The following is a 56,933-nucleotide window of genomic DNA, read 5'->3' as shown; positions in this document are numbered from 1 at the left end:
TTCTTCGATTTTGGAGCGTTTGCGTAAAAACCCTCAAGTTTTATATGCGGTTAAAGACAGAGTCAGTTACTTTAAACCGGTTCCTGATCCTGAAATTCTAGGTCCAGGGGATTTATTATCTCATGAAAGCCAATGGGATGAGTTTACTCGTCCAGCCGGAATTATGTTGGAATCGAAACCTGGATTTAGAGATGGTGCCTGGGCCTATACTACAGGGCTTTCTAAAAAGCCAATTGTGGTTGCCGTCCTTGATACGGGAATTGCTTTAAATGATAGTCTAATCAACAACTTGGTCAAGGACAGTGTAGGTAATTTATGGGGTTGGAATTTTGCAGGAAATAATAATAACTTGATCGATGAAACCCGCTCTTATCATGGTACTCATGTTGCAGGAACCATTGCAGGTTATGGGAGTGTCATGAGCGGTATGGGCGAGGATTTAAAAATTCTTCCTTTAAAAATCCCTGCTGCTAATGGCATGTTTTATGAAAGTTCAGTGATTAACGCGATATATTGGGCTGTGGGTGGCGAGGTTCCAGGCGTTCCGACTAACATTCATCCAGCAAAAATATTGAATATGAGCTTTGGGGTGGATAGGGGCCCTAAAGACGAAATTGATTATTGTGACCAAGCCCTACAAGAAGCAGTCTTTTTTGCACGCAAGAAAGGCGCGGTATTGGCCGTTGCGGCTGGAAATGACAACGTCTGGGAGCATTTTAATGCGCCAGCAATTTGTAATGGAACCATTAAAGTCGCGTCTACTGGCCCTGAAGGCCTTAGATCCTATTTTTCCAACTATGGGCCAAGTGTTACCTTAGCTGCTCCAGGCGGAGACAAGCGTTATGGTATTTGGGGAGGGATTTTATCTACTGTGAACCCAGGTGGGGGTTATAATGGATCAGGGTTTGATTTTTATCAAGGAACAAGTATGGCTACGCCACATGTTGCGGGTGTTGCTGGATTGATTTTAGCTGCGAGTGAAAAAGGATTGAGCCCAGAACAAGTGGAACAACTCCTGTACACCACAACCCATGATTTTGGTGTGAGTACTGACCCCAATAAATCGTGTGTCGGTAAAAAGCCTTGCGGACATGGCATTCTAGATGCTGAAAACGCAGTTAAAGCAGCTGCGGCAGGTTATGATCTTATCTTTTCTGCCCCTAAAGCAGAGCATTTAGCAATGAAGGGTTGTGGGAAGAACGCTTTAACTCCTGGCAAGGTGCGCATTGTTTCAGGAGATGGGGTTTGGATCCAAAATCATACGAATTGTGATATTGCCGAGAGTTTCCAAAAGCCTCATATAGAACAAGATAAAAATGGAAACATTATTGCTTATTATGGTTCTGTAAGTTATCGATTGGAGCAAAGTGCTTACAAGTCATGCCATGTGATTGGTTATGATGGGGTGGGTTGTTATTTATAAGCGTTCATGTCCAATTCACTGAACAGTCAATGCGTTAACTTAAGCTTTTATATGTAGCCCGTATTAGCGCAGCGTAATACGGGATGCCCCTAATCCCGGATCACGACTTCGTCTAATCCAGGCTACATGCCTTAAGTTGGCACTATTGTCTGAACGGTTAAATTCTTAGAAAAAAGGGCGCAAACGTTTTGCAGTTGCACGTTGTTCCAGTTGTTCAGCAGACAGCTTGCTTGGTTGCGGGCTGTACGAAGGGCGAGGTTTGTATAGGGAAGGCATGATGTTGAGTACTTCTTCAGCTTGTTTTAAAAGAAGTTCTACTTTGTGCTCCAGCAATTCCGGCTTATTGATTTTTTCGTACAGTTGTTTGGTTTCATCAAGACCATTCAATAGGGCCTGGTAATATTGTGAAATTGGTCCTCTAAGTGCAGCTATATGATCAAATAGTGGTCCAACGGACTGATACTCTAAAAGCAGAGTGACGTTTTCTTCAAGTTTTTTTATCAAATTTAAAAAATGATTTTGTTGTGAAATTAGTTTTTGCATCCCTTTAATCAGCATATTCTGTCGGCTGGGTTTTCTTTGATGACTTAATTCAAAACTTAAATGATTTTTTTGATATCGGTTTGCGATCTTTAATAAGGAATTAACGAGTAGAGAAAGCGCATGGAGTAGTTGCTTCAAATCTTCATTCCCCAAAGCATAGGCAAGGCGATCAAGGTTCATTTTAGGGGAATGTCGAGGTTGAATGCCTAGGAGAAAAAGCACGTTTTGATCAATGCTTAACAGAATAGCAAGAGCATCCTGACTGTTTAAACGATATTGGAGAACTAATTGGATTGAGCAAATGGTATCTTCCATTGAAGAGTCTTCTTCTGTGGGATAATTCAGTAGTTCCTGGAGAAGATTTTGGGATGATTCAATACTGTGAGTTGCTTCGTTAATTAAATTTTTTAATTGCTCAGGTTTCATTTCGTTCATTATTTGCAATGCGCCACGTTGATGAATAAAAAAACATTTTTATTTAATCATAACATCGGAATGAGATTTTAAACTATACTTTAAAAAATTAGGGCTATTTGATATGCGGTGATGAACGAAAAGAAATTTGTGAATTTTAATGAGTTTTATCCTTTCTATCTCAATGAACATAAAACAATGATGTGCCGGCGTTTGCATGTTATTGGAACCTCTTTGGCCTGCTTGTGTTTCCTTTTTTTTCTTATTTCCTGGTATTGGCTATGGCTTATTCTGATGTTGGTGACAGGCTACGGATTTGCTTGGATTGGACATTATGTCTATGAAAAAAATAAACCGGCAACATTTCATTATCCTCTATATAGTTTAATGGGCGATTTTGTCATGCTTTGGCAGATTGTGATTGGGAAATTAAAGTTTTAATCCAGGAGGGCCAAATTACCTTCCTGTATTTTTGAGCAAAATTAGTCTAAATTGCAAATAAAGCTTTCGCACAAGGAGTGTGCTATGAAACTTGAGAGTCCTGCATTTACCCATAACGCCTTTATTCCTCAAGAATATACCTGTAATGGCATCAATCATTCACCTCCATTAGTGTGGCGTGATGCACCAAAGAATACCCAATCGTTTGTTTTGATTATGGATGATCCTGATGCGCCTATGGGATTGTGGGTGCACTGGATCTTATTTAATCTACCTGCTGACTGTCATGAGCTTAAAACAGGAACTGGTGCTCCATCTCAAACAATTAGTGCACGAAATAGTTGGGGAAAAACAGGCTATGGTGGGCCTTGTCCACCAAGCGGTACTCATCGTTATTTTTTCAAGCTCTATGCCTTAGATACCTTTTTAAATTTAGGTGAGCATGCGACGAAAAAAGAGATAGAAACGGCCATGCAAAATCATATTATAGAGCAGACTGAATTAATTGGGAGATACAGCCAATCCTCTTAAAATGAAAGAGAGGGCTAGGATGAGTCCCTTCTCCCCGTAGGGAGAAGGTGCCCGCCAGGGCGGATGAGGGTGTTTGATCGCAACTGAAGAATTTCACCCCTATCTCAGCCTACAAGAAATCAAAATCGGGCGATCTGTAAATTGCAACATCCTTCGGTCACATCATTGAGATGTTCAACAACGGTACCTAGACATCGGGTAAGAAGATAGATAGGATTAAAAATAATAGAAGCAATCGCTGCACAGGTTGCGATAATCCCCATCGCTGCATCAACAAATGTTTGTGCTACACACGATTTAAATGAAGAACAGGTATTGGCGCTCATGTTCTCTCTCGGAGCAAAAATTGCCAATAACAAAGCAGGTACAACCAAGAGCATAGTCGCTGCCAAGTAAATAAAACTTTTCAAAAAGAACAATAAGGCGTTCACTCCTAACCACAGAGGACTATGGATTGGGCGAACAAGTAGGTTAGTAAATTCATCAATACGATGAATCGGTTTAAAATAGGATGGATTTGGAATAGGAATTAATTCAGCATATTTATTTCTTAGACTAGAATAGTTATCCCACTTTGAAAAAAAACCAGCCATGATACTTGATCCCTCTTTATTATTTTTGAGGGACGTATGATGCCAAGTAATAAAAAAAAAGAAAACACTTTGTTTTAAAAATTAGTTGGTTTTAGAGGAGATGGGAATCATGTGGATGACGCAAGGACTGAATATTATCTTTTTTGAGTCATTTATCGGTCTTTTATAGGATATAAGACTCAATATTTATTGGATCATTCCCGCGCGGGCGGGAATGATATGAGCTTATCTAAGCTTCGCTTAATTCCTTACGCAGGGATTTTTCCACAAGCAATACGATCGCCACCGCCACCCAAGGGAGGATTATCACTATAGTTATCCCCACCAGCATGGACCATAATGGCGTGCCCCTTAAGGTCTTTAGTTTTTAAACGGGGCGCCAAAGCGGGCGTATTGGCGGTTCCATTATTATCAACAATTAACACAGGCAAATCACCTAAATGTCCGTCGCCATAGGGACCAAGATGTTTATTGGTGTTCGCAGGGTCTAAATGAGCCCCAGCATTTTTAGCATGATCCCCACAGTCAGGATGTTGATGAATATGGAAACCATGAATGCCAACTGGAAGTCCAGTCAATTGAGGTTTAATCAGCAGACCGTATTTGCTGTCTTCAAAAACAACGGTTCCTATTGCAGTTCCATCTGTGGTAGAAACATCACTCGTGACAGTATCTGCAGTAGCGATTGACGCAATAAATAAGGCCAAAGCACCCATGATCACTTGTTCTTTTTGTTTGTTTTTCTTCATGGATAAATCCTTTTTAGTGACAATTTTTCTATTCTAACATAGCATATCACCAATTGATTAGTTAAATAGTGAATTTAAAAAACGTGAATAATTATTGACTGTTAGAAATTAATTACGTCTTTAAGAGCTTTTATTATGATTAAGAATTATTCAACGCCTAATATTAGAACCGCTACATTAGAGGATGCTGAAGCGATAGCACAGATTCATATCTGCTCCTGGCAAAAAATGTATCGAGATTTCATTCCGGAAATTATATTACAAAACTTGTCGTTAAAAGAGCGTACGCAACAATGGCATGATTTGATAAAACAGGATGTTAAAGTCTTAGTGATGGAAGTAAATAGTCAACTCATTGGCTTTGCGAGCATTTGTCCATTTCGCGATTTTAGGGCAGACAACTCAATGGGTGAAATCAGTGCGATTTATTTACATCCAGACTATTGGCGAATAGGTTTGGGGACAAAACTATGTATGGCTGCCATTTCTCAGCTTGCGCATCAAGGATATAAAAAGATACTTTTGTGGGTATTTGAAGACAATATTCAAGCACGTAAATTTTATGATGCTTTAGGTTTTGAAGCCACAAGCACAACCAAATTAGAAGAGTTTTATGAGGGCGGGGCATTATTAAAAGAAGTTCTGTATCAAAAAGTAATTGAGTAACTTTTTTAAACATCTGAGAAATTTGGAGTTTGGCTTGGTGGCATTGTGCCCAATTGATGGATGGATTTCTGCCACCGCAGAAATGACATATAATTTTTCAACTAAGCTCACTTGTGGATGGGGAGGGGCGAGGATTCATTCGCCGCGATCAATACCCTCATCCGCCTCTACGGGCACCTTCTTCCCTACGTGGGGAGTGGATTAATGGCAGTGATGTTGGGGGTTTCTTGCCAACAGGCATGTTCTTAAGTTCCACAAAACGTTTGATATACTCGTTCATTTGGGGAAGGCAAACACTGTAGGTTTTCGGTATTTTCTTGTTGTTGAAATGGATTTTTCAATACGGCTAAAAGAGCATCAATTAAAGAACGGTCATTGTTTTCAATAAACGCATTAATTGCATTTTCGACTAAATGATTTCTTGGGATATATGCTGGGTTTACCTGGTGCATCTTTGCTTTTATTGTCGCCACATCAATAGGTTGCTGTTTAATACAATTTAACCAGTCAGAGACCCACTGCATGCTATGAGGCTGATTTCCTAAAGCTTTGATTAACTCGTTCTGATGGCTTTCACTATCAGTTGCTTGATTGAGGAGACGAAAGGTATTGGTAAAATCCGGTTTATATTCTTGTAATAATCCAAAGAAATTTTTAATCAGTTCGGCGCGATTTGGATTGTCATCGGACAAACCCAGTTTTTCGCTTATTTTTTTATTCCAATATTGAGAAAAAAGCGTATTAAACGAATCGAGAACTTCTTGCACTTGTTGGGGTGCTTTATCTGCTTCAAATAAAGGCAATAAGGTTTTACCAAACTGAGCTAAATTCCATTTTGCTATGGTGGCTTGATTTCCAAATGCATAACGACCATGAACATCAATGGAGCTAAATACGGTTCCAAAGTCAAATTCATCCATAAATGCACAAGGTCCATAATCAATTGTTTCGCCGGAAATCGTCATATTATCCGTATTCATAACGCCATGAATAAAGCCTACCCCCATCCATTCAGCAATAAGATGTGCTTGGCGATCTACAACTTTTTTAAATAATTCGAGATAAGGACTCTCACAGGATAAAATCTCAGGATAGTGTCTTTCAATGGCATAATCGGCCAGCATTTTCAGCAAGTGGCTGTCTTTTTGAGCTGCAGCATATTCAAAAGAACCAACTCGTAAACTACTTGAGGCTACACGTGTTAATACACCTAAAGGGACAAGACCGTTTTGGCGATAAATTTTTTCTTTGCTTGCAAGCGCTGCCAAGCAACGGGTGGTAGGAATGTTTAATCCATACATTGCCTCGCTGATTAGATATTCTCTTAATACTGCAGAAAGCGGTGCCCGGCCATCACCCATTCGTGAAAACATGGTTTTTCCAGAACCTTTAAGCTGAATGTCCCATCGCTTTCCATCATGACTGCGTATTTCGCCAAGCAATACCGCGCGACCATCTCCTAAAAGAGGGACATAGTACCCAAATTGATGGCCTGCATAGGCTAAGGCAATACTTTTAAGGTTCGAGGGGACTGAATTTCCGGCATAAAAAGACAAGAGCTCCTGTTCATCAGCAGAAGAGGCATCAGGAGCACAAAGATATGCAGCTAATTCATGGTTGTATTTGACAAAATAAGGATGTCCAATCGGAGTTGGAGCGATCACCTCATAAAAATTAGAAGGCAACTTTAAGTAAGAACTGCAATCAATAGAAGAAATCAAATTGGGCCAATCCATAAAACTTATGTTCGTGAATATTGAATAAAATCCCTTGATTTTAATAGCAATAACTTGAAACGAATGAAATCGCTTGTTTGCCTTTGGGCGAGAGCCATTGCTCAATTAAAGGGAGCCTCATAATAATATTATAACGTTTCTGTCAGGAACCATTGCTAAAATTAGGAATAAAAATAATAAATTTTAATTATGAGTTAAGGAGCTCGTATGTTCCGAGTTAAACTTGCTGAGAAATTCTTCACCTTTTCTTCCTCCCTCACTTCGCTGAACGGATTTTACAAAACCATCCCACCCTGGAAGTCTATCCAAATTTCCTGATGCAATAATCTCTTTTGTCTTTGTTTCATGAACCTCTTGGATTTTGTCAATTTCTTCCTTTTTTCCAATAAATAGATTAACTTCTATTCCTTTGTCTTTAGCTGCTTTAACAAAATCAACAATTTCTTCCTCTGGAGTATTATCAGGAAAAAACGCTACCATTTTAGGTTGATAACCTGGCGCCGCATTTTTAGGATGAGCAATGACTTCAAGAGTTATATCCCTAATGCATTCTTTTTCTTCCTTGGTCGCATTATCTGGTATTTTAATGACCCAGCTGTTCGGATAAAATTTATTCTCTATAGTAAATTTGGCGCCGGAATTTTTAGATACAAAGTCAACATGGAGCGGAGTCACCTTACCCTTATCATACATTTCCTCAAAAAAAGTCTGATTAGGTCGAATTTCAAATAACACGTTTTGGTGTGCTCTATTCGTCACTGCCAATGCCTCTAACAGTTCTTGGTACCGTTGTTTTGCAGCCTCTTTTTCTTCTTCTATCTTTGATTTCATGAATTACTCCAAGAGGGAGTGTTATTTTTATAAGTATATATCATGAGGAATCATTTTAGGGCTTCACAAGATGACGTCATTTTAATTTATTGCTTAACCGATAAAGCAATAAAGCCGCGCGTTGAGTTTGTGTGGTAAGAGAAGGGATGTTTAGACTTTCTTCGGCAGAATGTGCTCCGGTACCTACAGGACCTAAACCTGCTAATGCCCCATCCACCAGGGATGCAATGTGTGAAATATCACCTGCACCTCGTGTTCCTGGATCAAGAGGAAGTATCATCCCTTGTCCTAAGTCTTCACTCACTTGGCTGTATTGTCTTAATAAGGCTTCGTTAGCAGCAGTAGGCGGCATACTGGGAATCCCATCTTGAAACTTAATGGAGGCTGAAGTTCCAGGCAGATGATCGGCAACAATATCGGTTATTCTTTTCTCTACATCGTTCTTTTGATCTTCAGTGATAAAGCGTAAGTCGCCATTTGCTAAAGCAATTTTTGCGATCACGTTTCCTTTGCCAAAGGCGTCCCCCTGCACATTATTTTTATTGTTCATGGTGGTGCCCCCCAAAACAAGGCAGGGGCTGAATGATAAAAAGCGTTCCCTACTGAGCTGGGTACGCATCGTATTTAAGATTCGTGCTAACTCAAAAACAGCACCATAACCTGCTTTTTTTTGAAAAATTTCTGACGAGTGTGCTTCATTGCCATGAGCTTCCAATGTCCAGTGTGTTATTCCTCTACGTGCAACGGTCGCAGTATCTGGGGTAATTGCCCATTCAAAATCTAGGGCAATATCGGACTTTTTGGCAGCGTCGATTAAAGGTTTTCTAGAAATCGAGATGGGTTTTCCGGAGTCTTCTTCATCACCGGTTAAGATTACCGTGATATTTGCATTCTTGAGCGCTTTTGCTTCTTGCAGGGCTTTTAAGGCATAGAGGATGACAACTACTCCACCTTTGTCATCAATAACTCCTGGTCCAGTTGCAACATCTCCTTTCTGTTTAAAATGTTGAAACGGGCTATTTTCAGGAAACACCGTATCAAGATGTCCGATTAAAAGCAGTTTTTTACCTGTATTTCCAGGGTGTTCAGCAACCAAAGAGCCCGCGCGATGCAGTGCAGGTGGCTCATTAACCCAATACGTCTTAAATCCAAGTTGATCGAGTTGTTTACGTACCATGTTTCCTACGCGCTGAACCCCCTCAATGTGGGTAGTCCCACTGTTTCTATTCACTAATTGTTCCAATAATGAAAGTTGCTTTTGGGAGTTGGTAGTAATGTACTGAGCGATATGTTTTTCTACTGCAGTGAGGTTATCTGCATTTGCCGTTTGATAGAAGCAGAAAAAAAATACACAGACAAGCTTTCTCATTACATTGTTCCGATGTTATGTTATTGACTTGGTAGCAATCATACACTGCTTTGAAAAAGAGAAAACATTTAATGATTCATTTTTTTGAAGCCAAAAAATCAAGGGTTCGCGTACAGGGTAAATAACCTTGTTTCGAAGTCTCGGCAAGAATCTGATCACTGCACTGTACCAGTGCGGCAAAATTTTGAGAGGTATCTCCTTGATGCAAAAGAAATGCAGCGGCAGCCCGAAATAAGGTGAGGCTTGAGACAAGCTTCTGAGTATCAATTTCTCCATTCATAAGGGTCAAAACAGCAATCTTGCTTTTTAGTTGTTGCTCTACTAATCGGGTAATTGTGAGATAATTTTGAAAAAGTTCCCCGTTTTGTAAATAGGCACAGGCTTCATTGAAATCAACAATCCCGAAATATTGGGCTGTTGAACTGAATCCAAGTTGTTTGAGCTGAGGGAAGATATACCATATCCAATGGCCTTGTTTGCCGCCTGCTTTGAGTTCATCATAAGCTTGTTGGAATGAGGCAGATGAATTTTGGCCTCGTTGGGCTTCGATAAAGCGATGAATGGTGCTCATCAGAAAGTACCTTAATTAAGACTCCTTGAGATTTTTATAGCATTATAAAGAGTTAAGGGACAGTCAATTGACCACGCAGACGCTGTGAATTAGTTTAAAAAGCAAAGAGCGGTTTTTCCCCGAATACGTTCATTTTTCAATCTTTGGTTTTATTTAAAAGCACGTCTGTACTCCGCTTCTTGCAAGCGTTTCGCAAAATCTTCATCTGATTCGCCTTCTAATGCGTTGGCTTCGTCAATATCCTCAATATTAATCTTATTTTTAACTTGAGAAAACAAGCCTTGGGTTGATACAGCATGAATCAAATCATTCACATGTTGCTGATAACCGGTTACTTTTTCTGCATTAATCGGTTTTTTAACGGATGCAGGAATCACTTGCTCTTCTTTTGCTGCTGAGGGAGCTTCCTCTTTCTTTAATTCTTGACGTTTAGGAGGTAATTGCTCGATTTGGGTTGTCCAATGCGCATTATCCTCGTTATTTAAGACTATAGTACTTAAACGAGGATCAGGGTCTCCGTTTAGTTGCCCATCTACGTAGAGATTTTTATTCAGTTGCACTGCAATTTCTTTCAAATCACCGTGTGTTGCCCATCGTCCTTGTTCCTTAATCTTTTCAACGCCTTTTAAAATAACAGAACCTGGATTGACGCGCTCACCCTGCATGACGTCTTGTAACAATGCTTCTTTGACATGGGCATTTTCTATTGTATTCGTTTCTGCTTCAGAAAGGGGTTTCGCTGTAAGCTTGGGTTGCAGTGATCGTGCCGTAGTTTCTGCTAAGTTCGTGACTTGAGGAGATAAAGCGAGCTCATTAAATTTACTTATCTCAGGGAGATTATTCTTTTCCTTACCTAAATAAAAGCGAACTAATTCCATAAATTTGTGATAAACAGGTGATCCTTCAATCAAGGTTTCCTCATCTTTTGATACTGCTTCAGTTCTTATTCTATTTAAAAGATCGATTTTGTATGCATCAGCGGAAATGTTTCTTAAAGACATCTGTAATCGAGACAAAAGCTCACTTTTATAATGATAAGGAGATTCATACAACCGATTTAAATCAAAGTCGATGATCTCTTGCAAGCTAACGCCAAGAAGGCCTTTTCTGAGCCACTGGTCATAGGTTGCACTTTTTCCATAGAGTGCGTATTCATCTTGAATGTCTTTTATGGCGCCAATTGCAAACGCAAAAAATCCACAATCGCCACCGCCAGGATTATTGATTCTATAAGGCATTTCACACTCGTATTGGGTTTCATTAATTACATTATATAATAGAAACCTTAATTCATTATTATGTCAATGATTTATTAATAGACAGGATGATTTTAATAAAATAAAATATGATCTCTTTTTATGCAAAAAATAGTGGTGATTTAAACAGAAGGAGGTTAGGACGATGAGCTTAGTTGATAACAGGATTGTGAAAGCCTCCTTTAGAGAAAACCCCGCAGAGGAAAGAAAGCTGTTTCCTCAATCTTCATGCCTCATGCCCATTAGTGTAGGGCAAGCAATTCATGAAGGTGAAAAATTTGCCGCAGTGATTAAACTGATCAATGCCTCATTTAAACAATGTACCATCCTTGTTGATGACAGTGTGCAACGTCATACAATGGGGATTATGAATCATGCGACTGCGGATGAATTATATCAACTTGCGGTGAAGGAAGGCGATGATTGGCTCAAGCGAAATGAAATGGCTTACAATCAGTTAACCATCCCTTATGAGATTATGCGCTGGGATGATTGGTACAACAGTCAGAATTTCATTAGCAGTCATATGCGCGTCCAAAAAGAATATGAGCTCAATGAATCATTCCGTCAGGCAATTCATGCCAATATCGATGAATTTTTAACCCGATACCTAAGTCGATTTTCTAATGAAAGCGTTGATTCTGAAAGGGCGTTTCGACTTTGTCTTGATTATTTGATTGAAGAATGTTCTGTAATGTGTCTGTGGACAGAAAAGGCATACGATTTCGAAGTTTATCCCAGTGGCAGAAACAAAGCGATGGCTGCTACCTATGATTATTTAATCAAACCTCATTATCCAAACTATTTAAGACCTGTTGCACTTCGATTTAAAAAATATCCTGCAAATCCTCTTTCCCCGCCCCCCGTCATTCCGAGTGCGACGAGGGATCTCCTCGCTTAAATACTGGAGGAAACGCTCCTCCTTCTCCCACGGGTGGGCATTAAAAACAGAAGAATAAGAGCATTATCCAAGTGAATATACCCCATTCCTACAAAGGCAGGAATGGCATGAAATACCGCTCATTTGTGGCAGAGGGGATTGGTTCTAGAGATACTAAAGCGGTGTTTTTGCGGCGATCCATTTTTTAATTTCAGAGGCTGTTTTATCAATAACCAGGATAACTTGTTGATACAATTGCTCCAATAAATCACGTTGTCCTGATTTCCAATAATCTTCAAAATATTGGCAAGCCATTTTTATTCGAGTGGCACCAACATATACTACACCGCCCTTAATTTTATGAGTGAGTTTTTGTGTTTGTTCCCAATCACCTTGATCATGTGCTGTTTTGAGCAGAGCCATATCCTCGATAAAAGAGTGATCGAGCATTAAGCTGAGCATGTCGCGGAGTGTATTTTCTGTACCCGTAGTTTTAATTCCTTCTTCCACATCAAGTAGGGGAAATTTAGAAAGATCAAAGAGTTGTTCTTCTGTTGTAGGTCTCTCAAAAATACAATTTTCAGGAGAATTGGTCCTTTCTTTTAGTATGGTAGGAATAAATGCACTCAAAATATCACCACATTTTTTTTGCGTTAATGGCTTGCTGATCACCGCATTAATGCCCGATTCGATACATCGCTGTTTATTTTCCTCACCAACATGGGCGGTAAGCGCAATGATGGGGGTGTGATATTTTTTTGAAACTTCTTGTACACGGATGTGGTGGGTAACTTGATAACCATCCATATCAGGCAGACCAATATCCATAAAAATTAAGTCATACCTATTGTTCTTCCAAAGTTGTAACGCAGATTGTCCATCAACCGCTACATCTACTTGGCAGTGATAGTGATTTAACATAGCTTTGGCTATGGTTTGCGCCACAGTATTGTCTTCAACGAGCAAGATACGATGTTTGAATGAATGGATTGATGGATTTGAAGAGGGGGTATTCAAGGCAGTGTTTTGTTTGAGACTGGATATATTGAAGTCAAAATCTTTATCAATACCTGTTTCATCTTCCAAAAGCGCTGTTTTTAAGGGAATGATACAAGTAAATTTTGTTCCTTTGGCAACCGTACTCTCGACATATATTTCTCCATCTAATTCATCAATAAACTGTTTGATTACAGCAAGCCCTAAACCTGCGCCTTTATAAATTCCTTTATAGGAAGGGGTTAAGCGTTTGAATTGGAGAAAAATTTCTTGTTGCTTGTCTTTCGGAATCCCCATGCCACTATCTTCCACGACAAATTGGATGATCACCTCACGATTTTCTCGCTTGGCCAGCTTGGCAGTTACTTTTACAAACCCGGTATCTGTAAAATTCAATGAATTTGATATCAGTTCAAGTAAAATTCTATGGATACGAACCGGATCTCCAATAAGAAATCTGGGAATATCGGGATCAAATTCCAGAGATAATGTCAGTCGTTTAGAAGATGCTTTGGCTCTATTCAGATCAATCACATGTTGCGCTATTTTTTGTAATACGAATTTTTTCCTCACTTTGGGGATTTCGCCAGAGCTTACATGAATCGCTTCAAGTACATCATCCATAAAATCAAGCAGAGCATGACTGGATGCCACTAGGTTCTCTGAATATTCTTTAATTCTAGGACTTTCTGCTTCGGACTGGATAAGGTCTGCAAATCCTACGATGCCGGTAAGGGGGGTACGAATGTCGTGACGCATATTTTCCAGAAATTCTGTTTTTGCCAGACTTGCTGCTTCAGCTTTTTCTTTTGCAATTTTGAGCTCAGCTTCAATTTTTTTTCGGTCTGTGATGTCAATGGAGATTCCCAGTACCCCTGTAATTTCCCCTTTTTTATTGCGCATTGGTGATTTATGGCTTAAAAAAATGGCATCTTTACCACCTACTTGCGCTTTTTCTTCTATGATCTCAGTTTCGCCTGTTTGCATAATATGAAGATCATTTTGTCGAAATAACTCAGCCTGGTTTTTGCCCCAAGGTAGGTCAAAATCAGTTTTTCCTACAATTTCATAGCCGAATTGAAACCCTACACTTTGAGCTTGGCGATTGTTGCATCCTAAATAAACCCCGTTTTTGTCTTTCCAATAAACATGTCCTGGCATATTAGCCAAAATATTTTCCAAGGTGGATTGTGTTTTTTCTTGGCTTGAACAGAGAGCAGCCTCTTGTTTTTTTCGATTGGTTATATTTAAGGAAATGCCAATAATTCCGGTAACATTGCCGTGTTCATCATGTAAAGGAGTTTTACGGGTTAATACGACTACTTGTTCTCCATTCGCTATGGTTCCGATTTCTTCCAATTCCAATGAGGAATTCAGCTTCATTACTTTTAAATCGTTGTTGCGTATCGTTGTTGCAGATGCAGCCCAAGGCATTTCAAAATCAGTTTTCCCAATGATGGATTTCATCCCAGTCATTTCCAACATGGCGTCATTGCAACCTAAATAAACTCCATTTTTGTCTTTCCAATAAATGCTTCCTGGTAATGCTTTGATGATGCTTAATGTAAGCGATGAGCTTTCTGCAGATAAAGCTGAAGTAGGGGGTTCCTTGCAATGATAGGTTTTTCGTTTATTACGTTTATTTTCTGACATAAGTTGCTCTCTTTATTTTTAAAGTTATAGACCTATTATTCAACCCCTACAAGAGAAACAATTCATATTTTCATTAAATGCAACAAAGTGGGTTTAAATGTTTCTAGAAAATCAAATAGTGTCATTTCTTGCTTAATGAGCGATCAAGGTCTTTAATAAACAAACGTATAGTATTTGCATGGAGCGCAAAATGCCAGTGAGTAAAGAATGCATTCAGCTGTTGCAAAAATTAGTGGATCACTATGAACAATATGGAAAGAAAGACAAAGATTACTTATTAATTTATCCTTTATTAAAAGAGTTTTTGTTTCTCGTGCTCCAGCATAGAAAAGAACATAAAGACGAACGGCTTATTGGTTTTCTTAGCTCTTCTGCGTTGATTTTGCAGGAAAATCCATCTTTTGCTCAGGAATGCAGATCATTTTTAATCGCCTATCAAGAAACGACTCAAGCTTTAGACTCAATGCTGGATCCTGAATTAAACATTCAAAAAGAACTGGATGTTTCATGGGGAAAACAAGTACAGTCAGAATCGAACACCTCCTCGGGGCCTTCTCTTTTTTTTCTCGAGTTACAAGAAGCTATTGCTAAAAGGGCGCAGCGTATGGCGAAAAAAGAAGCAGACACTTGGGGAAAACCTAAGTTAGGGTAGTTTAAGATTATGGATATAAATTCTTAGATTTTGAGTTGATTTGGAGGTTTATTATCGTGTTACGTTAAGTCTGATGTATAATCCATGGGTTAATAAATTTCGGTTTTGTCTTTGCCATTTCGTTTGTTCTAAATACCCTAAATCAAATGATGCCGCTTTTGAAATCTGTCGTTCTATGCCCAAAAAAAATCGATTTTCAGCAAAAAACTTATCACTGATCTAGGATGGATGAGTGAAATTAAAGAAACATTCATTGTACGTTGAAAGTGAATCTTGGGTATTGTGAAAAGGTATTTTAAGCGTAATTTGCTCCCTCAAACGTGTTGCCCATTCAGAGAATAAGGTATTTTTTCGTTCTTCAAGGCGAGAACGATTGGCCACATTGAAGAGTTTGGAATGATATATTTTCCAATGAAATTGCTGCCAGAGTACATTTTCGTGTGCAATAACTCCTTCCGTATTCTCTGAGAAAAAATAGGCAGCACCAATAAAAGGGGTAAAATTAGGAGTGATTTGATAACCGGTACCAAAATAGATATGCTCTTCATCCCGTCCATATCGATCATCAATGAGGACCAATCTTGGTTCCAAGTAATATTTCCATTGTTTATAAGTCGTTACAAAAGGGCCAATAAAAACTCCTGTTAGCCAAAAAGTGCCAAAATTTTGCGTGTCTGCAAAACCTGTTGAACATATAAAAACAGAAGATAAGAAGCAAAAAATCCCTTTAACCTTTAAATTCATAGTCAACTCTTATTTGATTCCAATGAACTATGATTTCAAGTTGATTTACCCAAAAATTGCTCGGATTATTTTTAATTTCAATTGGGTATAGGGCAGGTATTTCAAGGGAAGTTCAAACCAAAATGGCTTTTTTAAAATGCTTTTGAAATGGCTGAACGCTTTAAAACCGGCTTCACCATGGTAACTTCCCATGCCACTGTCGCCTACGCCGCCAAAGGGAAGGTGGGAATTGCAAATATGCATGATCACATCATTAATACATCCACCACCAAAAGAAATCTCATTTAAAATTCGGGTGTGCACTTTTGAATTTTTCCCAAAAATATAGAGAGACAAAGGACGAGGGCGTGATTTGATTTCTTGGAGGACAGGTTCTAGATCGTTAAAAGGAATAACGGGTAAAATGGGACCAAAAATTTCTTCTTTCATGATTTCATCTGTAAAGCGTACATCCTTAAGAATGGTTGGCTCAATATAGTTTTCTGTGTCAATGACTTGTCCACCCGTGAATAGTTTTTGCGGATCAATGAGCTTTTTTAAACGTTGTACGTGGTGTTGATTAATAATACGGGTGTAACTTTCGCTTTCAAGGGGATTGGGCCCAATTATTTTGCCGATTTGGTTTTTGAGCTCTTCCAATAAGGGTTGATAAATCTTTTCTTCAACTAAAAGATAATCGGGGGCAATGCAGGTCTGTCCGGCATTTAAAAACTTACCCCATACAATTCGTTGTGCTGAAATTTTCAGATCGGCATCGGCAAAAACAAGGCAAGGGCTTTTGCCCCCTAATTCCAGAGTAATGGGTGTTAAGTGTTCTGCAGCAGCCTTAGCCACGATTTTGCCTATTGTGGTACTGCCCGTAAAGAAAAGTTTATCAAAACGCATACTCAGAAGCTCTTGCGTGACATCAGCTCCGCCCTCTGCAACATAAAGATAAGCTGGATCAAAATTTTGATTGATTATTTTGGCGAGCGCAGCGGAAGTATTTTGCGGCAACTCACTTGGCTTAATGATACTGGTATTCCCTGCCGCTATAGCGGCAATTAAAGGAATTAATGTAAGCTGATAAGGGTAATTCCATGCTCCAATAATCAAGGTTGTCCCATAAGGTTCGGGCAAGATAAAACTTTTTCCTGGTTGGTTCACCAGTTCGGTTCGTGTTGCTTTGGGTTTAGCCCATTTGTTCACGAATTTAATCGCTTTATCGAGTTCATGATAAATTAAGGCAAGTTCAGTTAAATACGTTTCGAATTGTGATTTTTTTATATCTGCGTAGAGGGCTTCCGAGAGCAGTTGCTCATTTTGCTTGAGAACGGTTTTTAATTTCTGCAGTTGCTGCTTACGAAAATCGATAGCTTTCGCCGCTCCGCCAGCTGAAAAAATTCTCTGCTCTTTGACAACAGTATGAATGTTCATGTAATGGACGCCCGTGTAAAAAATTATTATTTATCAGCAGTTAAACTGATCCATTTTAGTTTTCTTCTTAAGACTTAGCTAGAGCTTATTCATTTTTTTCAGCTCAGGTTTTTCTGAAATCTGCTCACTCAAATTTGCAGTACTTGAGTATTTTTTTAATCAATCTCTGAATAAGGTGCAAAGCCTGAGAGGAGCCAGCACATTTCATCGTTTGCTTTTTTTCCTAAATTCTGCAGACAAGCTGCGTTACCTCCAGGCACTCGGGCCATTTCGAAAAGCATACAAAGCAGAGTCGACGGGGCGGTGGCACACTCACAGGTTAGAAATAAGTTAATTTAAATGGTATATTCAGGCGCACCTCCTTTCTTATATACCAAAACAGTTCGTTCAAAAGACATAAATAGTTCTTTATGCTGGTTAATCCCCCGGGTTTCTACGGTCACTATTCCTTGATTTGGTCTTGATTTTGATTCACGTTTCGCTTTTATTTCACTTTCAGCGTAAATCGTATCTCCTTCAAATACAGGTTTTAATAATTTAACCTTATCCCATTCCAGATTCGCGACTACTTTCTTGGAGATTGTATTAACGGTCATTCCTGTAATAATCGCCAAAGTAAATGTGCTATCAACTAGAGGTTTTTTCCACTCGGTGTGTTCTGCATAATGTGCATCAAAATGTAATTGAGCGGTATTCATTGTCAGTAAGGTAAACCATATATTATCATTTTGGGTAATGGTTCTTCCGGGCCTATGTTCAATAATTTGTCCCACTTCAAAATCTTCAAAGTAAAAACCAAAATCTTCCCGCAAGCGATTGGTTCCTATGGATTTATAGCTTTGATGTGACATATTCATTACCTTTTAATTGTTTGATAATTTAAGTACTTCCTGAGCATGTTTGTATATAGGGACATCAATCATTTCTCCCTTGTATTGACAGGCTCTGCCCCCAGATTGTTCGAAAAGCGCTACAATTTCTTTTGCTCGTTTTACCTCTGCTTGACTTGGTGCAAAATTTTGTTTTATGGGAATGATTTGTTTTGGATGAATGGCTAATTTTCCTCGAAAACCAAGTTCCTTAGCCCGAATCACTTCAGTAATTAATTGCTCCTCATTTGTAAAATCAAAAAAGGGAGAATCAATTGCTGGAATGTGTGTCAGTGCAGCTGTTTGGACAATTTGATGGCGTGCATTCAAAAGAACATCCCAGTTCATCTGACACCCTATATCGATGGCAAAATCGGCAGCCCCAAAGACTAAACCAGCGACTGGGGAATGAGTCACAATTGAATGTAAATTCAGCAACCCTTTTGCTGTTTCAATCAAAGCTAAAAGCTTAATATTTCGCGCTGCTAAATGGAGTATCTTATAAACAATATTTAACTCTTCAGCACTTTCTGTTTTGGGGTATAAAATAGCATCACAATAAATATCCTCTTGTCTTAAGGCGAGCAAATCAGGAAGACCTGCATCTGTAGTGATGTGGTTGATGCGAACTACAGTGAGCAGTTCCGGATGTTCTTTCTTTAAAAATTGAACTACATGATTTCGAGCTTTGTCTTTCTCTGCTGCTGGGATAGCGTCTTCCAGTTCTAAAATAAGGCCATTTGCACCTGAAGCCAGTGCTTTTGTAAAAAGTTCCGGTTTATTACCGGGTGTAAAGAGCAGGGCAGGGCATCGTGATAAATCCATTTTAAATAAATCCTTGTGATTTTGCTTGTTGTTCTAATTGCTCACGAAAGGCCGGATGGGCAATTTTAATTAATTGGTGCGTTCTTTCCGTGGTGGAGCGTCCCCTTAATTGGGCTACCCCGTATTCTGTAACCACATAATCAATATCAAGTCGGGTATCTGTAGCGATTGAGGAGAGCCGGGGAACTATCCTGGATAGCGTCCCATTTTTTGCTGTAGAACTACTGGCAATAATGGTCTTTCCACCTTCAGAATACTGAACGCCACGAATAAAATCCAATTGTCCACCCACACCTGAAAATTGATGACCAATAAACTCGGCATTGACTTGGCCACTAAAATCAATCTCGATGAAGGCATTAACAGAGGTCATTAGGTTATTTTTCCCAATCACTTTAGGTTCATTGACATAGGAGACCGGAAGACAAAACATAGAAGGATTATTATTTATAAAATCATATAAAGGTCGATCACCGATTGCAAAGGTAAATACATTGACGTGAGGGTTTAATTTTTTATTGGCATTTGTAATTACTCCTTTCTTGATAAGCTCGACCATTCCTGACGTAATCACCTCGGTGTGTATGCCAAGATTCTTATGATCGATTAATTGTTCGCATACTGCGTTAGGTACACCACCTATTCCCATTTGAATGGTTGCTCCATTGGGGATAAGGGAGGTGATGTATTGGCCAATTTGACGATCTAAGTCACTAGCAGGCTTTGAATGTTCCTCAACCAAAGCGGTGGTATTTTCGACTATGGCATCCACTTCACTGATATGAATTAATGTAGAGCCCGAAGTTCTAGGCATGTTCTCGTTGACTTCAACGATTAATTGATTCGCATAGCGCCCTAATTCAATAGCATAATCGCCGTTAGTACCTAAATTAAAAAAACCAAACTGGTCCATAGGGGAGACGGTAACTATGAACGCATCCAGTTGGGTGATGGACATAATGGTGCCAGGATAACGGCTAAAGCTTATAGGGACAAAATTGATGTATTTTTTCCCTAGACGATACCCGCGTTCCGCTAATTCAACCTCTCCTTTGGACATCATAGACGAGTAGGGTCGGATAATATGCAATAATTCTTCTTGAAAAATAGTTTCCAGGGCGATGGGACCACAGCGAAGATAGTAAACCTTTAATCCTTTTAGATCACCTGCTTTAGCACGTGCAGCCAGTGCATGGCATAGGGCTGGAGGAGTAGCGGCACGCATGCCCATAGAAATCACTGCAGATGGAGGAATTCGATTGACTGCTTCCTCTGCGGAACATAATTTTTGTTGATATTGCTTATCAAAGTTCATTCATCATCCTAATAAATAAAAAGAGTTCCCTGTAGACATTAAATTATTGATCAGGGCTATTAAATGTCAATTGTACTAATCGTTCCAATTCTTGAGCATCGGAGGGTGCAACTGCTTTTTGATCGTTATCTAGATAACAAAAAATTTGTTTCACTTCTTGCTGCCATTTGGCAAATTTATGGGCATAACTTAAAAGCGTTTTTTGCTCGTAATGACCCAAATAAGCATCGAGATGCGGTCCATGCAATCGTAAGTAGATGAAATCACTGGTTATAATTTCTGGACACTGATATCCCTTAAAATCATAAAAACAAAGCGCAATATTGTATTGAGCGAGCAAATCATAAACTTCCTGACGTAACCAGGTTTTATTTCTAAATTCAAATGTGTAATGAAATGATTCAGGTAATGCTTTAACAAACTGCTCCAGACGCTCTAGATTAAAAGGCCAATAAGGTGGCAGTTGAAATAAAACTGGGCCAAGTTTTTCCTCCAATCCTTCAATGACCTGAAGCAAATAATGAACGCTGTCTTGAACGTCTTTCAACATTTTTACATGAGTTAGATAGCGACTGGCTTTACAGGAAAAAATAAACTGTTCTGGAGTGGTTTCTCTCCACTTTGCAATCGATTTTGCAGAGGGTACGTGATAAAAACTACTATTGATCTCCACTGTGTTAAAGACGTTCGCGTAATATGCCAATTCATCTTTCTCTGCAACAGACTTAGGGTAAAATATTTCTTTCCAACCTTTAAAGACCCAACCTGAGGTACCGATATTCACGAATGGCATAGCCCTACTCCTCAGAAGCTATTCTTGATAGAAAATACCAAGCATGTTTAAACCACGTTCCACATCATCAGCTACTGTTGGTCTGGATAGTAAATACTCACCGGTATGGTCGGTCATTTCTTCCTGGGCAAAATGTAACGCCTCTTTCCATTCCTCCCGAGTATAATCGCCCCGGCCTAAATACATGAGAGCCACGAGGGTTGCTTGCTGATCAGGACGTAAATTATCTATGAATTCAACGGTTTCTTGATAAACTGGATCATTTTGATAATCAGCTAATACATAGAAGGCATCCATGTCCTCGGTGACCTCTGGAAAACTAACTTCTTCCTTAACCTGAAATTGCCGCGCCTTATCGAGAAGGTCACGAATCGTTTCTGTATCGAGACTCAACATATTCATCTCCTTATCACCTATGTTTTCCGATACAATAATAATAGCTTAAATAAAATTTATTACTTGGGCTCAATAAGCGTGTTATTTTACTGGTTGTGCAAAAGATTATCCATGAGGGCGCTGGACCCTGATTTGAAGGCACTGACACCACAAGTGCCCTAAAATCATTTTATTCAGTGAAAAGATTGGCTTGGTAGAGGCAATTCCTCTGCTGCTAATTGCGATGAGAAAGAAAAGCTGGAAAACACTTTAGGCTCTACTAAGCAGATTGTATTTAATACATTAAACTCGAAGAACTGCATGAGTTGTATTTTATCTGCGGACATAGGTAAATTTTCGATTTGGGTTCGAACAGTATGAAATTTTTGCCAATCAAAACTGTGGCGTTCTGCATCAAAATAATGGGTGTAAAGGTGTGACGCTTGTTTTTGTAGCACGTTTAATTGCTCAATCAAAGGCTTATATTGAGCAATATAAGGAGCAAAATTAAAAGTGTAAAAAATTTTAGGATGAAAATTATTGATTGGTGCAAATACATTCTGTTGAAAGCGTTCCATCAATGCAATTTTTTTGTCGTCCAACGGCAAGGATTGAATCGAGTGATAAACCTCCGTAAAAAGAGCAAAGTTAAAAGTAACTTTTGGGGTAAAGTATTCGATTTTGCTGCGATAATAAATGGTTACATCCTCTTCGAGTTGCAGTAAATTCCTTGGGAGAAAGGGATAGGGCATCATGTTGACTCCGTTGATAATGGCCTCATATCGTACATAATTTTTTAATTTAATCAAGTTGTGTAATTTTCCATGTTTCAGCTCACTTATAGATACGGTTCGGAGATGACACTTAATTAATAATCATTATTGATAAAAATGATTCTTGAAGGATTTTTAAAACCCCCCTCGTAAGAAACTGGATTTTTATCTTTTTGGATTTTTCGAAAAGGGCTCGAATGACGCACGATTTAATTGACTGCTAGACCTCCCAAAAAGAGTCAAACGCACAATAAAAAGGAAAGTATTTATTGATTTATCTCCAGCAATAACTATATTTATATATTATGCTTCACGAAATGTGTGAAGAACACGTTGTTAACTAAGGAGAGTAATGACATGAAAAGCTCCAGTGAGAAACCGACATATACTTCTAGAGACCATCTTGAGGCAGCTGCAAGCCAATTATTAAATGAAGGGAAAAAAAAGGTAAATCAACTGTATGAAGAAGGATTATCCAAGGCTAATGAAGTAGAAGAAAATGTCAAACAATATTCTGATCATTTAATAAAGAAAGTTCAAGACAATCCATTAACTTCTGTTTTAATCGCAGGAGGAATTGGCTTTTTATTATCTCGGTTAATGAAAAAGTAATGGAAGTTTTTAAACAGTTAGAGGCTTTAGTTACTGCAAAAATATCCGTTATTAAAACAGTATGGTCTTTAATTCGTCTTGAAGCAAAGTTAGCGGGACTTAGCGTTTTTCCATTGTTACTGAATCTATGCATGCTGTTTGTGGTGCTGATTACGGTGTGGCTAAGCGCCATGTTTTTAATAGGGTATTTTTTATTTTTGGCATCTAATCGTTTTCTGTTATCTATCTCCCTTATTTTACTGTTGAATGTGGGATTCTTACTTGGATTGCTTCAGTATTTATCCTATAACTTAAAAAGTATGAGTTTTCCTAAAACAAGAGCATATTTCTCTCAAAAGAGCGAAGAGCATGAGCAACTCGAGAAGACAGATTCGGGCACAAATTGCGCTGATGGACAAGAAGTTGCGATCCCAGAGCAACAAAGTAGCTGAACATCAAGATTATTTTGCCCAAAGCAAACTAACTCGTTTTCATGTACCTACATTGTTACTGATTGTTTCTGCTTTCTTTATAGGTTGGAAACTGGATCGAACGCATTGGCGTGGCAAAATAGGGCAACAACTCGTTGATGTCGGGACTTTCGCTTTGCTTAATTCCTTTAAAAAAGTTGTTCTTACTCTTCTCAAATAGTGAATTAATAACCCCTGATGTAACTAATATTTACAATTTGGGTGATAGATGTAACAATAGGTGACCTCCCTACGATATGCTTTTACATCATGCTCGTGTTCTTTTTTTACCAAAATAAAAAGTATGTTGAGATCACTCACGATTTTAAATCTGATGAATTAAGATCTGCAATCGCAGGCAATGAACGTCGGTTTGATATGATATTGAACCATAAGAAGAAAATTGTTTTTCGTAATCTTCAGGAACTCATTGAGGATTTTGGACGATTCCAGATCATTCAAACCTATGAAAAGTTTTTTAACGACAGTAGTTTTCTAATGCAACTATATGTCACTAATCTCACAAAATTTGGGTCTTCCCCAGAAAAAATGGTCTCAGAATTGGAAATCAGAAGATTGGCTTTAACCAAGGAAGAGGCTGATCCCTTAAAAAGAGAGATCCTCTTAAAAATGGTAAATAGCCTTCGTTTTTTTAAATCGTATAAACGATTTAATGCCGAATTATTGTTTCGATATAATGCAATAAAGCTCATGGATACGGATAAATTTCATTTAGAAGCAGAGCATTATCGATATCCAACACAAAAAGAAAATTATTTGCAGCTCGATCAACATTATTGGTATAAGCCGGATAGGCAAAATGGTTTTTTTATATTAAAAAATGGACAGCGTCCCTCTGATGCCATCAACTCAATTTTTGCTGGTTCTCATCTTGTGGTACTTGAATGTCATAGTTGGATGCTCTCTATTCAATATAAGGCGTTATTAGATACGGTGGGTGCAGAGAATTTTGATCTTCTTTTTGCACGAAAGCCCCTCATCATTGCAGATGCTATGTTTTTATCTGGACATTTTGCAGATGATTTAAAAGAAATACTTCCTTATCGATTTGATTTAACACAAGAGGAGTTAATCCCCGGAGATTGGCTCTTTCTCAACAATTTCCCTGAATACAGGACGGCTACCTTGTTTGATCCATCTAAAAATGGGAGTGGGCTGCACTCGATGGTGATGGGCGATCATAAATACCGCGGTTTTGGTTTACCCAAAGCAATGACGGAAAGTGAAATAAAGCATGAGTTTTTGGAGGTCTACAATGAAGACTTTCTTGCTGAGCCTATAGCTCTCAAAGAGGAAAGCATAGATACAGAAACAATGGGACTTGATGCTAATGAGCAAGACTTAGCCCCTGGGGATAGCGTAGTGATCTGTGGACATATTGATTGTCCCGAGCGTGAATGGGCAAGTGTAGAATGCATATATCATGGAAATGGCAGGTATCGATGCGAAAAATTAAAGATGGAATATGCGACGGAGAACGAAATTGTTTTGGCATTATTGGACAAACACAATGCACTACTTCCAAAAAGAAAAACAGAAAGTGATATAGATGATCTTAATATTTTCAAATCATTAAGGACCAATGTAAGGGGGATTGATTTTTCACATCAACGATTTGATTATTTATTTCAAGAATCACCATCGTTAAGTATGAAGAATTCGTCGATGTTATTTTCTTATCATCAAGATCAAAATGAGCCGCTTAAATTGGAGCCCGAATTTTTATTTTCTCCACGTAAGTGATTTATAATAAAAGGAAATTACCGATTGAACAGTTTGGTGCCCATTTTTGGATGACAAGATGTGTTTCTTATTGATAGTGCAGCCTCACGCCGTTCTGGATTGAGACACCTCCGTGAGCATCACCAAATTGTTCGATCAGAAACGGAGTATCCTCCATCAATGGGGATCGTGGCTCCGGTGATAAAATCTGAGTCGTTTGAAGAAAGAAAAACCGCTAAAGGCCCAATATCCTGGGGCTTTCCCCATTTACCGAGGGGTGTTTTCTTCCTAATTTCTTCGCCGCGAGTTGTTTGTGGTAAGGAGCCATTAATTGCAGTTTCAAACCAACCGGGCAAAATGGCATTTACCTGAATATTCCAGGGACCAAGTTCTAATGCAAGCGATCGCGTAAGACCTAAAATCCCTGTTTTTGTTGTGGCATATCCAATCGAATTAGGATGTCCAAATAGTGAGTACATAGAACCCACATTAATAATTTTTCCACGATGTTGTGGTTTCATGAAACGAGCCGCACTTTGAGAACAAAGAAATACGGAAGTAAGATTGGTACGTATGAGATGTTCCCAATGGCTCAGAGAAAGAGCTGAAAGATGCTGGTCTTCATAGATACCTGCGTTGTTAATCAAGATATCCAATCTTTTAAATTGTTCCTCAATGGTTTTAAAGCCAGCATGAATGCTGGCCTCTGAACTCACATCCATTGTTAGGGGAATTAAGTGGTGTTTTTGGGCTTGTTTTAATTTTTCCTGATCTCGGCCACAAATGATAACTTGTGCGCCTGCTTGCTGCAAAGCACATGCCATGGCGAGTCCTAATCCTCCATTTCCCCCTGTAACTAAAGCAACACAATGATTCAAATCATTTTTTGAGTTCATAATGGTCATGCACCTTTTTGATAGCAGTTATCAGTTGATCCAAATCTTCTTTTCCTAGGGTGGGTGATAGCGCAATATCAATATACGAACTAATGTATCTAAAACTGTTAGGATAAAGCTTGGGAATTTCTTGTTTGGAGACATCCTTGAATAAATAGGCCCAGTCCCAAAATCTTCGCACATTGACTTTATTGAGATCACCAAGCGCTTTCGTGTCGATCCCTTCTGCTGTAAGTGCTTCGGCAAACCAACAACAGTCTTCGCTCGACCCCTCTATCCCCAAAAGCAGATTATCGCCGAGAGGCAATACCGTTTTATCCCAGGTAGCACGAGGTCGTAAACAGGTTAAAGGGCTTATGCCTTGAATGACATACGCATAATTTTGTGACAACAAGTCAAGTCGTTTATTTAATTTTTTTAATTGGGATACTCCAAGTGCACCACGGAGTTCATCCAAGCGAAAATTAAATAACGGCAACCTGGTAAAATCAATGGTACAAGGTGCTTCGGAAAAATGCTTTTCATAAAGACGCTCATAAGCGCCTGATAAAATCACACATTTTAGATAGAGGTCTTTGTTGCTGGTTAAGATAAATCCCCCTTCCCCAGTGTTCAATGATTTATCTGATTGAGTGCTAAATGCCCCAGCTAAACCATAGGTACCCAAATATTTATTTTTTAATTTACAGCCAAGACTAGGAACCGCATCCTCAATAATAGGCACACCATGTTTATTGGCGATTTCCATAATTTGCGGGAGTGGGGCGGGAAATCCTCTCATATGAACCACGACTAATGCTTGCAGGCGACCAATTTTTTTATCAAGATCGTTAAGATCCATATGGAGATCGCGATCGACTTCGATAAGTAGTGGTTTTAATTTTGCTTGGATAATGGCACTCGGTGTTGCTGTAAATGAATAGGCAGGACATCCCACTAATGAATCATCAGGTAGATCAAGAGCCATAAGGGGTAATGAAATTGCGGCAGTTCCTGAACTTACAGCCAGTGCAAATTCACACTTAAAGTATTCCTTCAGTCCCTCTTCGAATTGTCCTACTTTAGTATCCTTGATTTCACGATTATCATAGCGAAACAATCGTTTACTTTTAATTACATCTAAGATAAGTTCAGTGTCTTCCTCATCAATGAGGACATTTCCTTTGTCATAGGTAGGCCATGGTTTTTGGCGAATGGGAGACCCTCCATATAACGCCAATTGTCTCAAAGAAGAATATTCTCTTTTCATACTACTCATACAACTCTCCATGCTATTGCTCAGGAACTTTGTTTAACTTGTTTTTTTTTATCAAGCCACAAGCGAAATCGAGCTAAAGTTTTATTCCCCCCAAAAAATCTGATGGTTGCAAGGACCATAAAACCTTTTAGGAATTGCAATTTAGAGCCTTTTCTAATCCAAAAATCGCATTCCTCTCCTTTTGTCGGTACAAATAACTTTTGATTGAAAATAGTTTTAGGAAACGGTATGGAAAAAAAGGTGCTAATATTTTTCCCATGCGTTCCAAAAATAAGGGGGCCTGGACGCAGGCACAGCACATCTAGAAATAATATGAAATAAAGAAATATGATCCATGTGGCATGTTGTGATTTTTTTTCAATCCAAAGGCATGTAATTTCATGAGGTTTCTTTCGATCAAAGCGATGAGCATGATAGAGTTTCTTTAATTGAGATGGATTTAAGGGAAGAAATGTACGATAGTTAGGACCTGAATTGATGCAAAAACCTGCCAGCATTTTTTCCTCTGATTCTCTAAAAAATATTCGCACTTTAGATTCTTTAAAGTATTCCAGATCAGCGCGATTATGGGCCAAAGACAAGTAATTGCGTGCATAGATTTTAAGTAAGCGCTCACTCTTAATTATTTTTGTTCTAATCATCATCTAGGCTCTAAAAAAACTCCTTTTTTAAGTATAGAACACAATGGTCTAAATTTGGTCTTGCAATCTAAAGTCGAACTGGATAAGTGCCCGTTTCATCAAATAAATAGGGGGAACAAAGCGTGTTAGTTTTATGAGTCGTGAATGCTGGGTGTTCGCTTTTTAAGCAGCACGTCATGAATTAATCTTTTCAAATTCACGTAGATAAGAAGGGTGCGGAAAGTAATCCATTAAAAAATTAGGGATGCGTTGCTCCAGCCAATGTTGTCCTCTCTCACCGATAAATCCTACATGGCCTCCATGTTGACTTAATTCTAAGAGAATATCGGAGGATAACTCCTTGGAGGTTGGAAGAATGTCTGATGTCATAAAAGGATCATCCAAAGCATGAATAATTAAAGTAGGGGTTTTGATTTGAGATAGATACTGCCGCGAACTGGATTTTAGATAATAGTCACTTGCGCTAGCAAATCCGTGTAATGGAGCAGTTATTTGTTCATCAAATTCATAGAGAGTTTTTATTGAATAAAGTTTTTGTTGAGACAGCGGCAATTGGTCATTAACAACATCCAATTTTTGGAGGAAAACCCGACGCAATTTTTTTAATAAATGGTTCTGATACACACGAGAGAATCCTTTATTTATTCTTTCAACCACGTTTTGCGATTGAAACGGTACAGAAACTGCAACAGCAACATCAATTAGAGATTGAGCCCCTGTTTCCCCTAACCATTTAAGGAGCACATTGCCACCTAAAGAAATACCCACTACCCCTTTTTTTGTTGTGGGCTCTCTCCGTTTTATTACTTGGAGCAAAAAAGCCAAATCTGCAGTATCGCCACCATGATAAAAACGGGGTAAACGGTTTGGTTCGCCACTTGCACCACGAAAGTTCATCAAAACCGCTCGATAACCTGATTGATTGAATGCGTTGAATAAGGTTGAAACATAAGCTGAATTCTCATTGCCTCCCAATCCATGCAACAAAATTATCAATGGAGCATCCTCGTTTAATCCATTCACTTTCCAGGCTAAATCAATAAAATCGCCATCAGGCAATTCAAGCCGCTCATAGGAGTCAACAAAGGCATTCATGCGATGAGTTAATGTTCGATACAGGGTTTGTCCATGCGCATTGGTTAACCACCAAGCAGGCTTAAATTCGCTATGAATGATCATACTCCAGTACCCTATGAATTGAGATTTATTTAAGCTTTTTAGCGTTACTTTAGTCTCTAAGTATAAAATAATACTAAACAGAAAAAAATGCGAATTGATAAGTTGTAGTAAAGCGACACTTTTCATTGCTAAAGCGAACATCTGCATTTACATTATCTTATTTAAATCGATCTTTTTTCAATTTAATGAAGGGATTGCTTTAGTTGATGTTTTTTTCATTACCGGAGGTTTGATGCAAGTAAAGGCAGCAGTAGCTTATGAGGCTGGGAAGCCATTAGTGATTGAAACGGTTGAATTGGAAGGCCCCAAAAAGGGCGAGGTGCTTGTTGAAATTAAGGCTACAGGTGTTTGCCATACCGATGCATTTACTTTATCTGGTCATGATCCTGAAGGTCTTTTCCCAGTCATTTTAGGGCATGAGGGTGCCGGTATTATTGTGGATGTCGGCGAGGGAGTGACTTCCGTGAAGCCAGGCGATCATGTGATCCCCTTATATACCCCTGAATGCCGTCAATGTGAATACTGTCTTTCCCAAAAAACTAACCTGTGTCAGGCCATTCGAACAACGCAAGGTCAAGGGGTGATGCCTGATGGAACAAGTCGTTTCAGCCTTAATGGAAAAAAAATATTCCATTACATGGGGACATCAACGTTTGCTAATTATATTGTATTGCCTGAAATTGCTGTTGCGGCAATTCGTAAAGATGCTCCTTTTGACAAGGTCTGTTACATCGGCTGTGGCGTAACTACAGGTCTGGGGGCTGTGATTTATACTGCAAAAGTGACGCCAGGTTCTCGAGTTGTTGTTTTTGGTTTAGGAGGTATCGGGCTTAATGTGATCCAGGGTGCTCGTATGGTAGGAGCCGAACAGATTGTCGGGGTGGACATTAATCCTCAACGAAGGGTTTTGGCAGAAAAAATGGGAATGACCGATTTTGTGAATCCTTCGGAAATCAGCGACGATCTGGTTGCCTATCTTGTTGAGCTGACTAAAGGGGGCGCTGATTACAGTTTTGAGTGCGTCGGGAATGTAAAACTGATGCGCCAGGCATTGGAGTGTTGCCATAAAGGGTGGGGCGTTTGCACTGTGGTTGGGGTTGCAGGAGCGGGTCAAGAGATTTCTACTAGACCTTTCCAGTTGATCACGGGCAGAGTATGGAAGGGATCTGCATTTGGTGGTGCACGTGGACGTACTGATGTACCTAAAATTGTTGATTGGTACATGGATGGTAAGATCAATGTAGATGATTTAATTACCCAAGTTCTCCCGGTCGAGCAGATTAATCAAGCATTTGATTTAATGCAAATTGGTCAATCAATCCGCACAGTGCTCACTTTTTAAAATCCTGTTTCAGGGAGTAAATTAAATGGCTATTGAACTCATTGAGGAACATTACTGTTTTGAGGGTATTCAGCGGGTTTATGCCCATCAAGCCGATTCAACCGATTGCACTATGCGTTTTGGCCTTTTTTTACCACCTCAGGCACGGAAACAAAGCGTACCCGTAGTGTATTGGCTTTCCGGACTAACCTGTACGGAGCAAAATTTTATTACGAAAGCGGGGGCGCAACGGATTGCTGCCCAATTAGGTTTAGCATTAGTTGTTCCGGATACAAGTCCTCGCGGAGATAATTTGCCGGGCGATCAGGAGAGTTATGATTTTGGTATGGGTGCCGGATTTTATGTGGATGCCACACAATCTCCCTGGTCAAAATATTATAAAATGTTCACTTATGTCCATGAAGAATTACCCCATCTACTGCAATACCATTTCCCGCTTGATCATCAAGCATGTGGTATCTTTGGCCATTCAATGGGAGGGCATGGTGCGCTTATTTTGGCATTAACTTATCCCAAGCAGTATCGTTCGGTTTCGGCATTCGCACCTATTTGTGCCCCATCACAATGTCCATGGGGTCAAAAAGCATTCACAGGATATCTGGGAGACGATAAAGAGCAGTGGAAAGAATATGATGCTTGCGAACTCATCTTAGCGAAAGGATGGCCACATCAAGCCATTCTCCTAGATCAGGGTTCACAGGATCCTTATTTAAAGGAGCAACTCAAACCCGAATTATTTCAGGCAGCGTGCTTGAAGGCTGGAGTCGAACTAAAACTAAGAATGCATGAGCATTATGATCACAGCTATTATTTTATCGCTAGTTTTATCGAAGATCATTTAAAGTATCACGCGTCAATCTTGCATGGAATTAAATAGGGATTGATAATTCATCTAATCCTATTTTTAGAAACAAAAACTCATGAATCCTAAGCATCCATTAAAACTCATCTTAGCCAGCGCCTCTCCAAGACGATTGCAAATATTGCAAGAGCACGGATTGGCTGCTGTTGTTATGCCTGCCAATATTGAAGAAGTTCTGCAAAAAGATGAGGAAGCTAAAATATATGTAACTCGACTGGCCAGAGAAAAAGCGCAAACTATTTTGTCTCAGGTTGAAGTAGGTGCAGCAGATTTTATTCTGGCGGCCGATACTACGGTGGCTTATCAGAACCATATTTTAGAAAAGCCTCGTGATCCTGAAGATGCTTATAGAATGCTGCGTATGCTCAGCGGCAGCTCCCATGAGGTCTATACCGGTTATGCATTAATTTTTCTACCCGAACAAAAGTGGTGGGTTGATTGCGTAACAACCCGCATTACATTCCACTCGCTTACAGAGCAACAAATTCAAAATTATGTTGATTCAGGAGATCCTTTTGATAAAGCGGGAGGGTACGGTATTCAAAATGTTTATGACACGTTTGTTAAAGAAATAAAAGGTTCTTATTATAATGTCATGGGTTTACCTATTGAGGAAATTTTGAAAAAAATTGCATCTTAATCTGGGTGAAACCAAGCGCTGAGGCATATTTGAAAATTCTTTTGAGTCCGTGGTGAAGAGCCGCTGCGCTGTCTCGAAGTTCTGGCGCAGTGCCTTCGAGGAGGCGCTTTGGTCTCTCTTCAGGCCGAGGGGTTACAGTCACTACTGAATCCTTACTGGTTAAATCTTGAAATTGCTCGCTCAAAAAGCATTGAAACCCGGGATTCCCCCCTTCATTTAGGCTTAAAATAACAGATTTTATGAACCATGGTTTCGATTTTTGCAAAAACAATCGACAAGATGATCATCCACCAGACCTACTGCTTGCATGTGGGCATACATAATCGTTGAACCGACAAAACTCATTCCTCTTTTTTTCAAATCTTTGGATAACGCGTCGGATTCAGCTGTACGGGCAGGGACTTCTTGTAGTGTTTTAGGGTAATTTATTTTCGGACTTCCATTCACAAATTGCCAAATATAGTTGTCAAAAGCTCTAAATTCTTGGACGATCTTGAGAAACACGATCGCATTTTTGCGCGCCGAAAAAATTTTAAGACGATTGCGAATAATCCCCGAATCGTTGATTAAGCTATTTAATTCCTCGTCACTCATATTTGCTACAGCATGAGGGTCAAACTGTTTGAATGCTGTTCGGTAGGCTTCCCGCCGTTTGAGTATTGTTTCCCAGCTCAAACCTGCTTGTGCTCCTTCAAGAATAAGCATTTCAAAGTGTTTTTGATCATCGTGTACGGGAACACCCCATTCCTTATCATGATACTCTTCATAATAAGGTTTGCCAGTACCAACCCAAGGGCAACGTTTCATAATGAACACTTATCTCCTATACATTTTATTGAGTGATCTTAGGTGGCTATAGTCCCGACATTCAGAGCACAGCGCTCGGGATGATGTAACTGTGTGCTGCATTGATGAGTGTAAGTAGACATACAGTTCACCGATTTCATAATCCTCTTTAATCATAGCGTTTTTATGAGCTAAAGACTATTCAAATCCCGTTTTATGAGGGTAATCTCCCTTTTTCGAGCGGTGTTTACCAAGAAACAACGGCTTCGTCTTGTATTTGTTCAGGAATGTCTTAAAATTCACTACATACATTAACATTATATTGATTTAGAGAACTTCATGTCCGATTTTTATCAGGATTTTAATACACGACGAACCTTTGCAATTATCTCTCACCCTGATGCAGGTAAAACAACAGTAACCGAGAAATTACTGTTGTTCGGAGGTGCAATTCAATTGGCAGGAACTGTAAAAGGACGTAAAGCCGATCGGCATGCGACCTCAGATTGGATGGAGATGGAAAAAGAGCGTGGTATTTCAATCACTACCTCAGTGATGCAGTTTGTACACAATCAGCATGTGATGAACTTGTTAGATACCCCTGGGCATGAGGACTTTTCTGAAGATACTTACCGTACTCTGACCGCAGTAGATTCAGCGCTTATGGTTATTGACGTAGCTAAAGGGGTCGAGGAGCGAACGGTTAAATTAATGGAAGTATGTCGTTTGCGTGATACACCAATTATGACCTTTATTAATAAATTGGACCGCGAGGGTCGTGATCCTATTGATTTGTTGGATGAAGTTGAATCTGTGTTAGGTATTCAATGTGCACCAGTGACCTGGCCTGTAGGTATGGGAAAACGTTTTAAAGGCATCTATCATCGATATGAAGACATTGTTTATCTCTATCAACCCGGTAAAAACGCCCAAAAGCAAGAGGCAATGCAAATTAAGGGTTTGGACAACCCTCAACTGGATGAGCTCTTGGGGGAAAGCGCCCAAGAATTACGTGAGGAAATTGATTTAGTGAAGGGGGCTTCACATGAATTCAATTTAGAGGATTATTTAGCGGGTAAAATGACACCCGTTTATTTTGGTTCTGCAATTAATAATTTTGGTATCAAAGAGTTGTTGGATGACTACGTACGTTATGCTCCAGGTCCACAACCTCGGACAGCCCAAGAGCGTATTGTATCTGCTAATGAAGATGCTTTTACCGGATTTGTGTTTAAAATCCAGGCTAATATGGATCCAAAACATCGGGATAGGATTGCTTTTTTACGAATTTGCTCTGGAGCTTATCGAAAAGGAATGAAAATCAATCACCTGCGTATTGGCAAAGAAGTCCAAATTGCTAATGCTTTAACTTTTATGGCAGGTGATCGTTCACACACAGAAGTTGCTTTGCCTGGCGATATTATTGGTCTGCATAATCATGGAACAATTCGAATAGGTGATACCTTTACTCAAGGGGAGCAACTCAAATTTACTGGTATTCCCAATTTTGCACCTGAATTGTTTCGGTTAGTGCGTTTAAAAGACCCTTTAAAGAGTAAGGCTTTATTAAAAGGTTTAATCGAGTTATCGGAAGAGGGTGCAACCCAAGTATTTCGACCATTAAATAGTAATCAGTTAATTCTGGGAGCAGTGGGGGTGTTGCAATTTGACGTAGTAGCGCATCGTTTAAAACATGAATATAAAGTGGATTGTATTTATGAAAATGTGAATGTAGCCTGCGCTCGCTGGGTTTACTCTGATGATGATAAAGCAATGAGTGAATTCCGAACAAAAGCGCATGATTATTTGGCTTTGGACGGAAGCGATGCATTGATGTATCTTGCTCCAACCCGTGTTAATTTAACAATGGCTGAAGAGCGGTATCCTAAAATTAAATTTCATGCAACTCGGGAACATTAGGGAAGGGCGCTTCCCTCGCCATCCCGAGCGTTGCGACGCTATATTAGAATTAAAAATTTCATTAAGCTGTACAAATTGCTTTAACTGTGTGTGGCCCAAAATTAGTGATATCAACTCGTGCACCTGAGTCTGCGCTTAATTTCACAATGTCATTCGGGTGAACAGTAATCCGTAAAGATTGTCCCGCAATTAAATCCATGTTATTGACTTTTCCTTTTTTTGCTAGAGCTACAAATAAAATATCATTACTTGGATCTTCAGACACAATTTTACATTCAGCTTCTATCGTCCACATAAAAAAATTAGCCACTGGTTCGGGAACATTGCTTTGCAATATGTATTCAATTGTGGCTCCCATAGTCTTAGCCGGCAAACTTTCCACTGCATTCACGTTTGTACTTAAAGACGCGGCGACACACAGTAAGCCAAGTCCAAATTTTTGTAGCATTATATAACTCCATAATTGTAAACGACCTAAGATACCCGTATTTTCTATGCATGGCAAACGTTGGATAAATTATTGACAACTAACTGCTAAAATTTTTTTCAAAAATACCTACGTAGTATCCATAGCTCCATAAAGGATAAAAATTCTAAAAGCGCTACAAAGTCTCATGGATACCGCGCATCAAGCGCGGTACGTAGGAAAATTGATTGTAATTTTTGAGGATTTCTCGGGGCTTTTCAGGCGATGTGCAGAAGATTTTGTGGGCTTTTTTATAATGCTTCCAAAGCCTTAGCAATCGACTCAGTCATCGCTTTAGCATCTCCAAAAAGCATGTACGTATTATCATGATAAAATAAATCGTTTTCGACACCGGCATAGCCTGGGGCCAAACTTCTTTTGACAAATAATACGTTTCTAGCTTTCTCCACTTCCAAGACTGGCATGCCATAAATTGGCGAGCCCGGATCTGTTTTTGCTGCCGGATTAGTGATGTCATTTGCCCCAATAACATATGCTACATCACAACTTGTAAAATCACGGTTAATTTCACTTTGTTCAAATACTCTATCATAAGGAATATTGGCTTCAGCAAGTAACACATTCATATGTCCAGGCATACGACCAGCAACTGGGTGGATTGCAAAGCGGACTCTGATATTGCGACGTTCTAAGGCATCAACTAATTCTTTAACTGCATGTTGCGCATGCGCTACGGCCATACCATATCCAGGAACAATAATTACATCTTTAGCATTGCTTAATAGAAATGCTGCATCTTCGCCATTACCTTGACGTACTGTTCGTGATTCATTTGTTGCATTTGCTTGTGAGTGACTCCCTGATGACTGGATACCTCCAAAAATGACATTAAAAATGGATCGGTTCATGCCAACACACATGATATAGCTCAGAATGGCTCCGCTTGCACCGACCAAAGCTCCAGTAATGACAAGCAAATGGTTGCTTAGTGTAAATCCAATACCTGCGGCTGCCCATCCTGAGTAAGAGTTAAGCATAGAAATGACGACGGGCATGTCTGCACCACCAATAGGGATAATGAGTAATACCCCCAGTAAAAATGCGAGCCCTGCCATGACACTAAACAACGTTAGTGTCTGATTAATTAAAAATAAGGCAAATAAAACAAGGATGACTACCGCGGTAATCAGATTAATTGTATTGTGACCTAAGAGTTTAATGGGGACACCCGACATAATGCCCTGCAATTTGAGAAAAGCAATGACTGAACCTGAAAAAGTGATGGCACCTATAATTAAACCAAGACTCATTTCGATAAGGCTTGCTTTGGCAATCGCTCCTGGAACGCCAATATGAAAAGAGGTAGGGGATAAGAACGCGCAGAAAGCAACTAAGACTGCGGCCATACCAACTAATGAGTGGAATGCTGCGACGAGCTGCGGTATCGCCGTCATGTTGATTTTGAAGGCAATGAAAGTACCTATTATGCCTCCGGCGATGATTAAACTAATGAGTAGGGGCTGATGGTATGTTGTTGGCATCATCAAGGTAGAACCTACCGCAATAATCATGCCGGCAATACCCAAAAGATTTCCTCTTCTTGCCGATGCGGGACTGGCTAAGCCTTTTAGCGCCAGTATAAAACACACGGCAGATAATAGGTAAAATAAAGGGACCAGGGTTGTCATGAGAAATCATCCTTATTATTGTAACGATTCACTACGGTTCATCGAAAAGCCAGATTGGTTCCATCTAGGATCAAATTGTGACTTTTCCCCACGGTTTTAAAAGAGTGGTAAATGGTTATAATGCTTGTCATTATTTTTTATACATACGCAACATGCGTTGTGTTACCACAAATCCACCAAAAATATTAATTGAGGTGATAAATATTGCTAGGCCGCCTATCCAAGTGATTCTCCCTGTTAGCTGAGTTCCTGCAGCAATGAGTGCTCCTAAAACAATAATACTGGATATGGCATTGGTTACTGACATTAACGGTGTATGGAGGGCTGGGGTGACTTTCCAAACCACATAATATCCAACAAAGCAGGCCAAAACGAAAATGGTCAGTATGGCAATGTATGGATTTCCTAGGGAGTTCATCTCATGCATTTTGTTTCTCCTTGATTACCTGGAAGGGTAGATATTGATTCTGATGGCAAAGTACTGCTTGCTGAATGATTTCATCATTAGGATTTAACGTAATTTCGGGTGGGTTTTGTGCTAGGAGGTTTACTAAATGTACCAGATTATTGGCATATAGCTCACTTGCAGTGGCTGGAACCAAGCCGGCCATGTTACTTAAACCAATCACAGTCACTTCTCCATGCTTTATTGTTTTATCAGGGACACTCACCTCACAATTACCACCTCGTGAGGTTGCAAGATCTACAACAACCGAACCGGGTTTCATCTGTTCTATTGTTTTTTTATACAATAAAATAGGCGCTTTTCTACCAGGGATTAAGGCTGTGGAAATGATGATATCTACTAATTTCGCGTATTGATCAATCAGTTCTGCTTGAAGTTTTTTATATTCTTCACTCATTTCGGAAGCATATCCTCCCTTGGTTTCACTGTCTTGATCCTGACTTACTTCAATAAATTCTGCCCCTAAACTTTCAACTTGTTCCTTTGCTGCACGCCGAACGTCAAACGCATAAACTACGGCACCCAAACGTTTGGCTGTTGCTATTGCCTGTAAGCCTGCGACTCCAGCGCCCAGAATAAGTACTTTAGCTGGCTGAATCATTCCTGCAGCCGTCATCATCATGGGAATTGCACGATGAAACTGGGTACATGCCTCTAAGACCGCTCTATAGCCTGCTAAATTTGCTTGTGAGGAAAGACTATCCATGCTTTGGGCGCGACTGATGCGTGGTATCAAGTTCATTGAAAATAAGCTAATTTGTCTTTCCTTGCACCAGGTGATTAATTTACTTTCTGGTTCATTATCGATATGTCCTATGACTAGGGCGCCTGCGGATAAACCCTCCAGCTCTTTGGGATCTGGTTCATTAATGCAAAGCAGAATGTTGGTTTTTTCTAATATGCTTTTTTTACTCTGAATCGATACGCCAACTTGTTCATAATCCTGATCGCTAAAACGTGAAGCGACGCCGGCATTTTTTTCTATAGCGACTTCAAAGCCTGATTTAATAAAGTGCTTCGCTGAGTTAGGGGTAATGGCTACTCGGGTTTCATTACCTGGTGCCAGTAAGGTTGCGATCATCATGGGTAAGTCCTTTTTACCTAAATATTAATTATCCTATTGTAATTTAGAATAATTTTCCAGAGTCAGGATCAGAATTTGGCAAAATCTGATACGGGGAGATTGGTGGTGAGTTCAGCACACATGGCAATCTGGGTAGTTAAACAGAAGTATTACCTGACTTATTTTGTTCTTCTTGCAAACTATCTACCTCTATAGCCAGTGCAATTTGATTGGCGCATGATTCCAGAAGCTGTATTTTTTCAGGTGTTGTACAATCATTATTCTTGGTGGGTTGGACCCTTAAAACGCCCATGGTACCCCGTGCACCCAGTAACGGAATAAATAAGGCATTAGAAAAGGAGAGGGTATCAGTTCCCCATCCTGCTTTTTGTCCTAATTCAAACACCCATTGAGCAATACTGTACTCTTTTTCATCCAATTCTTGATGTGATTTGGCGCTTGCTTGAATAACGAGTTTTCCATTTTTTGGTAACAACGCGATAATCTCGCAATGAAAAATTTCTGAAATATAATTAACCCCTGTTCTCAGTAATCTGACTATCCCCCGTGTTCTCGATAATCGCCGACTTAGGGTATATAAGGCAGAGGTTTGATATTCTGCAAGCCGTGTAATTTCTGTTTGACGGCGGGTGACTAAAGTTAACTGGCAAATAATGATCGCCATGATGAGCATCATAATCAAAGTGAAGAAATAATCAGATTGTGCCATCGAAAAGCTGTAATAGGGTGGAATAAACACATAATCATAGATGAGAATGCTGAGAATAATTCCTGAAATCGCAGGCCCTGTACGTCCTAATAATGCAATGCAAATCATTCCTATTAAATAAACCAGAGTTAAACTGGTTTCGTTGACCAGAGGATAAATCAAATAATTAATTAGTGTCGTGACCGCGACAATGCTGGTCGATAAAAGGTAAGAGAACCAGGGGGTCTTTGGTTTGAGAAGGTTTTTACCCTTTGATTTCTTTGATGCTATAGTCATGGTATAGACATCAATTTCACCACTATAGCGTAAAATTTCATCGGCCAAACTGCGAAAGAAAAAATTTCTCCATCGAGTACGAATTTGTTTACAGATCATAATGAGGGTGACATTTTGATCACGAGAAAAATTGATGATTTCTTTAACAAGGTCATAAGCCATTAAAATATGAGTTTCAGCACCTAATTGTTCTGCAAAAAATAAATTCTTTATGGCTTGATTACGTTGTGTTCTAGATAATTGAATTCGCGTGGAATCTACATATACCGCAATCCAATCCGCTTGCAGACTGGTCGCCATTCTTTTGGCTGCGCGAATCAATTTATGTGACTCAGGACCTGGTCCCACGCAAACGAGTATCTTTTCCATAATGGGCCAAATGTGTTTAATACCTTGACCTTGTCTGTATAAAAGCACTTGCGTATTCACCCGCTTTGCTAGAGTGCGTAATGCCAATTCGCGTAAAGCCATTAGATTCCCTTTGCGAAAATAAAACTCTGCAGCGAGACGGGCTTGTTTGGGGACGTAGACTTTACCTTCGGAGAGGCGTTTTAATAAATCTTCTGGGGCTAAGTCAACTAACTCAATCGTATTCGCCCTTTCTATCATTGCATCCGGGACTGTCTCTTGAACAGGGGCATGAATGATTTGTGAGACATCATCATTGAGGCTTTCTATGTGCTGAACATTGAGGGTGGTGCACACATCAATTCCTCGGTCTAATAGTTCTTTAATATCTTGCCAACGTTTTTTATGCCGTACACCACTCACATTGGTATGTGCCATTTCATCCATCAGAATTAATCCTGGATTTCTTTTCAGGGCGGCGTCCAAATCAAATTCTTGTAATTTTTTTCCATGATAATCAATGGTTACTTTAGGTAAGATGACGAAATTTTTAAGTATTTCCTCAATTTCAATCCGTCCATGAGACTCGACAATACCGACTACGATATCTAATCCCTTAGCTTGTTCTTGCATCGCTTCATGAAGCATAGAATGTGTCTTTCCAACTCCCGGTGCGGCACCAAGATAAATTTTGAGTTTACCACGTTGCTTTTGTTGTTCTTCTTCTAATACCTGTTGTAGTAATGCATTAGGATCAGGGCGTTTGTCGGTCATGTTGTTGTCCTTAGATGATCCAGAGCTAAATTAAGCTCCAACACATTGATTCGTGGCTCTCCTAAAAGATGCAGGGTACGTTTTTTTATTAACTGATTTACTAATTTTTGAATTTCTTGTTCTGAAATATGGCGTGCTTTGGCAATACGAGGAATCTGGTATAAGGCTGCAAGCGGACTTATTTCAGGATCCAATCCACTAGCAGATGCTGTAACTAAATCTACTGGTACTAATGGTCTGGTCTCATTTTGATCCGTCAAATTATATTGCCGAAGTGCAGCGATTCGTTTTTTTACCGTATCCAAAAATTCGGGATTAGAAGGTCCCATATTTGAACCCGAAGAATTCGTTGCATTATAGGGAAATGGGGTAGTGGCGGAAGGGCGTCCCCAAAAATAATGCGGTGCATCAAAATATTGTCCAATAAGTGCCGAGCCAATTGGATGGCCATTATTCCATAACAAACTGCCATTTGCCTGATAAGGGAAAAATAGCTGAGCTAATGCAGTAACCAGTGCTGGGTAAATTAAGCCAGTCAGAATTGAAAAGAGAAGTAGAAAGATTAAGGCTGTTTTTATCCGTTTTAGAGCTTCTAGAACCATTTTTTTATCCTGTTAAACCCAACACTGTTAGGAGCAAATCAATCATTTTAATGCCGATAAAAGGGACGATTAATCCACCTAACCCATAGATAATTACATTATTTCTGAGGAGTTGTGCCGCAGGAAGTCGGCGGTATTTTACTCCATGTAAAGCTAAAGGGATGAGGAACATAATGATAAGCGCATTAAAAATTACTGTAGAAAGCACTGCAGTTTGTGGCGTTTCAAGGTGCATGATATTCAGTACACTCAGGGCGGGATAAGTACTGGCAAATGCAGCAGGTAAGATGGCAAAATATTTGGCAATGTCATTCGCAATGCTAAAAGTCGTTAGGGCGCCACGCGTCATGAGTAATTGCTTACCTATTTCAACTACTTCAATTAACTTGGTTGGATTTGAATCCAGATCAACCAAATTACCGGCTTCTTTTGCAGCTTGAGTTCCTGAATTCATGGCTACCGCAACGTCGGCCTGTGCCAGTGCTGGTGCATCGTTGGTCCCATCACCGGTCATTGCTACCAAATGGCCTTGAGCTTGTAAGTCACGAATCAATTTAAGTTTATCTTCGGGTTTTGCATTGGCTAGAAAATCATCTACTCCTGCTTCACCGGCGATTGAGGCTGCCGTTAGCGGATTATCGCCGGTCACCATGATGGTTTTAATCCCCATTTGTCTTAGTTGGGCAAATCGTTCATGTATTCCTCCCTTAATGATGTCTTTAAGGCGAACAATTCCCAAGACATTTTTTCCTTCTGCCACAACCAGGGCTGTACTTCCTTGGCGTGAAATAATTTCCACATTCGTTTTCACATTCTCAGGAACGTAACCCCCCAGCTCCTTGATGTATTCTTCAATGGCTTCGGAGGAACCTTTACGAATTTGCCGGGCTCCAAGATTTGCACCACTCATACGGGTTTGAGCTGTAAAGGGAATAAACGTTGCATCGAGTTGGGAAAGTGCTCTGCCACGTAACTTATATTTTCTTTTGGCAAGAATGACAATACTTCGACCTTCGGGTGTTTCATCAGCAAGAGAAGCGAGTTGAGCTGCGTCAGCTAAATCCTTGACATCGACGCCTTCTGCGGGAATAAATTCGGTTGCCTGTCGGTTACCTAATGTAATCGTTCCGGTTTTATCCAGCAATAAAACGTCAATATCTCCAGCCGCTTCAACCGCGCGTCCAGATAAGGCAATGACATTGGCTTGAATCATGCGATCCATGCCGGAAATACCAATTGCTGAGAGGAGCCCGCCAATTGTTGTTGGTGCCAAACAAACAAAAAGAGCGACAAGGACTGTGATTGAAATTGCTGAACCTGCTTTAGTGACAGCCACACTAAACATTGAAAAAGAGAGCAGGGTACTACAAACGACCAAGAACACGATAGTTAATGCAGCCAGTAAGATCGTTAATGCCAGTTCATTGGGTGTTTTTTGTCTTTTAGCGCCTTCTACTAGAATAATCATTCGATCCAAGAAGGTTTCACCCGGATTAGAGGTAATACGGATAATAAGCCAATCTGAGATAATTTGAGTACCTCCAGTTACAGCACTTCGATCCCCGCCGCTTTCGCGAATTACTGGGGCGCTCTCACCGGTAATGGCACTCTCATTAACTGAGGCAATTCCTTCAATAATCTCTCCATCACTGGGAATAAAATCACCTGCTTCAACCAAAACCAAATCCCCTGCACGCAATTGCACGGACGGAATGATCGTGAATTTTGCACTTTTAGATGCTTTTGCTAATTTTTTAGCCTGAATTTCTTGTCGTGCGCGACGTAACTCTTCTGCCTGTGCCTTGCCTCGACCTTCTGCTATAGCTTCTGCAAAATTAGCAAACAGGAGTGTAAACCAAAGCCATAAACTAACAGCTAGAATAAACCACGGCGCAGCCTCTCCATGCCCGATCAGTGCTTGTATAAAAAGAAGGGTGGTGAAAATTGAACTCACGTAAACGGTAAACATGACCGGGTTTTTTATTTGGTTGTGAGGGGCTAATTTTAAAAACGAATCCAGTAGAGCGCCTCTAATAATCCTAAAATCCCAAATAGAATGTGATTTAGTGGCCATATTTCCCCCAAAGCATCAAATGCTCCACAATAGGACCAAGAGCAAGCGCTGGTAAAAAGGACAGTGCGCCGATAACAATGACAATACAAACCAGTAAAGTAATAAAAAGGGGGGTATGAGTGGCTAATGTGCCCAAACTGCTAGGAATTCTTTTTTTTCTAACGAGCGAGCCTGCAATTGCAAGTGCCGGAATAGCAAGCCAATATCGACTGATCAACATCAGCACGCCACCGATAATATTATAAAAAGGGGTATTGGCATCCAATCCCGCAAAAGCACTCCCATTATTATTTCCCATAGACGTAAATGCATAAAGTATTTCTGTAAAGCCATGTGCCCCAGGGTTGGCTATGGAGCTTCTTCCAGCCGAGGTTACTGCAGCATAGGCTGTTGTAATGAGGACAATTAAAGGCATAATTAAAACAGCGATGGAGGCCATTTTCATCTCAAAAGGCTCAATTTTTTTACCTAAATACTCAGGGGTTCTGCCCACCATAAGTCCTGCAATAAATACAGTGAGAATAACCATCATTAACATGCCATATAGTCCGGAGCCAACGCCGCCAAAGCTGACTTCTCCTAAATGCATCATCCATAAAGGAACTAATCCTCCCAGAGGAGTAAATGAATCGAGCATGGAGTTTACTGAACCGTTAGAGGCTGCTGTTGTAGCGGTTGCCCAAATTGCTGAGTTGACAATACCAAAACGTGTTTCCTTACCTTCCATATTGCCGGCAGGATAAAGTTCAGCTTGGACGATAGGGTTAATTCCCATTTGTTGAAATGAGGGATTTCCTGCTTGCTCGACTGCAACTTCGAATATCAGCCATGGAACAAAAAGAATGGACATGGCAATTAATATAGCCCAGCCTTGCCTTTTATCGCGAGCCATAGCGCCAAACGTAAAACAAAAAGCGGCAGGAATGAGCAAGATTGCGACCATTTCCAGAAAATTGGTCAATGGAGTAGGATTTTCAAATGGATGAGCAGAGTTAGTATTAAAAAAACCACCACCATTTGTACCCAGCTGTTTGATGGCAACTTGTGACGCTACCGGCCCCATAGGAATGATTTGTTCCGTTATTTTTACGGGTGTTGTTTCAGGGTTGCCCTGGTTATCAAGTACCGTTTTACCTGTGGCATCTGTTATTGGCTGTTTGTAGGTAAAGGCGTACGGTAAGCTGATTTTTTGATAGGGTTTAAAATTCTGAATGACTCCCTGAGAACACAGAACAAGTGCAAAAATCAGAGATAACGGCAATAAGATATAAAGTATTCCACGTACTGTATCTACCCAGAAATTTCCTAGGGTGTTCCTTTCATTTTTTACGATACCCCGTATTAGTGCAATGAGTAAGGACATGCCTGTCGCTGCTGAGATAAAATTTTGTGCGGTAAGTGCAACCATTTGAGTCAAGTAACTCATCGTGGTTTCACCACTGTAGGCTTGCCAGTTGGAATTGGTGGCAAAGCTTGCCGCAGTATTAAATGCAAGATCAGGCGAGGGGGAAGTAAACTCCTGAGGATTCAGTGGAAGATAAAATTGTATACGTTGTATGAGGTAAACGAACAGTAATCCCACCAAATTAACAAAGAGCATGGTAGATAAATAGGTTTTCCATCCCATTTCTTCTTGATTTTGAATACCACAAATCCTGTAGATCAATTGCTCAAACGGTCTTAAAACCGTATCTAATAAACAGGGGCGTCCTTGATAGACTTGGGCCATATACCAACCTAATGGTTTGACTAGCAGTAATAGGAAGATCAAATAAAATGCAATTTGCAGAAAACCAACTTTTGTCATAAGGGGTCCATTCCCATTTTAAATTAAATCGGCTCACCTAGAATAACTCAGGTTTGAATAACACAATTAGCAAATAAATTAACAAACATAAAGCAATTATTCCGCAGCTTAAATACAAACTCATGATTCACTCCTGGTTAGATAATCAAAGAATCGGATTAGCCCAAAGGATAAGCTAAAAAAGAATAGGATAAGAAAAATTAATAAAATATCCATTTGCTTGAGTGTCCATTATAGAAAGTATGTATTTAATTATAATTCTAATTCAGGTTTTAACTGTTTGATTATAGTGGTTATAGATTAAAAAAAACAATCGAACAAAATGAGTGGTCTAATCGTCTAGGTGTAGCATCCTCAGAACCTCTAAATGACGAGCGCAGCGAGGGATAACAGGAAGCTGCTGAACTGGGCCAAAACTCATAATCATAAGGGACCATAGGAAATAGAAAGAAAAAGGGCGTATTTTAAACGCCCTTTTATGGAATTTGGGATAGACAGTAAGATTGAGTACAGTCCTTTTTACCAAGGTGGACTCCTCTGGAGTGTTTTAGGCTTCTTAGTACATGCTAAGCTTGCACACCGCACTCTCACTCTGGCTCCCAAAGTAATAATGTTGGCTGAACAATGTGTACTGTCTATGATTCTATGATAGGCCAATATGAATTCTATTGCCACTTGATTTTGCTGATTTTTTGCAAAGATTTCGTTAAAATTGAACAGGTGCTTATTAATGTGTTGAATTAATGAAGAAAATTTAGCCTGGATTTTCGCTGCGCTGCACCCAGGCTACCGAATCGTTAACTACGACGCTGAATACCAAAAAAGGGGACACCAACGTAAGTTCTTCTCGCTGCGTGTCTTTGCGGTGGATTCTTGCTTGTTTGTAGAAAAATTTGGGTATAATAAAGTTTGCCTTGTTTGTCACGAGCAACACCAACACCAGTAATGTTATAATTACCCATGATATTTCTTCGATGTCCTGGGCTACGAACCCATTGGCTGACTACGATTTGAGCCGTTTTGTAGTTGTATGCGACATTCTCGGCGCCACCGCCAGTATTTTTAATTTGTGAACGCAGTTTGGCAATACGCTTTCCAAAGTCCTGATGGCCAAAAGGCATACGATGGTTGGCCATATCCTGAGAGTGTTTTTTGGCTTGGATTACAATCTTATTATCCATTGTAAGCTTAGATAAGCCGTGTTGCTGGCGGTATTGGTTAACATAGAATAAAACAGCGTTTTGAATGGCAGTATCATTTTCGACGGGCTTTACTGCAGAGCTTGCATAAGCACAAGGAAATAAATTAAGAAAAAGCGCGCTTAAAATAATTATTTTGGATTTTAAAGACATAGGTATTCTCTTCAACTGGAATAAAGGAAGGGAATGGTGACTAAAAAAAATTCATTTGTCTAGACTTGTTATGGGCTAAATAAAATCAAAATAAAAAAATAATACTCATTTTGATTTAAAAAAGGCAATTATTTGAGGGCATAAGTTAATGGCTTAAATTGGCTATAGCATCCTTTAAATCTTCAACCTCACCGGAATAATGAAAGTAAATACGTTTTTTTGAACAGTCGATGATGCAAAGTGGTTCTTGGGGTTGATCACCAAATTGTTTAAATACCCAAAATATTCCATCGCTATGCTGGTTTTCTATTTCTTTGAGCAAGTCTACCATTTTGTCATTTTCCAATGCAGAATGTGGGCAATTCAGACCTGATGTGCCGTGCTTTATTTTATAGGCATAATGTTGTTCTTTCATGATAATACTCCCTGAAAATCAATGGAGAAGAGGACCTATTTGCTTACATTATAGTCTACCAAAAGCCACATTTGGCGCATCTTGCGTGAAAAGGACTTTCAATCGGCACACCATCTGACATTTATCGGTAATTTTTTTTGCCGTCAACCCGAACGCATCGAGAGATCTCCCAGGAGGACGGGAATTTTTAAAGGTTAACCGATAAACCCAGGAGCACAGCGTGTAATGTAGGAATGTTCGATAACTGCTCTTTTTTAGAATAAGTTTCCAAATGAAAATTTGGACCATTACCACTAAATATTCCCTGATACAACAAACTAAGGCTAGCCAAAGCAGTAATTGGATAACCAAAACCTGCTTGTATTTCGCCTGCTAATTGGGAGATGTCATTAAGGGGAACACGATCATCACGCCAATGACGATAAGCCAGTCCTCCCTTTAGTTGAGCAAAAAAAGAACTATTTCCCAGGGGGTCGCTTTTGGTGGTAATTAATAAATCCAGCGTAGGAGCAAGAGTAGTTTGCATGGGTATCCATTTTTTAAGTGCCTGGAGTGTTTCTCGGGTCATGTTAAATTTTATCCGAGTCCCAGTTTGCAGTCCTAATTCCAAGCCCAATGCAATATTTCCTGCAAGCATCATTTCATTAGCGAGGGCTAATCGTCCTATTGGCGCATTTTTGTCTTTGGAAGATATTTGGTAATTGCCTGTACCCGCACTCGCAGAAACAGACCATGGCTGATCTTGTGATGTTAGTTTAGGGAAATAATCACCAGCGATTGCATTAAATGATAATAAAATTCCTATTATAATTAATTTCATATGCCATATCCCTAAATGAATTGTTCATAATCATACTTTTGCATGCCAATAATTTGAATTTTTTAGCCCCTAGTTCCATCACTGCAAAAGTACCTATGGGAATAGTAAACATAAAAAAACGGTAGGCACTTTAAGCATAATATGACCGCTTTTTTATTGAATTTGGCGGAGAGAGAGGGATTCGAACCCTCGATACGTTGCCGTATACACACTTTCCAGGCGTGCGCCTTCGACCGCTCGGCCATCTCTCCAATTCGGGCAAGCTTATACAGGTCGGATAATAAAATCAACCCTTGTACGGGCCTAAATTGATAACTTATCTACATAATTTATCATTGATATTGTATATACTATGAATATATGGCTCTAGAGTCTGTTAACAATTCATTTAATTGTTTTTTTTTAGACCAAGCAAATTGTTAACACGCACCCTTTAAAAGGATTAAATTATGTTAGCAAGAACTTTTATTATTATTTTAAGCCTTATTTCATCAAGTTCTCTTTGGGCTGCTATTACCTGTTATTACACTTTAGTTAAGGATAATTGTTGGACTAAATATGATGTATCTGTGGAAATCATGGATGCAGCATCAGGTAAAACTCTAACAACGGTAGCAGTCCCTTCTGGAAAATCTTGGATGCGTCAGACTTTCCCTTGCGAACCTGGGCAAAAACTAATGTATCGCGCTCAGTTTTCACCAGTTTTTTGGGAAAGTGACAAAGGGAAAACTTATATTGCTAAAAATTATTGGTCTTTGCCCAACAGCGTAAATCCTGGAGATTCAGCCTGGAATGTCACTGTTTGTTACCCAAGTGATTTTTCACTGGTCCCGCTGCCTCCCGATGCATCAGGAAATTGCAGTTGCAATTTTAATGACATCCCGGCGATACCACCAAAAAAGATATAAATGGCATTAATTTTTATCTTTGTGTATGATTCTCGTCACAACAAAAACTAATTTTTAGGAAGGATTTTTTCCTAATTTGTTGACGGAGCGACTGATGATTACTCTTAGAAACAAAATTGGTCAGATGTTAGTCATGGGGTTTGATGGCTGTGATATTCACAACAAAAGCCCTGTTGCTGAATGGCTATCGTCAGATGGATTAGGTGGCGTTCTGTTATTCGATTACGATATTTCTACAGATTTATATGGTAGAAATTTAAAAAATCAGGCACAAATCAAACGCCTAACACATCAACTGAATTATTATTCTTCAGAAATAAACTATAAAAACAATGAATTGCCTTTATTAATTGCGCTAGATTATGAAGGGGGAGCCATAGATCGTTTGTCACGCATCGAAGGATGTATGCCGACTATGAGTGCCTACACGATGGCACAATTATCTCCGGAAGCGCTGCAGGCAGAACTGACACAAATGGCATTTACCCTAAAGTCACTAGGATTTAATCTTAATTTCAGCCCAGTTGTTGATTTGCATCTCCAAGAAGAGCAGGGAATTATTGGCAGTTTACAACGTAGTTTTTCAACCAATCCTGGTGATGTAGTTCATTTGGCCAGAAAATTTGTTGATGTCTTTTCTCGTTATGGTATCGCATGTTGTTATAAACATTTTCCAGGACATGGTAGTGCTTTGGGTGATACTCATAAAGGTTTTGTGGATGTTACGAATACATTCCAAAAGGAAGAGTTGATTCCTTACTATCAATTAGCAAAAGAGGCTTATCAACCTACTATGATTATGACGGCGCATGTGGTGAATAAACAGTTGGATAAGCAAGGCTTACCTGCTACTTTATCCCATGCTATCTTGACAGGCTTATTGCGTGAGACTATTGGCTATGATGGAGTCATCATCGCTGATGATTTACAAATGCAGGCAATTACAGATCATTACTCACTTGAGGATGCCCTATGTATGACAATCAACGCAGGGGCTGATATGCTCATCTTCGCAAATCAATTAGCCAAAATTACCGCTCCAGAAGTGATTGAAGTAATTGAACGACTTGTTTTTGAGCAAAAATTAGAGCAACAACGTATCGAAGATGCCTACCGTCGGATCATGCGTTTAAAGCAACAAATTAAATGCATAGAGTTAGTTGATTAAGAACTCATAACACCTCTCCTGTTAGGGATACGTTCACCTAGGGAGATTACAGCTTTTTGACCCAGATTTATTGATAAATTATAGGGGTTAAGGTTTTAAAATCTCTTGACGAACAGGCTAGATGTGTTAGAATATTTCTTATTGTACATATTTTAATCAGACAGAGTATAAGGTCTTTATGTTAACTCACCCGAACCAAACAATGCACCGTTCAAACCTCGCTCATTTTAAACTTGTTTCTTGTTGTTGCTGCTAACTTAATCTCTTTATGTTCATTATGTTCATTTTTTTGATTTTTTAAGGATTCCCAACATGTGTGCAGCACATCAACAACAGAAAAAACTCATTTTCAGCACCCCTGTGATTTATGCTTTAATGATTGGTTTGGGTATTGCCAGTGGCATGTCAAATGTTGCTGTTTTGAAAGAAACAGGTCTATTGATTTCTGATTTATTTATTAAACTTTTTAAGTGCATCAGTTTACCCATTATTTCTTTATCCATCATCGTCACTTTGGCAAACTACAAAACTGATGGGTATATGAAAAAAATATGGCAACGTACAATAAAGTATACCTTTTCGACTACGGTAGTGGCTGCGGTGATCAGTTGTTTGCTTTATCTCATCATTCAACCCAGTTCGGTGCAAGTCAATTTGGATGCACAAGCAACCACATCAACGAGCAGTTTAGGTTATTTGGGGTATCTGGCGAATATCATACCCACTAATCTATTGTCTCCTTTTCTTGAACAACAAGTTATGGGGGTATTGTTCTTAAGTATTATTATCGGTATTGCGGTTCGTCAAATACCTGATGAAGAAGCACGTGATACCATCACGCGCTTTTTCCGAGGCGCGCACGGTATGTTCTTGGTGATGACGCGTTGGATTATCGCAGTAATTCCTTTAGGGTTGTTCGGCTTTATTACCTCAACAGTAGTTCAGTTGCGTTCGGGTATGGATATCAAAGGGATCGGTGAGTATTTACTGATCGTTGTTTTAGCCAATTTAGTCCAAGGTTTTGTCGTTTTACCTTTATGGCTAAAAAAGAATAATATTCAACCCTTTGCCGCAATGCGTTCTATGCTTCCTGCCTTGTCAGTCGCTTTTTTCTCCAAGTCTTCCGTAGGGACATTACCGGTCACCATGAATACTATAGAAAAGAATTTGCAGGTAAAGCCAGAAGTAAGCCGTTTTGTTTTACCTTTATGCACCAGCATTAACATGAATGGTTGTGCTGCCTTTATTTTTGCTACGGTAATTTATTTAATGCAGAATCATGGCATGCCCATTTCCTACGGTACCATGGTTTTGTGGATATTCGTTGCCACTGTTGCTGCTATTGGAAATGCTGGAGTACCTATGGGATGTTTCTTCCTGAGCATTAGCCTATTATCCAGTATGAACGTTCCCATCGTGCTCATGGGGGTTATTTTACCTTTCTATGGTTTAATTGATATGTTAGAAACTGCCTTAAATGTATGGTCCGATGCTTGTGTCACTAAGATCGTCAATGATAAAGCAATTGCCGAGGAGCAAGGCGAATTAAAACCGAGAAAAATAGCTTCCTATGAAGCCGAATTGGGTTAACTAGAATCCCCTTCATCCTGTGCATCATGAGGGATGAAGGGGAATTGTCTTGCATGACTCATTTCATAAGTTACAAAGCTGCTTTCGAAAGATTTTCCTCATTTTCTATTTTGCCTCCTGGATTCAAGCATCGATGGTTTTCATAAGGCTCGCAATAATGCGCAAAATACTGTTTAAAGTTAGATACAAATAGTTCCTCATTCTCCATAAGGAAAATTTTTTCGGGCTGTAATTCAACATAATTTGAATCTCTTAAGACCGGTTTATAAATGGAGCTTGCATGAGATGAAACCCATTTATCTAGGAAAGGGAGTATTTTATTTGGATCAGGAGTAAAGAAATTTTGATAGATATCACTGAGTAACTTATTTTTCATTTCATAGTTGCTTTTGAAGTAGAAATTACTCCGGTCTTTGTGATACTCGACAAAAGGAGGTCTATTCGGTTTTTTTTTCATTCCGGCAGCAACCTCTAAGGAAATGATGAGTCCTTTTGCGGATTCAATTTTATATTTCGTTCCCAATAAATCAGTGCCATTGTATTCGCTCAGATAGGATTCCAGGTAGGTCACTGCTTCATCATTTAAAGGATCAAAATAACTGTTGATTATGAATTGGGTTGCTAATCGAGTTTCCGGATTATAGTGACAACTAATATAAATCGCGTAAGAAAATTGTTCCTTCACTATTTTTTGCACTAAGATTTTATCAATTTGGTCATGTACTTCATCACAGGTGAGCTGTTGATTTTCTATGTTTTGATCCATGCGAATGATTTGTGTTGGAAAATCAATGCTGCGAATCAATGATTTATTTTTTTTTAAGTTATCGAGTTCATTGGAATAAGTGAGGGTTTGGTTGTTTTTATTCTCCGGGTTCTGTGAAATCATTAAGGTGGTCACATCATCATAAGTCTGACTGAAAACACATAGTGGCATTAAAATAAGAGGGGCGAGCAAATAATTAACTTTCATAAAAAAACTCCTTTTTAGTCAGCCCAGTATTGCATCCTGCAAGTTCTTAATTTTTAGACTGGGTTATTTTGAGTATAGTTGAGTGGGTGAAAATTATTCTTCATGTACATTTGCTCTCTGAGGAGGTTTTTCTAAAGGAATAGATATTCAAAATTGACACTTAGCTTGTTGGGTACTTTTTACCTTGAGGCATAAGAAATGACCTGTATGCAGTAATTGTAAAAAGTGATGACAGGCATTTATACAAATAGAACACGTGTGATAATATTTAACCCGAGAGAAATGGTTGCAATCTTCGGCAAGTGTTTACTGTCTGAATTGACAAGTATTTGTAACTCGGATTAAACGCTAATTCAGGTTACAAATACTTGTCAATTCAATACAAGAAACTCTTATATGTTGTAGCACTGCTTTTTTCAAGTTCAATGGAGATAAAGTGACTTCATTCAAGAACGGACTTTATATATTTAAATTTTAGGGAATAAAATGAAAACAATATTCGCGATAGTTAGTCCTGCCTATATTAAGGCAGGTAATAGTCTTACCGATTGGGCTTCTTATTTGATTTCTCCTCTTCATACCATGGCATTTGAGCAGGTTTGTGGATACTCGTTAGGCAATGAGGTCCTGTTTTTTGAAAAAATAGAAGATGCGAAGAAGCTCATGGAGGATGCAATCAAAGGTAAAAAATCTGATGCTACAATCACAATTCAAAAAGCGATTGTAGAGTTAGAAGCAGATGATGATGGAAAAATCACCAAATTTAATAAAATCCATACTGTTAATTTTGATAAACGCTTTGAACAAGCTGAAGATCATTTTTTCAAGGCAGTGCGAGTTCCTAAATGGAATGAACGAGCAATTGATGCTAAAAATGATGTCTCACCAGAGGCACTCTCTGAAATGAACATTCAGTATGAGATGAGTAAAAAAGCAGCCACTGAACTAACACAATAGGTGGTTCATTGTTGCAGTGATTCTGATTAGCATCGCGTAATTGGTTAGTGTACATCTTAGAGTTAACACGTGAGGAAAAAAGCTGTTTTAATCCCCTCACCCTAGCCCTCTCCCGACGCGGGAGAGGGGATTTTTTATGGACTATTTTTTATTCCTTCGCGGGAGAGGGGATTTTTATGGACTATTTTTTATCCCTTCGTTTCTTCAGGAAAAAGATTTTTTTGATCCCTTCACTTTTTCAGGAAAAAGATTTTTTTATCCCCTCGCCCCTTTGGGGAGAGGGTTGGGGTGAGGGGATAGTTACAAAACTCCTAAATTTCGTCGCACCAGTTATCGTTACAGCGCATCGGGTAAAAATCCCCCGGCTTGCATTTTCCACATACGGCTGTAATGACTCGGTATTTTGAGCAGTTCCTCGTGAGAACCATCTTCAATGATACGGCCTTTTTCAAAAACCAGGATGCGATCCATTTCAGATAAGGTGGAGAGTCGGTGTGCAATGACAATAGTTGTTCTGTTTTGCATTAACACATGCAAGCCATCCTGAATCAATTTTTCAGTCAACGAGTCCAGGGCTGAGGTTGCTTCATCAAGGATGAGAATTGGTGCATTTTTCAACATAGCGCGGGCGATGGCAATTCTTTGTCGTTGTCCACCCGATAATTTAATGCCACGCTCACCAACTAACGCATCATACTGCTCAGGAAGTTTGGAGATGAATTCATGGCAATGTGCTTTCTTTGATGCAGCAACTACTTCCGCATCTGTTGCATCAATACGGCCATAGCGAATGTTTTCCATTAAAGTGCGATGAAATAAGGTTACATCCTGAGGAATCATTGCAATATTTTCGCGTAGTGATTCCTGAGTTACCTCGCGAATATTTTGTCCATCAATCAAAATCTTACCTGACTCCACATCAAACAGGCGAAGAATCAAATTGACAAAAGTACTTTTTCCTGAGCCAGATAAACCGACCAGACCAATTTTTTGCCCGGGTTCAATCACGACGGATTTATTTTTAAAAAGGTGGGCTCCCTCATCATAGTGAAAGCTCACGTTTTGAAATTCAATACGGCCTTGAGTGACTTTAAGTGGCTGCGCATTGGGTTGATCCGTGATCTCATGCGGTTCTGAAATCAAGGTTAGGGCTTGTCTGCACTTTCCCAACTCTTCAGCAAAATGTACGAATTGGCTTGCCAGGTACCATAAATTATAGAAAATGCTGAGTGACAATGAGATAACGAAACTAAAATCACCAATTGATACTTGACCCTTAGTGTACATAACGACCAACATAGATAAATTAGCTGCAATCAACACGATAATACTCACATCCCAATAGATACGCATTTTCAAGATAGTCCATTGCATGGTCTGATCCTTATCGGTAGTATCCTGGGTTGCATTTCGAATCACTTGATTCTCAAAGTCTGCTCTAGAAAACAAGCGCAGGTTCGTGATATTACTTATGCTATCAACAATTTTTCCAACTAAAGTGGTTTTACTGGTCGCAAAAATATTAGAAAGATCTTGCACCGGCTTGAAATAAACGATTGCGACCCCCAAAAAAGTAATGGCCCAAATAAATAAAATCAAAGCAAATATCGGCTGCACAAGCAGCATGCTGATAATGGCAATAATGAGGCCGACAATTTGCGCGGCAGCATCATCGATTGTTGTAAAAACGGCGATGGTGCCCGCGGTCATATCAGATATTTTATTGGATAAACTGCCTGCAAAGTTATTTTGGAAAAAACGATGTGAGTGCTGATTCAAATAAGCAAACATGTTATTAACCAGGTCATAGCGTAAGTAGGGAAATAACTTCAATCGCAGCCAATCTGAAAGACGCATATCCAATGCAATTAAGATCCACAATGTAATATACACGATGATGTAGGGCTTTATCGCATCAAATAGGGCGGATTTATCTCCCGAAAATGCCGCAACCTTATCAATAATGAGTTTTAGCACATAAGGTGAAAGGGCATTATTAATTCCCCAATACGCAGCTGTGAGCAATAATCCAATAACATACCCACTGTAGGGTTTTATCAGATTCAGGAAAAAAGTGTTTAGCGAACTATTTTTTTTATTCATAATCTTTACTCAGTTTTGGGTACAACTATAGGGCGCTTAATCGCCCATCCTTAATTTCATACTGATCAGTTACTTGGATAGCATTCAAAAAATCAGCATCATGGGAAATAACAATCATGGCCCCAGGATAAACTTTGAGTACCTGAATGACATGAGCACGTGTTTCTCTATCCAAGTTGTTGGTCATTTCATCCAAAATCAGCATTTTGGGTGTAATCGCCGCAATGTGTGCCAAAGAGAGTCTAGCTTTTTCTCCACCAGATAAGGTTGAAACCAAGGCATTAACTTCTTCATTTTTTCGAAATAAAAAATCATTTAGATGCTCCCTAATTTCGGTATAGGATTTATGGATTAAGCAACCGCTTATCGCCTCCCATACTGTTTTCTCTGCTGGCAGCGTCGTGTAATGTTGATCAAGGTAGCCAATCTCATCCGCTTGAGGGACAGTCCAATTTCCTGTTTTTATTACAGACGGACTTCCTAAAATGGCTTTGAGTAAAGTGGATTTACCAGAGCCGTTATCGCCACAAATCGCAATCCGATCGCGTGCTTTGATTGAAAAGCTCAACTCACGCAAAATGGAGTTATTTTCAACATAACCAACAGTGCCTTCACTGATTGTTACTAAGGTCTGGTTTGTTACAACTCCAGGTACAGCAAATTTGGGTTGAATCGTTTCGGGCAAGTACAGTTCTGATAAACGTTGGCTTAACTCGTCTTTCTTATGGTTGATTGCGCTTTTTCGACGTCCGGAAGTCTCTTGCGCATTCCTCGCTTTACTCTGTGAAACAATGGTTGGCCACTTCCGCTGCTGAATGTGCTTTTCACCTTGAGCTCTACTGCTCTTGGCTCGTACTTGTTCTTTCATCATGTCGACGTGCAGTTGCCTTTTCTGACGTATCAATTCCGCAAGTTCACCTTCAATCGCATGACGCTGAATCGTGATTTCGCGCAAGTAATCCTCATAACATCCGGTAAAAACATTGACTTTACCTTGATCAATATGCCAAATCGTATCCACAGTGGATTGCAATAATTCGATATCATGGGTCACCATAATCAAGGTTCCTCGATACTCAGAAAGCATTCTGATTAAAGAATGTCGATTTTTACGATCCAGGTGATTACTAGGCTCATCGAGCATTAAAAGATTTGGATCCGAAGCCAATGCCTGCGTCAATAATTTTTGAAAACGTTGTCCTCCACTTAATGAGTTATATTCTTCAATAACTTGGGGGACATAACCTCTATTCAATGCTTGAGGAAAATGGATGTCACCTTCGGTTGGTTGAATTACACCTGCAAGTATTTTGAGCAGAGTTGATTTTCCAGTGCCATTGCGTCCAATAATTGCAATGCGACTGCCGTTGGAAACTTGGCCACTGAAGTCCACAAAACATGTTTTGTGGGGGAAAGAAAGACTAAGATCTTCAAATCGAATAGGCTTATGCATCATGTAACTCTCTTAAGTATTCTAAATGGGCAGTGATTTTTACTGCTTCCGTCATTGCCCGAAATAAAGGGCGTACTTAAGAAATGATGTCCATGATAGTTTAAGCCTCTTAGAGATGTGCTTGTTAAATATTGGGTACAATTGTATCCGATTGCATGATTATCTGTCAATCCTCAGAGAAGGGGGCTGGATTGTTT

General features: G+C 39.5%; 55 protein-coding genes, 1 tRNA gene, 1 other RNA gene and 1 pseudogene (2 of these 58 cut by a window edge). 18 read left to right on the top strand and 40 right to left on the bottom strand.

Annotated features, from left to right (window positions below):
- A protein-coding gene (locus OQJ13_RS04390) for a S8 family serine peptidase (protein ID WP_265709439.1) crosses the window boundary here: on the top strand, positions 1-1,423 show its 3' portion. It extends 257 nt beyond the left edge of the window; only the last 1,423 of its 1,680 coding nucleotides appear in the window; its start codon lies beyond the left edge, outside the window; the stop codon is at positions 1,421-1,423.
- Positions 1,424-1,588: 165 nt separating this feature from the next.
- Here the strand turns inward: OQJ13_RS04390 and OQJ13_RS04385 are convergent, their stop codons facing one another.
- Complete coding sequence (locus OQJ13_RS04385) at positions 1,589-2,401, bottom strand: hypothetical protein (protein WP_265709438.1); 813 nt, start codon at positions 2,399-2,401, stop codon at positions 1,589-1,591.
- A 111-nt stretch (positions 2,402-2,512) separates the two neighbouring features.
- Between OQJ13_RS04385 and OQJ13_RS04380 the strand changes: the two genes are divergently transcribed.
- Together OQJ13_RS04380 and OQJ13_RS04375 are read left to right on the top strand one after the other, a co-directional pair.
- Positions 2,513-2,821, top strand: coding sequence for an Mpo1-like protein (locus OQJ13_RS04380; RefSeq protein ID WP_265709437.1), 309 nt, complete (start codon positions 2,513-2,515; stop codon positions 2,819-2,821).
- 84 nt (positions 2,822-2,905) lie between these two features.
- Complete coding sequence (locus OQJ13_RS04375; RefSeq protein ID WP_265709436.1) at positions 2,906-3,352, top strand: YbhB/YbcL family Raf kinase inhibitor-like protein; 447 nt, start codon at positions 2,906-2,908, stop codon at positions 3,350-3,352.
- A 119-nt stretch (positions 3,353-3,471) separates the two neighbouring features.
- Here OQJ13_RS04375 and OQJ13_RS04370 read toward each other — a convergent pair whose 3' ends face one another.
- Together OQJ13_RS04370 and OQJ13_RS04365 are read right to left on the bottom strand one after the other, a co-directional pair.
- Entirely contained in the window at positions 3,472-3,945 is a 474-nt protein-coding gene (locus OQJ13_RS04370) for a hypothetical protein (RefSeq protein ID WP_265709435.1), read from the bottom strand.
- Between the two features lie 248 nt (positions 3,946-4,193).
- The gene (locus OQJ13_RS04365; RefSeq protein WP_265709434.1) at positions 4,194-4,694 is read right to left on the bottom strand and encodes a superoxide dismutase family protein; all 501 of its coding nucleotides are present in this window, start codon (positions 4,692-4,694) and stop codon (positions 4,194-4,196) included.
- 135 nt (positions 4,695-4,829) lie between these two features.
- Between OQJ13_RS04365 and OQJ13_RS04360 the strand changes: the two genes are divergently transcribed.
- Entirely contained in the window at positions 4,830-5,360 is a 531-nt protein-coding gene (locus tag OQJ13_RS04360) for a GNAT family N-acetyltransferase (protein ID WP_265709433.1), read from the top strand.
- A 245-nt stretch (positions 5,361-5,605) separates the two neighbouring features.
- On the opposite strand, the gene OQJ13_RS04355 is transcribed toward OQJ13_RS04360, so the two are convergent.
- The 5 genes from OQJ13_RS04355 to OQJ13_RS04335 form a co-directional block, all read right to left on the bottom strand.
- Complete coding sequence (locus OQJ13_RS04355; RefSeq protein ID WP_265709432.1) at positions 5,606-7,081, bottom strand: protein adenylyltransferase SelO; 1,476 nt, start codon at positions 7,079-7,081, stop codon at positions 5,606-5,608.
- Between the two features lie 198 nt (positions 7,082-7,279).
- The gene (locus OQJ13_RS04350) at positions 7,280-7,927 is read right to left on the bottom strand and encodes a hypothetical protein (protein ID WP_265709431.1); all 648 of its coding nucleotides are present in this window, start codon (positions 7,925-7,927) and stop codon (positions 7,280-7,282) included.
- Between the two features lie 76 nt (positions 7,928-8,003).
- Entirely contained in the window at positions 8,004-9,296 is a 1,293-nt protein-coding gene (locus OQJ13_RS04345; RefSeq protein ID WP_265709430.1) for a M20/M25/M40 family metallo-hydrolase, read from the bottom strand.
- A gap of 76 nt (positions 9,297-9,372) precedes the next feature.
- Complete coding sequence (locus OQJ13_RS04340; RefSeq protein ID WP_265709428.1) at positions 9,373-9,867, bottom strand: DUF1810 family protein; 495 nt, start codon at positions 9,865-9,867, stop codon at positions 9,373-9,375.
- A 149-nt stretch (positions 9,868-10,016) separates the two neighbouring features.
- The gene (locus OQJ13_RS04335) at positions 10,017-11,105 is read right to left on the bottom strand and encodes a hypothetical protein (RefSeq protein ID WP_265709426.1); all 1,089 of its coding nucleotides are present in this window, start codon (positions 11,103-11,105) and stop codon (positions 10,017-10,019) included.
- A gap of 163 nt (positions 11,106-11,268) precedes the next feature.
- On the opposite strand from OQJ13_RS04335, the gene OQJ13_RS04330 reads away from it, so the two are divergent.
- Positions 11,269-12,024, top strand: a complete 756-nt coding sequence (locus tag OQJ13_RS04330) for a hypothetical protein (protein WP_265709425.1) — start codon at positions 11,269-11,271, stop codon at positions 12,022-12,024.
- A gap of 153 nt (positions 12,025-12,177) precedes the next feature.
- On the opposite strand, the gene OQJ13_RS04325 is transcribed toward OQJ13_RS04330, so the two are convergent.
- Positions 12,178-14,652, bottom strand: coding sequence for a PAS domain-containing sensor histidine kinase (locus OQJ13_RS04325; protein WP_265709424.1), 2,475 nt, complete (start codon positions 14,650-14,652; stop codon positions 12,178-12,180).
- 190 nt (positions 14,653-14,842) lie between these two features.
- On the opposite strand from OQJ13_RS04325, the gene OQJ13_RS04320 reads away from it, so the two are divergent.
- The gene (locus tag OQJ13_RS04320) at positions 14,843-15,304 is read left to right on the top strand and encodes a hypothetical protein (RefSeq protein WP_265709422.1); all 462 of its coding nucleotides are present in this window, start codon (positions 14,843-14,845) and stop codon (positions 15,302-15,304) included.
- Between the two features lie 51 nt (positions 15,305-15,355).
- Here the strand turns inward: OQJ13_RS04320 and OQJ13_RS04315 are convergent.
- The 8 genes and pseudogenes from OQJ13_RS04315 to OQJ13_RS04280 form a co-directional block, all read right to left on the bottom strand.
- Positions 15,356-16,048 (bottom strand): annotated as a pseudogene (locus OQJ13_RS04315) (DUF2490 domain-containing protein).
- A 45-nt stretch (positions 16,049-16,093) separates the two neighbouring features.
- A complete protein-coding gene (locus tag OQJ13_RS04310; RefSeq protein WP_265709417.1) occupies positions 16,094-17,464 on the bottom strand; it encodes an aldehyde dehydrogenase in 1,371 nt (456 codons plus the stop codon).
- Between the two features lie 335 nt (positions 17,465-17,799).
- Positions 17,800-18,315 (bottom strand): MaoC/PaaZ C-terminal domain-containing protein, encoded by a 516-nt coding sequence (locus OQJ13_RS04305; protein ID WP_265709415.1) that lies wholly within the window; start codon positions 18,313-18,315, stop codon positions 17,800-17,802.
- 12 nt (positions 18,316-18,327) lie between these two features.
- A complete protein-coding gene (locus OQJ13_RS04300; protein WP_265709413.1) occupies positions 18,328-19,158 on the bottom strand; it encodes an HpcH/HpaI aldolase/citrate lyase family protein in 831 nt (276 codons plus the stop codon).
- A 1-nt stretch (position 19,159) separates the two neighbouring features.
- Positions 19,160-20,473, bottom strand: coding sequence for an acetyl-CoA hydrolase/transferase family protein (locus tag OQJ13_RS04295; RefSeq protein ID WP_265709411.1), 1,314 nt, complete (start codon positions 20,471-20,473; stop codon positions 19,160-19,162).
- Positions 20,474-20,516: 43 nt separating this feature from the next.
- Positions 20,517-21,266 carry a DUF72 domain-containing protein gene (locus tag OQJ13_RS04290; RefSeq protein WP_265709410.1) on the bottom strand — a complete coding sequence of 250 codons (750 nt, stop codon included), beginning with the start codon at positions 21,264-21,266 and terminating at the stop codon, positions 20,517-20,519.
- A gap of 18 nt (positions 21,267-21,284) precedes the next feature.
- Entirely contained in the window at positions 21,285-21,662 is a 378-nt protein-coding gene (locus OQJ13_RS04285) for a DUF3775 domain-containing protein (RefSeq protein WP_265709409.1), read from the bottom strand.
- 173 nt (positions 21,663-21,835) lie between these two features.
- Complete coding sequence (locus OQJ13_RS04280; RefSeq protein ID WP_265709408.1) at positions 21,836-22,396, bottom strand: hypothetical protein; 561 nt, start codon at positions 22,394-22,396, stop codon at positions 21,836-21,838.
- A 375-nt stretch (positions 22,397-22,771) separates the two neighbouring features.
- Here OQJ13_RS04280 and OQJ13_RS04275 point away from each other — a divergent pair, with 375 nt between their 5' ends.
- The 4 genes from OQJ13_RS04275 (at position 22,772) to OQJ13_RS04260 (ending at position 25,239) form a co-directional block, all read left to right on the top strand.
- Positions 22,772-23,026 carry a DUF883 family protein gene (locus tag OQJ13_RS04275; RefSeq protein ID WP_265709407.1) on the top strand — a complete coding sequence of 85 codons (255 nt, stop codon included), beginning with the start codon at positions 22,772-22,774 and terminating at the stop codon, positions 23,024-23,026.
- On the top strand, positions 23,026-23,457 hold the full coding sequence (locus OQJ13_RS04270; RefSeq protein WP_265709406.1) for a hypothetical protein: 432 nt from the start codon (positions 23,026-23,028) through the stop codon (positions 23,455-23,457). The genes OQJ13_RS04275 and OQJ13_RS04270 overlap by 1 nt, the downstream gene beginning before the upstream one ends.
- Positions 23,429-23,656: a hypothetical protein gene (locus OQJ13_RS04265; RefSeq protein ID WP_265709404.1), complete on the top strand. Its 228-nt coding sequence runs from the start codon at positions 23,429-23,431 to the stop codon at positions 23,654-23,656. Before OQJ13_RS04270 ends, OQJ13_RS04265 begins: the two co-directional genes overlap by 29 nt.
- Before the next feature lie 89 nt (positions 23,657-23,745).
- Positions 23,746-25,239, top strand: coding sequence for a transglutaminase (locus OQJ13_RS04260; RefSeq protein WP_265709403.1), 1,494 nt, complete (start codon positions 23,746-23,748; stop codon positions 25,237-25,239).
- Positions 25,240-25,358: 119 nt separating this feature from the next.
- On the opposite strand, the gene OQJ13_RS04255 is transcribed toward OQJ13_RS04260, so the two are convergent.
- The 4 genes from OQJ13_RS04255 to OQJ13_RS04240 form a co-directional block, all read right to left on the bottom strand.
- Complete coding sequence (locus tag OQJ13_RS04255) at positions 25,359-26,114, bottom strand: SDR family NAD(P)-dependent oxidoreductase (protein WP_265709401.1); 756 nt, start codon at positions 26,112-26,114, stop codon at positions 25,359-25,361.
- Positions 26,098-27,372 (bottom strand): DegT/DnrJ/EryC1/StrS family aminotransferase, encoded by a 1,275-nt coding sequence (locus OQJ13_RS04250; protein WP_265709400.1) that lies wholly within the window; start codon positions 27,370-27,372, stop codon positions 26,098-26,100. Before OQJ13_RS04250 ends, OQJ13_RS04255 begins: the two co-directional genes overlap by 17 nt.
- A gap of 20 nt (positions 27,373-27,392) precedes the next feature.
- Positions 27,393-28,016, bottom strand: coding sequence for a hypothetical protein (locus OQJ13_RS04245; RefSeq protein WP_265709399.1), 624 nt, complete (start codon positions 28,014-28,016; stop codon positions 27,393-27,395).
- A 171-nt stretch (positions 28,017-28,187) separates the two neighbouring features.
- On the bottom strand, positions 28,188-29,192 hold the full coding sequence (locus OQJ13_RS04240; protein WP_265709398.1) for a hydrolase: 1,005 nt from the start codon (positions 29,190-29,192) through the stop codon (positions 28,188-28,190).
- A gap of 232 nt (positions 29,193-29,424) precedes the next feature.
- Between OQJ13_RS04240 and OQJ13_RS04235 the strand changes: the two genes are divergently transcribed.
- From OQJ13_RS04235 to OQJ13_RS04225, 3 genes are read left to right on the top strand one after another with little or no spacing between them, the layout of a single operon-like run.
- The gene (locus OQJ13_RS04235) at positions 29,425-30,534 is read left to right on the top strand and encodes an S-(hydroxymethyl)glutathione dehydrogenase/class III alcohol dehydrogenase (protein ID WP_265709397.1); all 1,110 of its coding nucleotides are present in this window, start codon (positions 29,425-29,427) and stop codon (positions 30,532-30,534) included.
- 25 nt (positions 30,535-30,559) lie between these two features.
- Complete coding sequence (gene fghA, locus OQJ13_RS04230; RefSeq protein WP_416209903.1) at positions 30,560-31,411, top strand: S-formylglutathione hydrolase; 852 nt, start codon at positions 30,560-30,562, stop codon at positions 31,409-31,411.
- A 43-nt stretch (positions 31,412-31,454) separates the two neighbouring features.
- The gene (locus OQJ13_RS04225; protein WP_265709396.1) at positions 31,455-32,036 is read left to right on the top strand and encodes a Maf family protein; all 582 of its coding nucleotides are present in this window, start codon (positions 31,455-31,457) and stop codon (positions 32,034-32,036) included.
- A 237-nt stretch (positions 32,037-32,273) separates the two neighbouring features.
- Here the strand turns inward: OQJ13_RS04225 and OQJ13_RS04220 are convergent, their stop codons facing one another.
- Positions 32,274-32,843, bottom strand: coding sequence for a DNA-3-methyladenine glycosylase I (locus OQJ13_RS04220; RefSeq protein WP_265711883.1), 570 nt, complete (start codon positions 32,841-32,843; stop codon positions 32,274-32,276).
- Between the two features lie 318 nt (positions 32,844-33,161).
- Between OQJ13_RS04220 and OQJ13_RS04215 the strand changes: the two genes are divergently transcribed.
- Positions 33,162-34,742: a peptide chain release factor 3 gene (locus OQJ13_RS04215; RefSeq protein WP_265709395.1), complete on the top strand. Its 1,581-nt coding sequence runs from the start codon at positions 33,162-33,164 to the stop codon at positions 34,740-34,742.
- 61 nt (positions 34,743-34,803) lie between these two features.
- On the opposite strand, the gene OQJ13_RS04210 is transcribed toward OQJ13_RS04215, so the two are convergent.
- The 14 genes from OQJ13_RS04210 to OQJ13_RS04150 form a co-directional block, all read right to left on the bottom strand.
- Positions 34,804-35,190, bottom strand: a complete 387-nt coding sequence (locus OQJ13_RS04210) for a hypothetical protein (RefSeq protein WP_265709394.1) — start codon at positions 35,188-35,190, stop codon at positions 34,804-34,806.
- 269 nt (positions 35,191-35,459) lie between these two features.
- Positions 35,460-36,857: an NAD(P)(+) transhydrogenase (Re/Si-specific) subunit beta gene (locus OQJ13_RS04205; protein WP_265709393.1), complete on the bottom strand. Its 1,398-nt coding sequence runs from the start codon at positions 36,855-36,857 to the stop codon at positions 35,460-35,462.
- Positions 36,858-36,987: 130 nt separating this feature from the next.
- Positions 36,988-37,284 carry a proton-translocating transhydrogenase family protein gene (locus tag OQJ13_RS04200; protein WP_265709392.1) on the bottom strand — a complete coding sequence of 99 codons (297 nt, stop codon included), beginning with the start codon at positions 37,282-37,284 and terminating at the stop codon, positions 36,988-36,990.
- Complete coding sequence (locus OQJ13_RS04195; RefSeq protein WP_265709391.1) at positions 37,277-38,407, bottom strand: Re/Si-specific NAD(P)(+) transhydrogenase subunit alpha; 1,131 nt, start codon at positions 38,405-38,407, stop codon at positions 37,277-37,279. Before OQJ13_RS04195 ends, OQJ13_RS04200 begins: the two co-directional genes overlap by 8 nt.
- Before the next feature lie 136 nt (positions 38,408-38,543).
- A complete protein-coding gene (locus OQJ13_RS04190) occupies positions 38,544-40,514 on the bottom strand; it encodes a DUF4118 domain-containing protein (protein ID WP_265709390.1) in 1,971 nt (656 codons plus the stop codon).
- A complete protein-coding gene (gene kdpC / locus OQJ13_RS04185; RefSeq protein ID WP_265709389.1) occupies positions 40,511-41,116 on the bottom strand; it encodes a potassium-transporting ATPase subunit KdpC in 606 nt (201 codons plus the stop codon). Before kdpC ends, OQJ13_RS04190 begins: the two co-directional genes overlap by 4 nt.
- A gap of 4 nt (positions 41,117-41,120) precedes the next feature.
- Positions 41,121-43,190, bottom strand: a complete 2,070-nt coding sequence (gene kdpB, locus OQJ13_RS04180) for a potassium-transporting ATPase subunit KdpB (protein ID WP_265709388.1) — start codon at positions 43,188-43,190, stop codon at positions 41,121-41,123.
- The gene (gene kdpA / locus OQJ13_RS04175) at positions 43,180-44,997 is read right to left on the bottom strand and encodes a potassium-transporting ATPase subunit KdpA (RefSeq protein WP_265709387.1); all 1,818 of its coding nucleotides are present in this window, start codon (positions 44,995-44,997) and stop codon (positions 43,180-43,182) included. The genes kdpB and kdpA overlap by 11 nt, the downstream gene beginning before the upstream one ends.
- A 37-nt stretch (positions 44,998-45,034) precedes the next feature.
- The gene (locus OQJ13_RS17065; RefSeq protein ID WP_081776841.1) at positions 45,035-45,121 is read right to left on the bottom strand and encodes a potassium-transporting ATPase subunit F; all 87 of its coding nucleotides are present in this window, start codon (positions 45,119-45,121) and stop codon (positions 45,035-45,037) included.
- Positions 45,122-45,490: 369 nt separating this feature from the next.
- Positions 45,491-45,633, bottom strand: a non-coding RNA gene (gene ssrS / locus OQJ13_RS04170) — 6S RNA.
- A gap of 161 nt (positions 45,634-45,794) precedes the next feature.
- The gene (locus tag OQJ13_RS04165) at positions 45,795-46,349 is read right to left on the bottom strand and encodes a CAP domain-containing protein (RefSeq protein ID WP_265709386.1); all 555 of its coding nucleotides are present in this window, start codon (positions 46,347-46,349) and stop codon (positions 45,795-45,797) included.
- Between the two features lie 145 nt (positions 46,350-46,494).
- Entirely contained in the window at positions 46,495-46,764 is a 270-nt protein-coding gene (locus OQJ13_RS04160) for a hypothetical protein (protein WP_265709385.1), read from the bottom strand.
- A gap of 187 nt (positions 46,765-46,951) precedes the next feature.
- Positions 46,952-47,584: a hypothetical protein gene (locus tag OQJ13_RS04155; protein WP_265709384.1), complete on the bottom strand. Its 633-nt coding sequence runs from the start codon at positions 47,582-47,584 to the stop codon at positions 46,952-46,954.
- Positions 47,585-47,747: 163 nt separating this feature from the next.
- Positions 47,748-47,835: transfer RNA gene (locus tag OQJ13_RS04150), tRNA-Ser, on the bottom strand.
- Positions 47,836-48,033: 198 nt separating this feature from the next.
- Between OQJ13_RS04150 and OQJ13_RS04145 the strand changes: the two genes are divergently transcribed.
- From OQJ13_RS04145 to OQJ13_RS04135, 3 genes are all read left to right on the top strand, one after another.
- Positions 48,034-48,492 carry a hypothetical protein gene (locus OQJ13_RS04145; RefSeq protein ID WP_265709383.1) on the top strand — a complete coding sequence of 153 codons (459 nt, stop codon included), beginning with the start codon at positions 48,034-48,036 and terminating at the stop codon, positions 48,490-48,492.
- A 94-nt stretch (positions 48,493-48,586) separates the two neighbouring features.
- Entirely contained in the window at positions 48,587-49,660 is a 1,074-nt protein-coding gene (locus OQJ13_RS04140; protein WP_265709382.1) for a glycoside hydrolase family 3 N-terminal domain-containing protein, read from the top strand.
- A 312-nt stretch (positions 49,661-49,972) separates the two neighbouring features.
- Entirely contained in the window at positions 49,973-51,250 is a 1,278-nt protein-coding gene (locus OQJ13_RS04135) for a dicarboxylate/amino acid:cation symporter (RefSeq protein WP_265709381.1), read from the top strand.
- 70 nt (positions 51,251-51,320) lie between these two features.
- Here OQJ13_RS04135 and OQJ13_RS04130 read toward each other — a convergent pair whose 3' ends face one another.
- Entirely contained in the window at positions 51,321-52,223 is a 903-nt protein-coding gene (locus tag OQJ13_RS04130; RefSeq protein WP_265709380.1) for an Lpg0189 family type II secretion system effector, read from the bottom strand.
- A 486-nt stretch (positions 52,224-52,709) separates the two neighbouring features.
- Here OQJ13_RS04130 and OQJ13_RS04125 point away from each other — a divergent pair, with 486 nt between their 5' ends.
- Positions 52,710-53,180, top strand: coding sequence for a hypothetical protein (locus tag OQJ13_RS04125; protein WP_265709379.1), 471 nt, complete (start codon positions 52,710-52,712; stop codon positions 53,178-53,180).
- Positions 53,181-53,516: 336 nt separating this feature from the next.
- Here the strand turns inward: OQJ13_RS04125 and OQJ13_RS04120 are convergent, their stop codons facing one another.
- From OQJ13_RS04120 to OQJ13_RS04110, 3 genes are all read right to left on the bottom strand, one after another.
- Positions 53,517-55,283, bottom strand: coding sequence for an ABC transporter ATP-binding protein (locus OQJ13_RS04120; RefSeq protein WP_265709378.1), 1,767 nt, complete (start codon positions 55,281-55,283; stop codon positions 53,517-53,519).
- Between the two features lie 25 nt (positions 55,284-55,308).
- A complete protein-coding gene (locus OQJ13_RS04115; protein WP_265709377.1) occupies positions 55,309-56,739 on the bottom strand; it encodes an ABC-F family ATP-binding cassette domain-containing protein in 1,431 nt (476 codons plus the stop codon).
- A 156-nt stretch (positions 56,740-56,895) separates the two neighbouring features.
- On the bottom strand, positions 56,896-56,933 hold the 3' end of the coding sequence (locus tag OQJ13_RS04110) for a LicD family protein (protein WP_265709376.1). The gene runs 847 nt beyond the window's last position; the window shows 38 of its 885 coding nt (coding positions 848-885); the start codon falls outside the window, past its right edge — the gene reads right to left on this strand; it ends in the stop codon at positions 56,896-56,898.

The organism is Legionella sp. PATHC035 (assembly GCF_026191115.1).
Taxonomy (GTDB): domain Bacteria; phylum Pseudomonadota; class Gammaproteobacteria; order Legionellales; family Legionellaceae; genus Legionella.
This window is presented reverse-complemented; position numbering and strand designations above follow the sequence as displayed.

What these genes read in the sequence shown, in the direction of transcription:
- OQJ13_RS04385 (WP_265709438.1), bottom strand. Translation starts at nt 2,401, where the DNA reads ATGAACGAAATGAAACCTGAGCAATTAAAAAATTTAATTAACGAAGCA.
- OQJ13_RS04380 (WP_265709437.1), top strand. Translation starts at nt 2,513, where the DNA reads ATGAACGAAAAGAAATTTGTGAATTTTAATGAGTTTTATCCTTTCTAT.
- OQJ13_RS04375 (WP_265709436.1), top strand. Translation starts at nt 2,906, where the DNA reads ATGAAACTTGAGAGTCCTGCATTTACCCATAACGCCTTTATTCCTCAA.
- OQJ13_RS04370 (WP_265709435.1), bottom strand. Translation starts at nt 3,945, where the DNA reads ATGGCTGGTTTTTTTTCAAAGTGGGATAACTATTCTAGTCTAAGAAAT.
- OQJ13_RS04365 (WP_265709434.1), bottom strand. Translation starts at nt 4,694, where the DNA reads ATGAAGAAAAACAAACAAAAAGAACAAGTGATCATGGGTGCTTTGGCC.
- OQJ13_RS04360 (WP_265709433.1), top strand. Translation starts at nt 4,830, where the DNA reads ATGATTAAGAATTATTCAACGCCTAATATTAGAACCGCTACATTAGAG.
- OQJ13_RS04350 (WP_265709431.1), bottom strand. Translation starts at nt 7,927, where the DNA reads ATGAAATCAAAGATAGAAGAAGAAAAAGAGGCTGCAAAACAACGGTAC.
- OQJ13_RS04345 (WP_265709430.1), bottom strand. Translation starts at nt 9,296, where the DNA reads ATGAGAAAGCTTGTCTGTGTATTTTTTTTCTGCTTCTATCAAACGGCA.
- OQJ13_RS04340 (WP_265709428.1), bottom strand. Translation starts at nt 9,867, where the DNA reads ATGAGCACCATTCATCGCTTTATCGAAGCCCAACGAGGCCAAAATTCA.
- OQJ13_RS04335 (WP_265709426.1), bottom strand. Translation starts at nt 11,105, where the DNA reads ATGCCTTATAGAATCAATAATCCTGGCGGTGGCGATTGTGGATTTTTT.
- OQJ13_RS04330 (WP_265709425.1), top strand. Translation starts at nt 11,269, where the DNA reads ATGAGCTTAGTTGATAACAGGATTGTGAAAGCCTCCTTTAGAGAAAAC.
- OQJ13_RS04325 (WP_265709424.1), bottom strand. Translation starts at nt 14,652, where the DNA reads ATGTCAGAAAATAAACGTAATAAACGAAAAACCTATCATTGCAAGGAA.
- OQJ13_RS04320 (WP_265709422.1), top strand. Translation starts at nt 14,843, where the DNA reads ATGCCAGTGAGTAAAGAATGCATTCAGCTGTTGCAAAAATTAGTGGAT.
- OQJ13_RS04310 (WP_265709417.1), bottom strand. Translation starts at nt 17,464, where the DNA reads ATGAACATTCATACTGTTGTCAAAGAGCAGAGAATTTTTTCAGCTGGC.
- OQJ13_RS04305 (WP_265709415.1), bottom strand. Translation starts at nt 18,315, where the DNA reads ATGTCACATCAAAGCTATAAATCCATAGGAACCAATCGCTTGCGGGAA.
- OQJ13_RS04300 (WP_265709413.1), bottom strand. Translation starts at nt 19,158, where the DNA reads ATGGATTTATCACGATGCCCTGCCCTGCTCTTTACACCCGGTAATAAA.
- OQJ13_RS04295 (WP_265709411.1), bottom strand. Translation starts at nt 20,473, where the DNA reads ATGAACTTTGATAAGCAATATCAACAAAAATTATGTTCCGCAGAGGAA.
- OQJ13_RS04290 (WP_265709410.1), bottom strand. Translation starts at nt 21,266, where the DNA reads ATGCCATTCGTGAATATCGGTACCTCAGGTTGGGTCTTTAAAGGTTGG.
- OQJ13_RS04285 (WP_265709409.1), bottom strand. Translation starts at nt 21,662, where the DNA reads ATGTTGAGTCTCGATACAGAAACGATTCGTGACCTTCTCGATAAGGCG.
- OQJ13_RS04280 (WP_265709408.1), bottom strand. Translation starts at nt 22,396, where the DNA reads ATGATGCCCTATCCCTTTCTCCCAAGGAATTTACTGCAACTCGAAGAG.
- OQJ13_RS04275 (WP_265709407.1), top strand. Translation starts at nt 22,772, where the DNA reads ATGAAAAGCTCCAGTGAGAAACCGACATATACTTCTAGAGACCATCTT.
- OQJ13_RS04270 (WP_265709406.1), top strand. Translation starts at nt 23,026, where the DNA reads ATGGAAGTTTTTAAACAGTTAGAGGCTTTAGTTACTGCAAAAATATCC.
- OQJ13_RS04260 (WP_265709403.1), top strand. Translation starts at nt 23,746, where the DNA reads ATGCTCGTGTTCTTTTTTTACCAAAATAAAAAGTATGTTGAGATCACT.
- OQJ13_RS04255 (WP_265709401.1), bottom strand. Translation starts at nt 26,114, where the DNA reads ATGAACTCAAAAAATGATTTGAATCATTGTGTTGCTTTAGTTACAGGG.
- OQJ13_RS04250 (WP_265709400.1), bottom strand. Translation starts at nt 27,372, where the DNA reads ATGAGTAGTATGAAAAGAGAATATTCTTCTTTGAGACAATTGGCGTTA.
- OQJ13_RS04245 (WP_265709399.1), bottom strand. Translation starts at nt 28,016, where the DNA reads ATGATGATTAGAACAAAAATAATTAAGAGTGAGCGCTTACTTAAAATC.
- OQJ13_RS04240 (WP_265709398.1), bottom strand. Translation starts at nt 29,192, where the DNA reads ATGATCATTCATAGCGAATTTAAGCCTGCTTGGTGGTTAACCAATGCG.
- OQJ13_RS04235 (WP_265709397.1), top strand. Translation starts at nt 29,425, where the DNA reads ATGCAAGTAAAGGCAGCAGTAGCTTATGAGGCTGGGAAGCCATTAGTG.
- fghA (WP_416209903.1), top strand. Translation starts at nt 30,560, where the DNA reads ATGGCTATTGAACTCATTGAGGAACATTACTGTTTTGAGGGTATTCAG.
- OQJ13_RS04225 (WP_265709396.1), top strand. Translation starts at nt 31,455, where the DNA reads ATGAATCCTAAGCATCCATTAAAACTCATCTTAGCCAGCGCCTCTCCA.
- OQJ13_RS04220 (WP_265711883.1), bottom strand. Translation starts at nt 32,843, where the DNA reads ATGAAACGTTGCCCTTGGGTTGGTACTGGCAAACCTTATTATGAAGAG.
- OQJ13_RS04215 (WP_265709395.1), top strand. Translation starts at nt 33,162, where the DNA reads ATGTCCGATTTTTATCAGGATTTTAATACACGACGAACCTTTGCAATT.
- OQJ13_RS04210 (WP_265709394.1), bottom strand. Translation starts at nt 35,190, where the DNA reads ATGCTACAAAAATTTGGACTTGGCTTACTGTGTGTCGCCGCGTCTTTA.
- OQJ13_RS04205 (WP_265709393.1), bottom strand. Translation starts at nt 36,857, where the DNA reads ATGACAACCCTGGTCCCTTTATTTTACCTATTATCTGCCGTGTGTTTT.
- OQJ13_RS04200 (WP_265709392.1), bottom strand. Translation starts at nt 37,284, where the DNA reads ATGCATGAGATGAACTCCCTAGGAAATCCATACATTGCCATACTGACC.
- OQJ13_RS04195 (WP_265709391.1), bottom strand. Translation starts at nt 38,407, where the DNA reads ATGATGATCGCAACCTTACTGGCACCAGGTAATGAAACCCGAGTAGCC.
- OQJ13_RS04190 (WP_265709390.1), bottom strand. Translation starts at nt 40,514, where the DNA reads ATGACCGACAAACGCCCTGATCCTAATGCATTACTACAACAGGTATTA.
- kdpC (WP_265709389.1), bottom strand. Translation starts at nt 41,116, where the DNA reads ATGGTTCTAGAAGCTCTAAAACGGATAAAAACAGCCTTAATCTTTCTA.
- kdpB (WP_265709388.1), bottom strand. Translation starts at nt 43,190, where the DNA reads ATGGCCACTAAATCACATTCTATTTGGGATTTTAGGATTATTAGAGGC.
- kdpA (WP_265709387.1), bottom strand. Translation starts at nt 44,997, where the DNA reads ATGACAAAAGTTGGTTTTCTGCAAATTGCATTTTATTTGATCTTCCTA.
- OQJ13_RS17065 (WP_081776841.1), bottom strand. Translation starts at nt 45,121, where the DNA reads ATGAGTTTGTATTTAAGCTGCGGAATAATTGCTTTATGTTTGTTAATT.
- OQJ13_RS04165 (WP_265709386.1), bottom strand. Translation starts at nt 46,349, where the DNA reads ATGTCTTTAAAATCCAAAATAATTATTTTAAGCGCGCTTTTTCTTAAT.
- OQJ13_RS04160 (WP_265709385.1), bottom strand. Translation starts at nt 46,764, where the DNA reads ATGAAAGAACAACATTATGCCTATAAAATAAAGCACGGCACATCAGGT.
- OQJ13_RS04155 (WP_265709384.1), bottom strand. Translation starts at nt 47,584, where the DNA reads ATGAAATTAATTATAATAGGAATTTTATTATCATTTAATGCAATCGCT.
- OQJ13_RS04145 (WP_265709383.1), top strand. Translation starts at nt 48,034, where the DNA reads ATGTTAGCAAGAACTTTTATTATTATTTTAAGCCTTATTTCATCAAGT.
- OQJ13_RS04140 (WP_265709382.1), top strand. Translation starts at nt 48,587, where the DNA reads ATGATTACTCTTAGAAACAAAATTGGTCAGATGTTAGTCATGGGGTTT.
- OQJ13_RS04135 (WP_265709381.1), top strand. Translation starts at nt 49,973, where the DNA reads ATGTGTGCAGCACATCAACAACAGAAAAAACTCATTTTCAGCACCCCT.
- OQJ13_RS04130 (WP_265709380.1), bottom strand. Translation starts at nt 52,223, where the DNA reads ATGAAAGTTAATTATTTGCTCGCCCCTCTTATTTTAATGCCACTATGT.
- OQJ13_RS04125 (WP_265709379.1), top strand. Translation starts at nt 52,710, where the DNA reads ATGAAAACAATATTCGCGATAGTTAGTCCTGCCTATATTAAGGCAGGT.
- OQJ13_RS04120 (WP_265709378.1), bottom strand. Translation starts at nt 55,283, where the DNA reads ATGAATAAAAAAAATAGTTCGCTAAACACTTTTTTCCTGAATCTGATA.
- OQJ13_RS04115 (WP_265709377.1), bottom strand. Translation starts at nt 56,739, where the DNA reads ATGATGCATAAGCCTATTCGATTTGAAGATCTTAGTCTTTCTTTCCCC.